44 protein-coding genes (1 of these 44 running past the window's edge) are annotated in these 57,671 nt (G+C 75.9%); 16 read left to right on the forward strand and 28 right to left on the reverse strand.

The window, feature by feature from the left end; translation table 11 throughout:
* Nucleotides 1–338 precede the first annotated feature (338 nt).
* From ACYQBY_RS07625 to ACYQBY_RS07635, 3 genes are read right to left on the reverse strand one after another with little or no spacing between them, the layout of a single operon-like run.
* A complete protein-coding gene (locus ACYQBY_RS07625; RefSeq protein WP_459643254.1) occupies nucleotides 339–1,370 on the reverse strand; it encodes an RNase A-like domain-containing protein in 1,032 nt (343 codons plus the stop codon).
* A 1-nt stretch (nucleotide 1,371) separates the two neighbouring features.
* Nucleotides 1,372–2,607, reverse strand: a complete 1,236-nt coding sequence (locus tag ACYQBY_RS07630; RefSeq protein WP_459643255.1) for an RNase A-like domain-containing protein — start codon at nucleotides 2,605–2,607, stop codon at nucleotides 1,372–1,374.
* Nucleotides 2,604–2,924, reverse strand: coding sequence for a hypothetical protein (locus ACYQBY_RS07635; protein WP_459643256.1), 321 nt, complete (start codon nucleotides 2,922–2,924; stop codon nucleotides 2,604–2,606). Before ACYQBY_RS07635 ends, ACYQBY_RS07630 begins: the two co-directional genes overlap by 4 nt.
* Before the next feature lie 132 nt (nucleotides 2,925–3,056).
* On the opposite strand from ACYQBY_RS07635, the gene ACYQBY_RS07640 reads away from it, so the two are divergent.
* Together ACYQBY_RS07640 and ACYQBY_RS07645 are read left to right on the forward strand one after the other, a co-directional pair.
* Nucleotides 3,057–3,443 (forward strand): CidA/LrgA family protein, encoded by a 387-nt coding sequence (locus tag ACYQBY_RS07640; protein ID WP_459643257.1) that lies wholly within the window; start codon nucleotides 3,057–3,059, stop codon nucleotides 3,441–3,443.
* Nucleotides 3,440–4,138, forward strand: coding sequence for an LrgB family protein (locus ACYQBY_RS07645; protein ID WP_459643258.1), 699 nt, complete (start codon nucleotides 3,440–3,442; stop codon nucleotides 4,136–4,138). The genes ACYQBY_RS07640 and ACYQBY_RS07645 overlap by 4 nt, the downstream gene beginning before the upstream one ends.
* Before the next feature lie 6 nt (nucleotides 4,139–4,144).
* On the opposite strand, the gene ACYQBY_RS07650 is transcribed toward ACYQBY_RS07645, so the two are convergent.
* The 3 genes from ACYQBY_RS07650 to ACYQBY_RS07660 all read right to left on the reverse strand — a co-directional run bounded on the left by ACYQBY_RS07650 (nucleotide 4,145) and on the right by ACYQBY_RS07660 (nucleotide 6,887).
* Entirely contained in the window at nucleotides 4,145–4,855 is a 711-nt protein-coding gene (locus ACYQBY_RS07650) for a PKD domain-containing protein (RefSeq protein ID WP_459643259.1), read from the reverse strand.
* 173 nt (nucleotides 4,856–5,028) lie between these two features.
* Complete coding sequence (locus ACYQBY_RS07655) at nucleotides 5,029–5,730, reverse strand: DUF6318 family protein (protein ID WP_459643260.1); 702 nt, start codon at nucleotides 5,728–5,730, stop codon at nucleotides 5,029–5,031.
* Between the two features lie 62 nt (nucleotides 5,731–5,792).
* The gene (locus tag ACYQBY_RS07660; protein WP_459643261.1) at nucleotides 5,793–6,887 is read right to left on the reverse strand and encodes a hypothetical protein; all 1,095 of its coding nucleotides are present in this window, start codon (nucleotides 6,885–6,887) and stop codon (nucleotides 5,793–5,795) included.
* Between the two features lie 107 nt (nucleotides 6,888–6,994).
* On the opposite strand from ACYQBY_RS07660, the gene ACYQBY_RS07665 reads away from it, so the two are divergent.
* Nucleotides 6,995–10,123, forward strand: coding sequence for a DEAD/DEAH box helicase (locus tag ACYQBY_RS07665; protein ID WP_459643262.1), 3,129 nt, complete (start codon nucleotides 6,995–6,997; stop codon nucleotides 10,121–10,123).
* A complete protein-coding gene (locus ACYQBY_RS07670; protein WP_459643263.1) occupies nucleotides 10,116–10,886 on the forward strand; it encodes an SWIM zinc finger family protein in 771 nt (256 codons plus the stop codon). Before ACYQBY_RS07665 ends, ACYQBY_RS07670 begins: the two co-directional genes overlap by 8 nt.
* A gap of 12 nt (nucleotides 10,887–10,898) precedes the next feature.
* Here ACYQBY_RS07670 and ACYQBY_RS07675 read toward each other — a convergent pair whose 3' ends face one another.
* From ACYQBY_RS07675 to ACYQBY_RS07685, 3 genes are all read right to left on the reverse strand, one after another.
* Nucleotides 10,899–11,663 (reverse strand): class I SAM-dependent methyltransferase, encoded by a 765-nt coding sequence (locus ACYQBY_RS07675; protein WP_459643264.1) that lies wholly within the window; start codon nucleotides 11,661–11,663, stop codon nucleotides 10,899–10,901.
* A gap of 82 nt (nucleotides 11,664–11,745) precedes the next feature.
* A complete protein-coding gene (locus ACYQBY_RS07680) occupies nucleotides 11,746–13,326 on the reverse strand; it encodes an alkaline phosphatase D family protein (protein WP_459643265.1) in 1,581 nt (526 codons plus the stop codon).
* Between the two features lie 105 nt (nucleotides 13,327–13,431).
* A complete protein-coding gene (locus ACYQBY_RS07685; RefSeq protein WP_459643266.1) occupies nucleotides 13,432–14,187 on the reverse strand; it encodes an HpcH/HpaI aldolase family protein in 756 nt (251 codons plus the stop codon).
* A 97-nt stretch (nucleotides 14,188–14,284) separates the two neighbouring features.
* Here ACYQBY_RS07685 and ACYQBY_RS07690 point away from each other — a divergent pair, with 97 nt between their 5' ends.
* Nucleotides 14,285–16,354: an ATP-binding SpoIIE family protein phosphatase gene (locus ACYQBY_RS07690; protein ID WP_459643267.1), complete on the forward strand. Its 2,070-nt coding sequence runs from the start codon at nucleotides 14,285–14,287 to the stop codon at nucleotides 16,352–16,354.
* Nucleotides 16,351–17,118 carry a class I SAM-dependent methyltransferase gene (locus ACYQBY_RS07695; RefSeq protein WP_459643268.1) on the forward strand — a complete coding sequence of 256 codons (768 nt, stop codon included), beginning with the start codon at nucleotides 16,351–16,353 and terminating at the stop codon, nucleotides 17,116–17,118. Before ACYQBY_RS07690 ends, ACYQBY_RS07695 begins: the two co-directional genes overlap by 4 nt.
* 40 nt (nucleotides 17,119–17,158) lie before the next feature.
* Here the strand turns inward: ACYQBY_RS07695 and ACYQBY_RS07700 are convergent, their stop codons facing one another.
* On the reverse strand, nucleotides 17,159–18,574 hold the full coding sequence (locus tag ACYQBY_RS07700) for an ATP-binding protein (RefSeq protein ID WP_459643269.1): 1,416 nt from the start codon (nucleotides 18,572–18,574) through the stop codon (nucleotides 17,159–17,161).
* Nucleotides 18,575–18,671: 97 nt separating this feature from the next.
* Here ACYQBY_RS07700 and ACYQBY_RS07705 point away from each other — a divergent pair, with 97 nt between their 5' ends.
* The 4 genes from ACYQBY_RS07705 to ACYQBY_RS07720 all read left to right on the forward strand — a co-directional run bounded on the left by ACYQBY_RS07705 (nucleotide 18,672) and on the right by ACYQBY_RS07720 (nucleotide 25,151).
* Nucleotides 18,672–20,621, forward strand: a complete 1,950-nt coding sequence (locus ACYQBY_RS07705; protein WP_459643270.1) for an ABC transporter ATP-binding protein — start codon at nucleotides 18,672–18,674, stop codon at nucleotides 20,619–20,621.
* Nucleotides 20,618–22,396 (forward strand): ABC transporter ATP-binding protein, encoded by a 1,779-nt coding sequence (locus ACYQBY_RS07710; protein WP_459643271.1) that lies wholly within the window; start codon nucleotides 20,618–20,620, stop codon nucleotides 22,394–22,396. The genes ACYQBY_RS07705 and ACYQBY_RS07710 overlap by 4 nt, the downstream gene beginning before the upstream one ends.
* A gap of 122 nt (nucleotides 22,397–22,518) precedes the next feature.
* Entirely contained in the window at nucleotides 22,519–23,349 is an 831-nt protein-coding gene (locus tag ACYQBY_RS07715; RefSeq protein WP_459643272.1) for an alpha/beta fold hydrolase, read from the forward strand.
* Nucleotides 23,346–25,151 carry a putative bifunctional diguanylate cyclase/phosphodiesterase gene (locus ACYQBY_RS07720; protein ID WP_459643273.1) on the forward strand — a complete coding sequence of 602 codons (1,806 nt, stop codon included), beginning with the start codon at nucleotides 23,346–23,348 and terminating at the stop codon, nucleotides 25,149–25,151. Before ACYQBY_RS07715 ends, ACYQBY_RS07720 begins: the two co-directional genes overlap by 4 nt.
* A gap of 25 nt (nucleotides 25,152–25,176) precedes the next feature.
* On the opposite strand, the gene ACYQBY_RS07725 is transcribed toward ACYQBY_RS07720, so the two are convergent.
* From ACYQBY_RS07725 to ACYQBY_RS07740, 4 genes are all read right to left on the reverse strand, one after another.
* A complete protein-coding gene (locus ACYQBY_RS07725; RefSeq protein ID WP_459643274.1) occupies nucleotides 25,177–25,524 on the reverse strand; it encodes a hypothetical protein in 348 nt (115 codons plus the stop codon).
* Nucleotides 25,525–25,548: 24 nt separating this feature from the next.
* On the reverse strand, nucleotides 25,549–25,860 hold the full coding sequence (locus ACYQBY_RS07730; protein ID WP_459643275.1) for a nucleotidyl transferase AbiEii/AbiGii toxin family protein: 312 nt from the start codon (nucleotides 25,858–25,860) through the stop codon (nucleotides 25,549–25,551).
* A gap of 4 nt (nucleotides 25,861–25,864) precedes the next feature.
* Nucleotides 25,865–26,278, reverse strand: coding sequence for a hypothetical protein (locus tag ACYQBY_RS07735; RefSeq protein ID WP_459643276.1), 414 nt, complete (start codon nucleotides 26,276–26,278; stop codon nucleotides 25,865–25,867).
* A 105-nt stretch (nucleotides 26,279–26,383) separates the two neighbouring features.
* Nucleotides 26,384–27,697: a Fic family protein gene (locus ACYQBY_RS07740; RefSeq protein ID WP_459643277.1), complete on the reverse strand. Its 1,314-nt coding sequence runs from the start codon at nucleotides 27,695–27,697 to the stop codon at nucleotides 26,384–26,386.
* A gap of 108 nt (nucleotides 27,698–27,805) precedes the next feature.
* On the opposite strand from ACYQBY_RS07740, the gene ACYQBY_RS07745 reads away from it, so the two are divergent.
* The gene (locus tag ACYQBY_RS07745) at nucleotides 27,806–28,267 is read left to right on the forward strand and encodes a very short patch repair endonuclease (protein ID WP_459643278.1); all 462 of its coding nucleotides are present in this window, start codon (nucleotides 27,806–27,808) and stop codon (nucleotides 28,265–28,267) included.
* A gap of 209 nt (nucleotides 28,268–28,476) precedes the next feature.
* On the opposite strand, the gene ACYQBY_RS07750 is transcribed toward ACYQBY_RS07745, so the two are convergent.
* Complete coding sequence (locus tag ACYQBY_RS07750) at nucleotides 28,477–32,751, reverse strand: AAA domain-containing protein (RefSeq protein WP_459643279.1); 4,275 nt, start codon at nucleotides 32,749–32,751, stop codon at nucleotides 28,477–28,479.
* A 59-nt stretch (nucleotides 32,752–32,810) separates the two neighbouring features.
* Entirely contained in the window at nucleotides 32,811–37,406 is a 4,596-nt protein-coding gene (locus tag ACYQBY_RS07755; protein WP_459643280.1) for an AAA domain-containing protein, read from the reverse strand.
* A gap of 247 nt (nucleotides 37,407–37,653) precedes the next feature.
* Here ACYQBY_RS07755 and ACYQBY_RS07760 point away from each other — a divergent pair, with 247 nt between their 5' ends.
* On the forward strand, nucleotides 37,654–38,877 hold the full coding sequence (locus ACYQBY_RS07760; RefSeq protein ID WP_459643281.1) for an ATP-binding protein: 1,224 nt from the start codon (nucleotides 37,654–37,656) through the stop codon (nucleotides 38,875–38,877).
* A gap of 18 nt (nucleotides 38,878–38,895) precedes the next feature.
* On the opposite strand, the gene ACYQBY_RS07765 is transcribed toward ACYQBY_RS07760, so the two are convergent.
* From ACYQBY_RS07765 to ACYQBY_RS07775, 3 genes are all read right to left on the reverse strand, one after another.
* Nucleotides 38,896–39,786, reverse strand: a complete 891-nt coding sequence (locus ACYQBY_RS07765) for an HNH endonuclease (RefSeq protein WP_459643282.1) — start codon at nucleotides 39,784–39,786, stop codon at nucleotides 38,896–38,898.
* Nucleotides 39,787–39,827: 41 nt separating this feature from the next.
* Nucleotides 39,828–41,285 carry a TerD family protein gene (locus tag ACYQBY_RS07770; RefSeq protein WP_459643283.1) on the reverse strand — a complete coding sequence of 486 codons (1,458 nt, stop codon included), beginning with the start codon at nucleotides 41,283–41,285 and terminating at the stop codon, nucleotides 39,828–39,830.
* Nucleotides 41,286–41,512: 227 nt separating this feature from the next.
* On the reverse strand, nucleotides 41,513–42,541 hold the full coding sequence (locus tag ACYQBY_RS07775; protein WP_459643284.1) for a LacI family DNA-binding transcriptional regulator: 1,029 nt from the start codon (nucleotides 42,539–42,541) through the stop codon (nucleotides 41,513–41,515).
* A gap of 211 nt (nucleotides 42,542–42,752) precedes the next feature.
* On the opposite strand from ACYQBY_RS07775, the gene ACYQBY_RS07780 reads away from it, so the two are divergent.
* Complete coding sequence (locus ACYQBY_RS07780) at nucleotides 42,753–43,544, forward strand: phytanoyl-CoA dioxygenase family protein (protein WP_459643350.1); 792 nt, start codon at nucleotides 42,753–42,755, stop codon at nucleotides 43,542–43,544.
* A 115-nt stretch (nucleotides 43,545–43,659) separates the two neighbouring features.
* Here the strand turns inward: ACYQBY_RS07780 and ACYQBY_RS07785 are convergent, their stop codons facing one another.
* The 8 genes from ACYQBY_RS07785 to ACYQBY_RS07820 all read right to left on the reverse strand — a co-directional run bounded on the left by ACYQBY_RS07785 (nucleotide 43,660) and on the right by ACYQBY_RS07820 (nucleotide 53,502).
* Nucleotides 43,660–44,475: an alpha/beta fold hydrolase gene (locus ACYQBY_RS07785; protein WP_459643285.1), complete on the reverse strand. Its 816-nt coding sequence runs from the start codon at nucleotides 44,473–44,475 to the stop codon at nucleotides 43,660–43,662.
* Between the two features lie 9 nt (nucleotides 44,476–44,484).
* Nucleotides 44,485–45,318, reverse strand: coding sequence for an alpha/beta fold hydrolase (locus ACYQBY_RS07790; protein ID WP_459643286.1), 834 nt, complete (start codon nucleotides 45,316–45,318; stop codon nucleotides 44,485–44,487).
* A gap of 82 nt (nucleotides 45,319–45,400) precedes the next feature.
* A complete protein-coding gene (locus ACYQBY_RS07795) occupies nucleotides 45,401–48,148 on the reverse strand; it encodes a helix-turn-helix transcriptional regulator (RefSeq protein WP_459643287.1) in 2,748 nt (915 codons plus the stop codon).
* A gap of 190 nt (nucleotides 48,149–48,338) precedes the next feature.
* Nucleotides 48,339–49,016, reverse strand: a complete 678-nt coding sequence (locus ACYQBY_RS07800; protein WP_459643288.1) for a response regulator — start codon at nucleotides 49,014–49,016, stop codon at nucleotides 48,339–48,341.
* Entirely contained in the window at nucleotides 49,013–50,485 is a 1,473-nt protein-coding gene (locus ACYQBY_RS07805) for a sensor histidine kinase (RefSeq protein WP_459643289.1), read from the reverse strand. Before ACYQBY_RS07805 ends, ACYQBY_RS07800 begins: the two co-directional genes overlap by 4 nt.
* Before the next feature lie 74 nt (nucleotides 50,486–50,559).
* On the reverse strand, nucleotides 50,560–51,399 hold the full coding sequence (locus tag ACYQBY_RS07810) for an ABC transporter permease subunit (RefSeq protein WP_459643290.1): 840 nt from the start codon (nucleotides 51,397–51,399) through the stop codon (nucleotides 50,560–50,562).
* The gene (locus tag ACYQBY_RS07815; RefSeq protein ID WP_459643291.1) at nucleotides 51,396–52,349 is read right to left on the reverse strand and encodes an ABC transporter ATP-binding protein; all 954 of its coding nucleotides are present in this window, start codon (nucleotides 52,347–52,349) and stop codon (nucleotides 51,396–51,398) included. The genes ACYQBY_RS07810 and ACYQBY_RS07815 overlap by 4 nt, the downstream gene beginning before the upstream one ends.
* A 169-nt stretch (nucleotides 52,350–52,518) precedes the next feature.
* Nucleotides 52,519–53,502: an NAD(P)-dependent alcohol dehydrogenase gene (locus ACYQBY_RS07820; RefSeq protein WP_459643351.1), complete on the reverse strand. Its 984-nt coding sequence runs from the start codon at nucleotides 53,500–53,502 to the stop codon at nucleotides 52,519–52,521.
* Between the two features lie 131 nt (nucleotides 53,503–53,633).
* Here ACYQBY_RS07820 and ACYQBY_RS07825 point away from each other — a divergent pair, with 131 nt between their 5' ends.
* Nucleotides 53,634–54,302: a TetR/AcrR family transcriptional regulator gene (locus tag ACYQBY_RS07825; protein ID WP_459643292.1), complete on the forward strand. Its 669-nt coding sequence runs from the start codon at nucleotides 53,634–53,636 to the stop codon at nucleotides 54,300–54,302.
* 25 nt (nucleotides 54,303–54,327) lie between these two features.
* On the opposite strand, the gene ACYQBY_RS07830 is transcribed toward ACYQBY_RS07825, so the two are convergent.
* Complete coding sequence (locus ACYQBY_RS07830; protein WP_459643293.1) at nucleotides 54,328–55,071, reverse strand: NUDIX hydrolase; 744 nt, start codon at nucleotides 55,069–55,071, stop codon at nucleotides 54,328–54,330.
* A gap of 142 nt (nucleotides 55,072–55,213) precedes the next feature.
* Here ACYQBY_RS07830 and ACYQBY_RS07835 point away from each other — a divergent pair, with 142 nt between their 5' ends.
* Nucleotides 55,214–56,602: an ADP-ribosylglycohydrolase family protein gene (locus ACYQBY_RS07835; RefSeq protein ID WP_459643294.1), complete on the forward strand. Its 1,389-nt coding sequence runs from the start codon at nucleotides 55,214–55,216 to the stop codon at nucleotides 56,600–56,602.
* A gap of 127 nt (nucleotides 56,603–56,729) precedes the next feature.
* Nucleotides 56,730–57,671 carry the 5' portion of an acetamidase/formamidase family protein gene (locus ACYQBY_RS07840; RefSeq protein ID WP_459643295.1) on the forward strand. Its footprint extends 354 nt past the window's final position, so 942 of the gene's 1,296 nt are visible here — the first part of the coding sequence; the start codon lies at nucleotides 56,730–56,732; its stop codon lies beyond the right edge, outside the window.

Genomic DNA, 57,671 nt, shown 5'->3' on the forward strand with positions numbered 1-57,671 from the left:
CAGCCAAGGAGGCAACCTTCACATCATAACCAGCCCAACCAGCAGACCACAACCAGCAAACCCGGCCCCGATCCGCCCGCCGCACCGGCTGACGAAGAGAACACTACCAGGCATCTGGAGTGCTTCCGACCGTCCTCGCCCTGCCGAGACGCCTGCCGCCGTCGGCGGTGGACGTCGTAGCACCCACCTGTCGGGGGTGGCCTTGCACTGTCCGCAACACGTCGACGGGGGCGTGTGTTCCCGCCTCCGCGCCGCGTTCGGACCGGCACGTACTCCATCGGCCGCCGGGCCGCCGGCTTGAGCGGATGCGCACACGGATCGTGGTGGCTCCGTCGTCGTCACCAGTCGAAGGCGTCCATGCGCCAGAGGAGCCACCCCAGCCAGGTGTGGGCGTGGTTCGCGTCGACGTAGCAGCCGAGCAGGCGCAGCGCGTTCCTCAGGCCGGTCTCGTCGAGGCTGAGCAGCTCGGGGAGACAGCAGCGCACCGCGTCGTGCAGCGTGGCGGGCTGGTCCCACAGGAAGGCGGCCTGACCGAAGAACGGCGGTCCCGCCATGACGTGCTGACCGAAGAAGGCGCCGAAGAGCTGCTCGAGGACCGGCCACCTCTCCCGCAGGGCGTGCGCCGCAGCCTTCTCCGCCTCGGACGTCTCCGGCTCGACCGGGTAGGAGGCCAGCACGGTGAAGGGCTCGCCCCGCTCTCGGGACCTCTCCAGGACGACGGCGAACCGGCTCGTCGCCCGGTGGTGGAACTCCGCACCGGGCGCCTCGCCGCGGTCGAAGGCGACGCCGATGCGGCGCCCGAGGTCTGCGGTCAGGTACAAGCGTGTGCCGGCGTCCGGGGCGGCCAGCCAGCGGGTGACGTCGGCCTCCCGCCGGCCGATCAGCTCCGCGACCAGCGCGTCCTCGTCGACGGTGTCGTCGCACCTGCTGCTGCGGGCCAGGTGCGGGTGGCAGGGGAACTCGTGGGGCGGCAGGAGGGTCTCGGGCCTGGCGATGGCCTCGACCAGCCGCTCCTCCGCCCACTCGGCCCACCGGACGTGGGAGCGCCCCTCCGGCGGACCGACCCACAGGAGGTCCAGGCGACGCCCGAAGCGCTCGAAGTCCTCCTCCGTGACGGCGCCGTCCTTCAGCGCGCGCCACTGCGCCAGGGCCACCACGAGGTCCCCGAGACAGTTCGCCATCCCCGCCTCGAACCCCTCCCGCGGGTCGAGCCACCGTTCCTCGGTGTACTCGCCGCGCAGGAACATCAGCATCGACCAGAGGTCCGGGTGCGTGCGCCTGTCGCCGTGGGGGGCCCACGGGACCGCACCCACCCGGCGCACGGCGTCCTCGACCTCGGCCCGCATCTCGTCGGTGACGGTGGGGTTCATGTCACTTCTCCTTCAGGTAGGCGGTGTGGACGGTGACCTTCCCGTCCCTGACGTTCAGCTGGACGACGGTCTGCACCGGGTCGGGGGTCGCGAACCGGCCGTCGTGGAGCGTGATGACCCGTCCCGACGAGGCGCGGGCGGGCTCGGTGACCTCGATGGCCGTGATCCCGCCGGCGATGAGCGAGCGGATGGCCGCCTCGTTGTCGCGCAGGGCCTGGGTGATCTCGCGCTCCGCGGTCTCCTGGTCGGCCCACCGGGACGCGGCGGTCATGCGGTACGCCCGCGGATCCCTGTCGGCGGCCTCGGCACTGCGGAGGAGGCGGTCGCGGAGGTACCCGTCGTCCACGTCGACGTGGCGGGACAGCGTGTGCGCGTCGCCGACGCCCTCCATCGCGGTGAGGTCGACGCCGGCGAGCATCTCGTCGAAGCTGACGGGGACGGGCACGGGTCTGCGCGGCCGGGGGACCACCTTGCCGAGCCGGCGGGAGGCCATCGCCGCGGCCAGGCTGCCCACGGCTTCGCCGGTGCGACCCGACCGGAACTCCTCCACCTTCAGCGACTCGGAGGTGGTGCGCACGGGATGCCTGGCGGACTCCACTTGGGCTCCCGGCAGCGAGCGCACCGCACGCCACCAGCCGGCGCGGTCCGACGCCCACCCCACGGTGAGGAAGGCCAGGGCCGCCGCGGGCTCGGCGATCCCCTCCCGCACGAAGGCACCCACACCGTCCGAGACGTGCTCGCCCCACGAGCGCGGCCGCCCGTCGACGTCGTCGATCAGGGCGTCCAGCCGCCGGGCCACGTCCACGACCGCCCGGTCCTGCTCCGCGACGACCGACTGCCGCTCGCCCAGCAGGCGATCGGCCTCGGCGGTGTCCGCGGCGAGGGTCCCCAGCGCGTCCACCCGCTGCATGCGCAGCTCCACGTCCGCCGCGGCGTGCGCGATGCGGCGCAGGCGCGCCTGGCGCTGCGCGAGACCGCGGGAGTACTCCGCCAGGACCGTGGCGCCCGCGCGGGCCGCGTAGGTCAGCAGGTCGAGGCGGCGTTCCACCTCACCGCACGCCTGGGCGTAGCCGGCCAGGGCGTCACCCCGCCACTGCGGGGTCGACGCTCGTGCGGCGGCGTACGTGCCCGACACCAGGTCACCCGTGATGGCCGTTCCCGTGAGCACACCGGCTGCCGCCTCCGCCGCCGCGACGTCGAGCCGCGACAGCTCGTCGGGCACCGCGGACCGGCTCACCGGTCCGCCCCGGGATCGAGCTCGGCCGGCCGGAGCCCGTAGGAGCTCAGCAGCAGCAGTTCCGTGACGTCGTAGTCGTCCCCCGACCGGCGCACCCGCTCCGCCAGCTCGGCGAGCTCGGTCGCGCCGGTCGTCGCGGCCCACGCGAGCGTCCGGAAGAAGCGCTCGGCGGCACCGCCGAGCGCCCCGTAGGACCACGCACCGGCCGCGCCCGCCTCACCGCTCAGCGCCGAGGCCAGCCCTGCCGCCCGTGCGGCGGCGTCGTCGTGGAGACGGGACGCCGCCTGCAACTCCGGGGTCGAGACGCCGATCTGCATGGTCTGGAGCCAACCGGCGCGGCGGTCGTCCCGGAGCGATGTCCACAGGCGCCGGCCGGTCCGGGAGGCTGTCCACAGGGCCGTGACACATCGACGGGTGGGGCCGCGTCCGCGCGTGGGCAGGATGGCGGCATGCCACGACCGACGGCGCTGCCTCCTGTCCTGTTCGGCCTCTCGCTCCTGCTCCTGCTGCAGCTCGCAGGAACTGCGCTGGTCGCCGTGCTGCACCTGCCCGTACCCGGCGCCGTGGTGGGGCTGGTGCTGCTGGTGGCCCTCGGGGTGTGGCGGCCCACCCGCCTCCTCGGGCGCCTCACCGCTCCTGCGGGACACCCCCTGCTGGCGCACCTCCAGCTGCTCTTCGTGCCGCCCGGCGTCGGGGCCCTGCTGGAGCTGTCCCGCCTGGCCGACAACGCCCTGCCCCTCGCCCTCGCGGTCGGCGGCTCGTTCGTCGCGGCGCTGCTGGTCACCGGGTGGCTGCTGGAGGCGCTGCTGCGGCACGCCGACCGCGGGCCGGCATGAGCGGCGTCGTCCACTCCCCCGCCTTCGGCCTCACCCTGACGCTCGTGGCGTACCTGGGCGCCGGAGCCCTGCACCGCCGGATGGGACGCCCCGCACTGCTGACACCCGTGCTGGTCGCCGTGGTCGTCGTCGCGAGCGTCCTGCAGCTCGTGGGTGTCCCCTACGACGAGTACCTGCGCTCGGTGTCGGTGCTCACCCTGCTGCTCGGCCCCGCGACGGTCGCGCTGGCCCTGCCGCTGCTGGACGCCGGACGGGCCCTGCTGCACTCCTCGGCGGTGGTGCTGGCGACGCTGCTGGTGGCCGGGCTGGTCAGCGTGGGGGTCACCGTCCTCGTCCTGGAGACCGCCGGGACCGCCGACGACGTGGTGCGCGCCGCCCTGCCGCGCTCGGTGACGACGCCCGTCGCGCTGACCGTCGCCGAGACGATCAGCGCCTCGGCGCCGCTGGTCGTCGTGATGACCCTCGTCTCGGGCATCACCGGCGCGGTCGCCGGGCCGGCGCTGCTCACGCTCGCCCGCGTGCGGGACGAGCGGGCCAGGGGTTTCGCCGTGGGCGTCACCAGCCACGGCATCGGCACCGCGCGGGCGCTCACCGAGAGCCCGGCGACGGGGGCGTGGTCCAGCGCGGGCATGGTGCTCAACGCGCTGGCCATGACCCTCGCCCTGCCGTTCGTGGCGCGCGCGTTCGGTTCCTGAGCCGGGTCAGGGCACCAGCACGTTCGTGCCCGCCAGCGCCGTGACCGGGACGGGCGCGCTCGTCACGTCGGCCGTCCCGCTGATGGGCAGCCACTCACCGCCCGCGACGGAGTACTCGCCGGTGTACGTGGTGGTCAGCGCGATGGCGTACCGGCCGGGGCGCGTGTACGTGTGCGTCGTGCGCAGGTCCGGGTACGGCGCACCGGGGTCACGGGTCGGGCCCAGCGTGCCGCCGTCGCCGAACTCCCAGCGGAACAGGGCGGGTGTCGCGCGCACCCGCACCGGGAAGCCGAGCACCGTCGTGTTCACGGTGACGGGCGCGGCCGGGACGTACACGTTCACCGGCAGGTTGACGACGACCCGGCCCGTGCCCGGCTGCACCGCCGGGTTCCCCGCGGGCAGCGGCAGCCTGCGCAGGTCGTGTGCGGTGAGCACCGGCAGCTGCACCGGCTGGGCACCCGGTGCGGGCGGTGGCGCCCCGATGCAGCGGGAGGCGCCGGAGTCCCACTGCCGGTCCGGCGCGGGGACGGCGTCCGCGGTGAACGTGGTGCCCCGCCACTGCCCCGGCGGGCAGCCCGTGAACATCCGGCCGCAGTTCAGGCCCTCGACCTGGCCCGCGGCGTCCGGGCGGTTGGCGGCGCAGGAGGACACCGTGACCCGCACCTGGCGCGGCGGCTCGGGGGCGGCGCGGCCGGCGCCCCGGGGGGAGGCGGACATGGGTGGGGTGGCGCGGGCGCGGGGCGGAGTGCAGCGCTTGGTTCCACGCACATCGACGGAATTGTCGACGGCTCGCCCGCTGGACGATGTCACGCACCGGGGTACCGCAGCAGCAGGGGGAAGCGGAAGCGCGCTGACCACCACCACCGCTACGAGGATGACGGCGAAAGTTCTCACTCGAACCAGCTCACGCGCCACGCACCATCGTTCCAGCTGAGTTCCAGAGTTTCTGACAACTCCTTGTGTGCCACATCCCTCACGACATGACCGTCGCGGTCCAGCAGGCGCCCCGCCGTAATGGTCGACTCGAGAGTTAGCCGAGCAGTTCGGGCAGCCTCGTCGAACTCGTCCACGTTGGCCGCTTTGAACCACACCCGAGAACCGTCAAGTTGGTACCCCTTCCTGGCGCCTTCGAGATCTGCCTCCACCAAGATTTGGCAATACTCACAGGAGTCCAGCGAGGCCTCTCGAAGCAGCTCGACGTCCTGCGTATTCCCCATGTAGTCCAGCACCTGCACGAAGTACACCGCGAACTCCAGCGCGCCCTCGGGGTTGAGGGTGGTGGGCAGGCCGAGGACCTCGGCGGTGGGGTACTCCGGCTTCGGGAACTCCGGGTTCGCCGGTGCGGGCGGTGTCGGCGCCCCCCCGGCGGGCGGCGGCGCCGTCCCGGCCGGACCGGAGGAGGTGGCGGCCGGGAGGCCTGCCGGCGGGACGGGGGCGGCGGGCGGGACCGGCTGCGGTGTGGGTGCCGGGACGGCGGCCGGGGCGCTCGGCGTCACCCGGACCGCAGCCGGTGCCCCCGCGTCGGAGCACGCCGCGACCGACGCGACGACGAGGGCGGCCGCGGCGGCTCGGGTCAGGGCGAGGGGGCGCACCCCACGACGCTAGGGGCGCGCCCCCCGCTCACCGGGACGCCTGTGGACAACCGCGCCGCGGGTCAAGCCCCGTGGCCGTGCCCGTGCCCGTGGCCCTCGGGACCGTGGTCGTGCCCCTCGTGGTCGTCGTGGTCGTGGTCCTCGTCCTCGGTGAGCGTGACGACCACGTTGGCCAGCGCGGGCCACAGCCCCCGGGGCGGGACCAGCTCGCTGCGGCCGGCGAAGACACCGGCGTCGGCGAGCCGGTCGAGCAGGGCGGAGGCCTCGGGCACCACGACGGACGGGTCGAAACCCTCCTCGGCGTCCTCGGGGAGCATCTCGGCGAGCGTCTCCCGGGTGACGGGGTCGGACACCATGCCGCGGGTGAGGACGGCGACGAGGAGCGCGGCGACCGCCTCGGAGGAGTCGACGAGCTGCTCCAGCACCCACACCGTGAGCGCGTCGCGCCGCAGCTCGCGGGCCTGCTCGGTGGCGTCCGCGCGCCAGGCGTCCGCGGCGGGACCGGGTCGCACCTCGTCGCCGTCGTGCTCGACGAGGGACAGCTCGGACAGCACCTCCAGCAGGTCCCGCGGGGCGGCCGAGGGGTCCTCCAGGTGCTCGGTGATCCGGCCGGTGAGGGGCAGCGCGGTGAGCGCGGCGTCCTCCTCCTCGTCGCTGACGTCGTCGGCGGCGCTGAGCGCGAGCTCGGCGGCGGTGACCTCGTCGAGGGCGGCCAGGCACTCCTCGAGGTCCTCCGCGGGGCCGGTCCAGCGGCGGGTGTCCTCCAGGAAGAGGAGGAACAGCTCCCACGCCTCCGCGGCGGCGTCGAGGACGTCGACCTCGTCCCAGCCGCGCTGACGGCCGAAGGCCGCGAGCACCGGGGAGTCCAGCTCGGCGAGCAGCAGGTCGACGTCCTCCGCGGTCCAGGCCGTCGCGGTCTGCGGGCCGACGGCCGTGACGCGCTTGCGCTTGAGCAGCCAGTCCATCGACTCGGCCAGGACGGTGAGGACGTCGGTGGGCTCGGGGCCGGGCTCGCCCTCGGCGGACTGCGTGGGCAGCCACGCGGTGAAGGGAGCGCTGAGGGCGAGGAGCGCACGGTTGCCGAGGTGGGCGGTGGCCGCGGGGTGCCGGCGGGGGGAGCCGGGTCTGCGGTTCGCGGGTCGGGTGTTCTTGGGCACGGGGAGCTCCGGACTCGCGGCGGCGGGGGTGGCACGACGGTAGTGGGTGGGGCGGTCGCCGGGGGCGGGTGGGCGGCGGCGTCGGGGCCGTGGCCCAGCATGGGGGCATGCTGCGCGGGGAGCTGACACCGGTCCCGGCGGCGGGCGCGCCCGGTGCCGCCGCCGCGGGGGTGCTGCACGCGTCGTGGGCGGGCCCGGCGGGCGTGGTGTGGTGGGCGGAGGGGACGGGGCGCGCAGGTGACGGGCGCCTGCACCCGGGGGCGCTGACGCTGCGGGAGCTGCGGGGCCTGACCGGCGGCTGCGACGCGGCGGTGGGGCGGGCGCTGCTGGGGGCACCGGGCACCGTGGAGCTGCTGCTGCCGTGCGTGGACGGGACGCCGCTGCCCTCGCCGGACCTGCCCCGGCGGCCGGGCGGACCGGAGCGGGGCGGGAACGGGGCACGTCTGGCGGCGGTGACGGTGCCGGTGGCGCGACCGGAGCCGGCCGCGAGCGTGGACGCCCTCGTGGCGCTCGCCGGGGACGCCGCCACGGGGGACCTGCTGCCGGGTGCGGCGACGGGGTTCCTGGCGCGCTTCGTGCGCGACGTGGTGCGCCTCGTGGACGCGGGCCGGATCGCTCCACGGCTGGCGGGGGAGTGGCCGCAGGTGCAGCCGGTGTGGTTCCCGGTGCCGGACGCGGACGTGGAGGAGTGGTTCGACGCGCACGTGGCGTGCCTGCCGCCGGTGCTGCGCGCGGCCTCCCCCGCACCCGGGGCGGCCGCGGAGGTGCTGCGGGCAGTGGTGGTCGAGGTGCTCGCCGCGGTGGTGTCCTCGCGTCTGGCGACCGAGCGGTCCGGGTGGCGGGAGGCGGTGCGGCGGGCGGGTCACCCGCTGGTCTCGTCGCTGGCGCACGGCACCCCGCTGGCGGTGCCGGAGCGGCGGGTCGAGCCGCTGCGCGCGCAGCTCGCCGAGTGGGCCTCCTCCACGCGGCGCCGGCGCCTGGACGTGGTGCTGTGGCTGACCGAACCCGTCGGCCCGGAGCCCGGGGACGAGCAGGAACCCGGACAGGCGCAGGAGCCCGGGGAGGTGCGGGAACCCGGGGGGGTGCGGGAACCCGGGGGGGCCCGGCGGGCGGGGGCGTGGTTCCTCGACGTGGGGGTGCGCATCGACGGCGCCGCGCCCGCCGAGCGCGACGAGCTCGGCGGTGACGCCGAGGCCCTGGCCGCCCTCGCCGACGGGCTCGCCCGCGCGCTGCGCGCCCACCCGCCGCTGCGCCGCGCCGCGCAGGTCCCCGGGAACACGGTGCGGCTCGTCCTGGACACCGCCGGGGTGCTGGACCTCGTCGACCGGGGCGCGGGGAGGCTGGCGCGCGCCGGGCTGGTGCTGCTGCTGCCGCGGAGCTGGACGCGGGTGGCGCCGGCGCTGCGGATGGCCGCGGACGCCTCCACCCGCGTCGACACCCTGGACCGGCGCTTCGGCGTGGACCGGGTGGTGGAGTGGAACTGGAAGGTGGCCCTCGGCGGGGCGGAGCTCACCGAGGCGGAGCTGGACGCGCTCGCCGGGTCGGCCTCGGAGCTGGTGCGGCTGCGCGGGGAGTGGGTGCGCCTGGACCCGCGCACCCTCGCCGCGGTGCACCGGTTCGTGCGGGGCGCGCAGGGCGAGCCCACCCTCGCGGGGATGCTCACGGCGCTCACCGCCGCCGAGCCGCCCGCGCCGGTGGAGGAGGTGCGGGCGACGGGCTGGCTGGGCCGGCTGATGGACCCGGAGGCGGACCGGCGCGTCGAGGAGGTGGAGCCGCCGTCGGACCTGCGGGCGACGCTGCGCCCGTACCAGCGGCGCGGGCTGTCGTGGCTGGCGCACCTGGACCGCCTCGGCCTCGGCGCGGTGCTCGCCGACGACATGGGCCTGGGCAAGACGGTGCAGGTCCTGGCGCTGCTGCTGCACGAGCGGCAGGCCGGGGAGGCGGACGGCCCGACGCTGCTGGTGTGCCCGATGTCCCTGGTGGGGAACTGGGCGCGGGAGGCGGCGAGGTTCGCGCCGTCCCTGCGGGTGGTGGTGCACCACGGGCCGGGCCGGGCGCGAGGCTCCGGGATCGCGCAGCTCGCCGCGGGAGCGGACCTGGTGCTGACGACGTACGGGCTGCTGGACCGGGACCTGGCCGCGCTGCGGGAGGTGGCGTGGGGCCGGCTCGTGCTCGACGAGGCCCAGCACGTGAAGAACTCCTCGACCCGGCAGGCGCGGGCGGTGCGCCAGGTGCCCGCGGCGCGGCGGGTGGCGCTGACCGGGACGCCGGTGGAGAACCGGCTGGAGGAGCTGCGCAGCATCCTCGACGCGGTGAACCCGGGCGTGCTGGGTTCGGCGGCGGCGTTCCGGCAGCGGTTCGCGCGCCCGGTCGAGCGGGACCGCGACGAGGGGGTCGCCGCGCGGCTGCGCGCGGTGACGCGGCCGTTCGTGCTGCGCCGGGTGAAGACGGACCCCGCCGTCATCGCGGACCTGCCGGAGAAGGTGGAGATGGTGGTGCCGGTGAACCTGACCCGGGAGCAGGCCGCGCTGTACCGGGCCGCGGTGGCGGAGCTGCTGGCGAAGCTGGACGACCTGACGCCCGTGCAGCGGCGGGGCCGGGTGCTGCGCACGCTGACGCGGCTGAAGCAGATCTGCAACCACCCGGCGCACTTCCTCGGGGACGGCTCACCGCTGCTGACCCGGGGGCGGCACCGCTCCGGCAAGCTCGCCGTGGTGGAGGACGTCGTGGACTCCCTCCTCGCCGAGGGCGACCGGGCGCTGCTGTTCACGCAGTTCACGGAGTTCGGGCACCTGCTCGTGCCGTACCTGGCGGAGCGGTTCGGGGTGGAGGTGCCGTTCCTGCACGGCGGGGTGCCGCGGGCCCGGCGCGACGCGATGGTGGCGAGGTTCCAGGAGGAGACCGACGTGCCGCTGCTGCTGCTGTCCCTCAAGGCGGGCGGGTCCGGGCTGAACCTCACCGCCGCGAACCACGTCGTGCACCTGGACCGCTGGTGGAACCCGGCGGTGGAGGACCAGGCGACGGACCGGGCCTTCCGCATCGGGCAGCAGCGCCGGGTGCAGGTGCGCAAGCTCGTCAGCATCGGCACCGTGGAGGAGCGCATCGACGCCGCCCTGGCGGAGAAGTCGGAGCTGGCGGACCTCGTCGTGGGCCCGGGCGAGGGGTGGGTCACGGAGCTGGACAGCGCCGCGCTGCGGGACCTGCTGACGCTGTCCGCGGAGTCCGTCGGTGAGTGAGGTGCCCACCTCGTGGGGGGACGGGATCGCCGGGCTGGTCGTGGAGGCCACCGACCCCGCCCGGTTCGACCGGGGCGAGCGGCTGCTGCGGGAGGGCGCCGTGCGGGACGTGCGCACCGCGCGCGGCTCCCTGGTGGCGACGGTGCGCGGCTCGGGCCGCAACGTCTACCAGGTGGCGATGGCGGTGCGGCCCCTGGGCGCCGCGGAGGCCGCGCGGCTGGTGCGGGCGGTGACAGCGGAACCGGCGCTGCTGCTGCGGCTGCTGGCCGGGCAGGACCCCGCCGCCGCGCGCGCCCTGGGCCGCTCGGCGGCGGTGGAGCTCGTGCCGCCGAGCTCGCGCCTGCTGCACTTCGCGTGCAGCTGCCCCGACCCGGTGGAGCCCTGCAAGCACGCGGTGGCGCTCGCGCTGGCCGGCGCGGAGCTCGTGGACGCCACCCCGGCGCTGTGGCTGCTGCTGCGGGACGTGCCGCTGGACGACCTCGCCGCGGACCTGCTGCCGGAGGACGCCGACCCGCTGGAGGAGCGGCTGGAGGACTTCTGGGAGCCGCGGGGCACCCCGCAGCCGCTGCCGGCGCCCCGCAGGTCGCGCGCCGCGGTGGACGAGCGGGACGAGGACCTGCTGCGCGCGCTGCTGCGCCCGGACCTGCCGCGGGTGCGGCGCGGGGCGGGGCCGACGGTGGAGGAACGCCTCGACGGGGCGGAGGAGGCGCTGCGCGCGCTGTACCGCGGCATCGTGCGGGTGGACGAGCGGGACGGCGGCTGAGCGCGGGGGTCCTCAGCGCACCGCGACGAGGACGCGGCTGGTGCCGACCTGCCAGAGGACACCGGTGTCGCGGAACCCCGCCTCGCGCAGCAGGCCCTCGTGGTCGGCGAGGGTGAGGCCGTTCTCCCCGCCGGCCGCCGGGGCGCCGTCGCGCGCGGCGAGGGCCGGCGCGAGGTCCGGGTCGGCCCGCGCGGCCTGCCACCAGGCGGACCAGTCCTCCCCGTCGCGCCGCGCCCTGGAGGCGGCGCCCTCCTCCACGGCCGCGGCGAGGTCCGCGAGCGCGCCCGGGGCGTCGGGCAGGTGGTCGGCGTTGACGAGGAGGCCGCCGGGACGCAGCGCGGCGGCCACGTCCCGGTAGATGCGCGCCAGCTCCCCGCGCGGCGGGTAGTGCAGGCAGGTGGCGGTGACGGCCGCGTCCCAGGGCCGCTCCCCCGCGACGGCGCGCACCCAGCCGGGGGCGCCGAGGAACGCCTCGACGTAGCGGATGCGCCAGCCGTCGTGCGCGGTGCCCAGCGCGAGGAGGAAGGGGTCGCGGTCGACGGCCACGACGGAGGCGGCGGGCACCCGCGCCGCCACGGTCCGGGCGAGGGAGCCGGGGCCGGCGCCGAGGTCGACCACGAGGGCGTCGGAGGAGCCGCCGACGGCGTGCGCGACGACGTCGGCGACGGCCCGGGCGCGGGCGCCCCGGTCGAGCGCGTAGCGCTCCTGCTGGCGGTCCCACCGGTCGATCCACCGGGCCGCCACGGACGGCGGCACGACCGGCGGTGGTGCCTGCATGCTCGCCGCTCCTCCTCCGCCCGACCTGTCGTTGAGAAGATTTATCAGCAGACGGGCCGGGCGGGGAAGCCTCGGGGCGACCTCAGAGCGGCTTCAGGCCCGGGTCGCCGGCCTGCACCGCGAACGCCGCGCGGGTGTGCACCGCCGCGCCCGGCTCCGACACCCGGTCCAGGACGCGGAAGTCGGCGCGCAGCTGCCCGCGGTCCAGCCGGGCCACGACGTAGCCGCGCTGGTCGTTGGCGAGCTTCAGGTCCGGGTTGTCGGCCAGCTCGCTGTCCCGCGTGGAGTACGCGTCCCCGCCGTCACCGCCCGAGGTGATCGACGTGCAGACCAGCTCCACGCCGATCGGGTCGGCCTTCGCGTCCGACGGGTCGCGCGTCAGGTCCGCCGCGTAGTGCTTGTGCACGTCGCCGGTCAGCACCACCGGGTTCTGCACGCCGCGCTGGGCGAACCCGTCGAGCAGGCGCTGCCGGCTCGCGGTGTAGCCGTCCCAGGAGTCGGGGTTGAACCCGCGCTTGGTACCGGGCACATAGTCGTGCTCGTGCACCATCACCTGCTGGGCGATCACGTCCCACGTGGCGGGGGAGTTCTGCAGCCCGTCCAGCAGCCACGCCTCCTGCCGGTCGCCCAGGAGGGTGCGGTTCGGGTCGTGGCGCTCCGGGCCCTCGGCGGGGAAGGTGTCCCCGTTGGGCTGGTCGCTGCGGTACTGGCGGGTGTCGAGGACGTGGAACGAGGCCAGCCGCCCCCAGGAGAGCCGGCGGAACAGCTGCAGCTGCGTGCCCTTCGGGCGGGACGCGGCCCGCAGCGGCATGTTCTCGTAGTACGCCTGGTAGGCGGCGGTGCGGCGGGCGGCGAACTGCTCCCGCGTCGGGTACGGCTCCTGCGCCTCGGGGACGAGGTCCGCGTAGTTGTTCTCGAACTCGTGGTCGTCCCACGTGACGATCCACGGCGCCGCGGCGTGCGCGGCCTGCAGGTCCGGGTCCGCCTTGTACTGCGCGTGCCGCTGCCGGTAGCCCGCGAGCGTCGTCGTCTCCGGGCCCATGTGGTCGCGCACGTTGCCGGACTTCGCGACGTAGTCGTCCGCCTCGTACTCGTAGATGTAGTCCCCGAGGAACAGCACCACGTCCGGCTGCTCCTCCGCGAGGCGCCGGTAGGCGGTGAACCAGCCGTGCTCGTACTGCGCGCACGAGGCGAACGCCATCGTCAGCGGCGTGCCCCAGGTGTTCGGCGCGGGCGCCGTGCGGGTCAGGCCGGCCGGGGAGACGTGCGCCGGGGAACCCGGCACGCGGAAGCGGTACCAGTACTCCCGGCCCGCCTGCAGCCCCGCGAGCTCCACGTGGACGCTGTGGCCCAGCCTCGCCGTGGCCTTCTGGCGGCCGCGGCGCACGACCCGCCGGAAACCCGGGTCCACCGCCAGCTCCCACTCCACGTCCACGTCGCGCTCCGGCATCCCGCCGCGCCCGTCCGGCGCGTACGGCTCCGGCGCCAGCCGCGTCCACAGGACCACGCCGTCCGGCGTCGGCTCACCGGAGGCGACGCCCAGGGTGAACGGGTCCCCCAGGCGGCGGGCCGGCGGGCGGGCACCCGCGGTGAGCAGGCCCGAGCCGAGGACGGCACCGGCCCCCAGGACGGTGCGGCGGGCGAGGGTGGTGTCGAGGGGCACGGCGGTTCCTCCAGGGTGCGTTGACCGGCACCCCCGAGCGTGGCCGCCCCGGGCGACCGTGGAGGTGCTGCTCCCCCGTACCGCGGTGAACAGGCGGTGACGGGTTCAGCAGCCGCCGAGGGCCGCGAGGCGCTCCCGCGACCCGGACTGCACGAGGCCGCCGTCCGTGGCCGCCGCGACGAACCGGAAACCCAGCTCCCGCAGACGTGCCGCCCGCTCCTCCGTCGCCGCGAACGCGCCGGGCACCACCGAGCTCTCCGCGCAGGCCCGCACGATCGTGGGCAGCGGGTCGTCCGCGCCGTCCGCGGCCAGCAGCTCCTCCACCGTCGTGCCCAGCTCCAGGGACAGGTCGAACGGGCCCACGAACACCACGTCCACCCCGTCGGTGGCCGCGATCGCCCCCACGTTCTCCAGCGCCTGCCGGGTCTCCACCATCACCGCGCACAGCACCGCGGCGTCCGCCTCCTGCGGCGTGGGGACGGGTGCGCCGGTGTCCAGGGCGAGCGGGCCCCAGCTCCGGTTGCCCGCCGGGGCGTAGCGGCAGGCCCGCGCCGCCAGCCGTGCCTGCTCCGGGGTGCTCACCATCGGCACCACCACCCCCGCGGCGCCCGCGTCCAGCACCCGGCCGATCTCGTGGGTCCCGCACACCGGCGGGCGCACCAGCACCGGGGCGTCCTGCGGGCCGACCCCCCGCAGGCAGTCCCGCACGGAGCGGTCGTCGTGCTCGCCGTGCTGCATGTCCAGCAGGACCCAGCTGAAACCCGCGCGCGCCAGGGACGCCACCGAGGCGGGGCTCGCCAGGCTCGACCAGCCGCCCCACAGCGGGGCGTCCGGCGCGGCGGTCAGGAGCGGGTGCGGCATGTCGGTCCCCCGGGCAGGTCTGCGGTTCGCGCGACGTCCAGGTCAACGATCGGTGAACGTGCCACCGCCGCCGCGCTCGGTGGGTACCGTGCCAGGGATGGAGCGACGGGTCGAGCAGCACACGCTCCACGCGCTGTGCGAGCTGACCGCGCGGCACGGCGTGGACCTGTGCGGCGTCCTGGACTCCGTCGTCGCAGCGGTCACCGCCCTCACCGGCGCCGCGCACGGCGCGCTGTCCGCCCCCGGCCCCACCGGGCACGAGGAGGTCCTCGTGCAGGCCGGGGACCTGCCGGGGGCGCCCGGGGACCTGCCGCAGGCGCCCGGGGCCCGCCTGGGCGTGCCCGTGCACGCCGACTCCCGGCAGGTCGCGACCCTGTGGCTCACCGCCTCCCCCGGCGCGGCGCTGCCGCCCGGCGCGGAGCGGGCCGCCGGGGCCGCCGCCACCACCGCGGGCATCGCCGTCACCCACGCCCTGCTCTCCACCGCCGAGCGCACCGCCCGCGAGCGGGCCGAGGACCGCGAGGCCGCCGCCAGCGGCACCGCCGGCCGCATCGCGCTGCTCCAGCGGATCACCGCCCTGCTCTCCACCAGCGCCACCACCGCCGACATCACCGCCCGCGTCCCCGCCGCCATCGTGGAGGCCTTGGGCTGCGACTCCGCCGCCCTGTACCTGCACGACCCCGCGCACGGCGTCCTCGTCGGGACCGGCCACCCGCCCCTGCCGCCGGCCGTGCAGGCGCGCCTCGGGGTGGTGCCCGTCGACGCCGCCACGCCCGTCGGGGAGGCCGCGCACACCCGCCGCGCCGTGACGTTCAGCCGGCAGGACGCCGGCCGCTACGCCGGGCTGGGCGGCCTCGAGCCGGGTTCCGTCTCCTCCGGCCTCGCCGTGCCCATGCTGACCCCCGACCGGCGCCTGCTCGGTGTCCTCAACGTGAACTGGACCGAGGCCAGGCCCCGCACCAACGACGACATCGCCCTCTTCGGCGGGGTCGTCGCCCAGGTCACCCTGGCCGTGGAGCGCGCCAAGCTCCTCGACGCCGAGCGCGCCGCCCGCGTCGACCTGGCCTCCTCCGTCAACGCCCTCACCGAGCTCGCCCGCACCCTCCAGCGCGGCCTGCTGCCCCGCTCGCTGCCCAGCCTGGAGCGGGTCGACGTGGCGGTGCGGTACCAGCCGGCGGTCGTCGGCGCGGAGGTCGGCGGCGACTGGTACGACGCCATCGAGACCGACGGCGCCGTCGTGTTCGTCATCGGCGACGTGCAGGGCCACTCCACCACCGCCGCCGGCCTCATGGGGCAGCTGCGCACCGCCGTGCGCGCCTACGTCACCGAGGGGCACGGGCCCGCCGCCGTCCTGGAGCGCACCAACCGGCTCCTCGTCGCCCTCGGGGACGAGCTGTTCGCCACCTGCTGCCTCGTGCAGCTCGACCAGGACACCGGCGACGTCACCGTCGCCACCGCCGGGCACCCCCTGCCCCTGGCCCGGGACGAGCGGGGCCTGCGCGAGCTGCACGCCGAGCCCGGCCCGCCGCTGGGGGTCGTCGAGGGCGTCGTCTTCGAGCAGTCCGCCGGGCGGCTGCACGGCCGCGGCCGCGTCGTCCTCTACACCGACGGTGTCGTGGAGTCCGTGGCCGACCAGCTCGACTCCGGCACCGAGGCGTTGCGGCGCAGCCTGTCCGACGGTGCGGACCTCACCTGCGAGGACCTGGCCACCGCCATCATGGCGAGCATCCCCCACCGCCTCGACGACGACGCCGCGATGCTCGTGCTGGAGTACGCCGGCCCCGTCGCCGAGCGCGACGAGGCCACCCTCCCCCTGCCCGCCGACCTGCGCTCCGTCGCCGACGCGCGCGCCTTCCTGCGCACCGCCCTGCGCGCCTGGGGCGGGGACCCGCTGTCCGACACCGCGGAGCTGGTCCTCACCGAGCTCGTCACCAACGCCCTGGTCCACACCGACGGCGACGCGAGCGTCGGGCTGCGCTACGACCGCGACGGCAAACGGCTGCTGATCTCCGTGCAGGACACCTCCACCCGGCGGCCCACGGCGCGCGAGGCCGCACCCGGTGCCACCGGCGGGCGGGGGCTGGCGATCGTGGGCGCGCTCGCGCAGGAGTGGGGCGTGGCGATGGAGGGGGACGGGAAGTCGGTGTGGGCGGAGGTCGTGTGGTGAGCGCGCGGCGGCTGCTCTGGCGGACGGCGTACGAACTGCTGACCAGGCGGGTGCGGCGGCCCGAGTGGGCGTTCATGAACTACGGCTACGCCCCGGCCGGCGGCGGGGACCTGGCGCTGGAGGCGGCGGACGAGGTGGACCGCCTCTGCATCCAGCTCTACGAGCACACCGTCGCCGGGGACGTGGCGGGCCGCGACGTCCTGGAGGTCGGCTCCGGCCGCGGCGGCGGTTCCTCCTACCTCAGCCGCTACCGGGGCACGCGGACGATGACCGGTGTCGACTTCTCCGCCGGCGCCGTCGCCCTCTGCACCCGGCACCGCCGCGGGCCCGGCCTGAGGTTCGTGCAGGGCGACGCGCAGGCCCTGCCGTTCCCCGACGCGACCTTCGACGCCGTCGTGAACGTCGAGTCCTCCCACTGCTACGGCTCCGTGCCCGCCTTCCTCACCGAGGTGCGGCGGGTGCTGCGCCCCGGTGGCGACCTCTACTGGGCAGACCTGCGCCCCACCCGCGACCTGGACGCCCTGCGCGCGCAGTTCCGCGACTCCGGGCTGGTGCTGCGCGAGGAGCGCGACATCACCGCCGAGGTGCTGCGGGCGATGCGCACGGACAGCGACCGCAAGCTGGGCCTGATCCGCGCCTGGTTCCCGCGCTCCCTGCACCCCGCGCTGCGGCCGTTCGCGGGGATCGAGGGGACGCAGAACTACACGGGCCTGGAGCAGGGCAGGCAGCGGTACCTCAGCGCGTGGCTGGTGAAGGAGGGCTGAGGGGGCGGGCCCGCACGGTGGCGTCCCGCCCCGGTCGCCGCTACCCCGGGAGGTCCCAGTAGGCCTGCGGGTCGCGCGGGGACTGACCGTTCCACCGGACGACCCCCTGCTCGCGCATCCGTGCGAGCTTCCTGATCGCGGTCGGTCTCGTGCGTCCCATCACCTCGGCCAGGTCGCGGGTCCCGAGGCGCCCGGCCTCCCGGAGCGCGGCGACGACCACACGGGTCTCCTCCGGCAGCCGTTCGTCGGCGGGACGCCCGCCGGCGTCGGTGCTCAGCGTCAGCCGGACACTGCCCTCGGTCTGCTGGTACAGGGGTGGTTGCAGGCCGGCGAGCCGCATCTCGTCGAACATCCGGCGGATCCCCTCACCGAACTCCTGGCCGAAGTCCAGGTCCGCGCAGACACGTGCGATGCGGGGGTTGCGCGCGAAGCGGTGGACGGACAGCGGGTCCCGCACGTCGGACAACCCGGGGAAGCGCCCGGGGCTGTCGATCTCGATGCGGTTGTCGAAGACGTCGACGTGGACGTGGTCGCTCTGCAGGCTGTAGGAGCGGTGGACGACGGCGTTCACGATCCCCTCCAGCCAGGCGCCCTCCGGCACCGCGGGGACGTCCTCGAAGCGCCCGCCCCTGCCGAGGGCCCGCCGGCGCGGCTGCACCTGCCGGACGTGCTCGGGGACCCCGGCCAGGATTCGCGGCAGGGCTCCTTCGAACCGCCGGTCCGAGAGCACCTGCTGACGCGTCCCGGTCCCGCGCTCGCGCCCGGCGAAGCGCGTGACCCGGACGTGGGCGTTCGGGAGCTCGCTCTCGGGGTGCCGCCCGAAGAGCAGGAGCCCGGCGATCGTGAGGCGTCTGTCCCGCGCCAGTCCGCGCGCCGCGAGCAGACCGGGCCACTGCGGGTGCCCGATGTGGGCGGCGTAGTCCGTCGCGGCCTCGTGGTCGACCGCGTCCGCGTCGTCGAGGGCGGCGGGGGTGAGCCCGGACTCGAAACCCGCCTGCCGCCGGTCGAAGAACAGCTCCCGCCGCTGCACGTAGGTGAGGCGCCGGGTCTCGTCCCCGAGCCGGAGGTAGACGTCGTCCCGCGTGGTGGCGTGCACGTCGTCGCCGGGGCTGACGTCCAGGACGAGGAGGTGGTCGCCTCGTCCGCTGTCGGTGCGGCACGGCACCAGGCGCGCGTGGACGCGCGCGGGGGGCTGGACGTGCTGCACGTGGACCTGCTGCAGCTCGTTGCGGTGGCGTGGATCGGCGTCCGTGCCCTCGACCCGGCCGTCGTGGATGCCGACGACGATCGTGCCGCCCTCGGCGTTCGCGAAGGCGACGATCGCCTGGCCCAGCTTCGCCGGGCTGACGCGGGCGCTCTTGCGCTCGAACCACTGGTCCTCCGGCAGCACGCCCAGTGCGCGCCCCACCTCGTCCTCCGGTGCCGCCAGAGCACGGTCCAGGTCGAGTCGCTCCACGTAATCACTCTAACATTTTAAGAGTGTGTGCATCGTGGCGGGAGGTGTGCCACACACCGTCCGGCGGTGCGGGCGGAGCCGTGCGAGGCTTCGTCCAGTGAGCGGCACCTTCGTCAGCGGCATGCGCACCCTCGCCCGCGGCGCCCTGGAGGAGCGGCGGCTGTTCGCCCTCGCGATCGTCGGGTCGGTGGTCTACGGCGCGGGCACCGCCGCCGGCGGCTGGCTCGTGGGGCGGGTGACCGACCGGGTCGTCGTCCCGGCCGTCACCGGCTCGGCCCCCGTCGGCACGGGCGACGTCTGGCTGGCCGGGGCCGCGCTGATGGCCGTCACCGTCGTCACCGTCGCCGGGATCCTCGTGCGGCGCATCTGGGCCGGGGCCGTCACCTTCGCCCTGCAGGCCCGCTACCGCCGCCTCCTGGCGCGCCGCTACCTGGAGCTGCCGCTGGCCTGGCACCACGCCCACCCCGCCGGGCGCCTGCTGGCGACGGCCGGCTCCGACGTGGAGGCCACCTGGCAGGCGATGTTCGTCCTGCCGTTCGCCCTCGGCGTCGTCGTCCTCATCGCCGTCGCCGGGGTGGCGATGGCCGCGGCCGACCCGGTGCTGGCCGCCGTCGGCCTGCTCGTCATCCCGGCGCTGCTCGCCGCGAACGTCGTCTACCAGCGGCGCATGTCCCCGCGGGTGACGCGCGTGCAGCAGCTGCGCGGGGAGGTCTCCGCCACCGCGCACGAGAGCTTCGAGGGCGCCCTCGTGGTGAAGACCCTGGGCCTGGCCGACGAGGAGGTCGAGCGCTTCGCCCGCGACGCCGACCGGCTGCGGGCGGCGAACGTCGCGGCCGGGCGCACCCGCGGCGCGTTCGAGCCGGTCATCGAGGCGCTGCCCGCCCTCGGCACCCTCGCCGTGCTCGCCGTCGGCACCGCCCGCGCGGCCGGCGGGGCGGTCGGCGTCGGCGACCTCGTGCAGATCGCGTACCTGCTGGGCCTGCTCGCCTTCCCGGTGCGCTCCTTCGGGTGGCTGCTGTCGGAACTGCCGCGCACCGTCGCCGGGGACGCGCGGGTGCAGGCGGTGCTGCACGAGAGCGCGGCGATCCCGTGGGGGGAGCACCTGCTGCGCGGGGGCCCGGACGCGGGACCGGTGCCCGTCGCGGCGAGCGGACTCGGCTACCGCCACCCCGCCCCCGCCACCGACCCCCTCGCCGGGCGGCCCGACCTGCCCCGCCTCCCCGGGCAGCCCGCGCACCGCGACACCCCGCCCGCGCCGCGCCGCCGATCGACACCGGTGCCCGCGCTGGCGGACGTCACCCTCGACGTCGCGGCCGGCTCCACCGTCGCCGTCGTGGGCGGCACCGGCTCCGGCAAGTCCACCCTGGCCGGCCTGCTGGTGCGCCTGGTCGACCCCACGTCCGGCGCGGTGCTGCTCGACGGGGTGGACGTGCGCGAGCTCGCCGAGGGCCAGGTCGCCGGCGCGGCGGCCCTGGTGCCGCAGTCGACGTTCGTCTTCGACGACACCGTGCGCGGCAACATCGCCCTCGGCCTCGACGCCGACGACGTCCCCCCGGAGCGCCGCGTGTCCGACGCCGACATCTGGGAGGCGCTGCGGCTGGCGCGCGCCGAGGAGTTCGTCCGGGCCCTGCCGGACGGCCTGGACGAGCTGGTCGGCGAGCGCGGCTCCACCCTCTCCGGCGGCCAGCGCCAGCGCCTGGCCCTGGCCCGCGCCCTCGTGCGGCGCCCGCGGCTGCTGGTGCTCGACGACGCCACGAGCGCCCTGGACCCGGCCGTGGAGCGGGCCGTGCTCGACGGCCTCGCCGCCTCCGGCGCCGGCACCACCGTCGTGGTCGTCGCGTACCGGCCGGCGACGATCGCGCTGGCCGACGAGGTGGTGCACCTGGAGCGGGGGCGGGTCGTGGACTCCGGGCCCGCCGAGGAGGTCGCCGCGCGCGACGCCGGCTACCGGGACCTGGTCACCGCCTACGCGCGGGCGGCGCGGGACCGGGCCGACGAGGCGACGGCCCGCGCCGACGGGGCCGCGGACAGGACGGGGATGGCGTGAGCGCGACCACCGCGGAGGAGCCCGGCCGCGAGGGCGTGCTGCGCCGCGCCCGCGAGCTGGCCCCCGAGTTCGCCGTCGGCCTCGGCACCACCCTGGCCATCGCGGCGGCCACGACCGTCGGCAAGCTCGTCGTGCCGGTCGCCGTGCAGCAGACCGTCGACACCGGTGTCCTCGCCCCCGGCGGCCCCGACCTCGGGCGGGTCGTGCTGCTCTGCGCCCTCGCCGCGGCCGTGGTGCTGCTCACCACCGTCACCGCGTGGGTGGTGAACGTGCGGCTGTTCCGCGCCACCGAGGCGGGGCTGTCGAGCCTGCGCGTGCGCGCGTTCCGCCACGTCCACGACCTCGCCGTGCTGACCCAGAGCGGGGAGCGGCGCGGCGCCCTGGTCAGCCGCGTCACCAGCGACGTCGACACCATCTCCACGTTCCTGCAGACCGGGATGCTCGTGCTGGTCCTGTCCCTCGGGCAGGTGGTGCTGGCGACGGGGCTGATGTTCTTCTACTCCTGGCAGCTGGCGCTGGTGGTGATCGGCTGCTTCGTGCCGCTGGTCCTGGTCCGCAACCGCCTGCAGCGGCCCGTGGCCCGCGCCTACGCCGCGGTGCGGGTGCGGATGGGCGAGATGCTCTCGGCGGTCTCCGAGACCGTGGTGGGCGCCGACGTCATCCGCGCGCACGCCGCCTCGGCACGCTCCTGGCGGGCCGTGGACGCCGCCGTCGAGGGTCACCGCAAGCAGGCCGTGAAGGCGCAGGTCGCGACCGCGGCGACGTTCTCCACCGGGGTGTTCGTCTCCGGTCTCGTCATCGCCCTCGTGCTGGTGGTCGGCACGCTCCTCGGGGTCGACGGGGACATCACCCTCGGGCGGCTGCTGGCGTTCCTGTTCCTCGCGCAGCTGTGGGTCGGGCCCGTGCAGGCGACCGCCGAGGTCCTCAACGAGCTGCAGAACGCCCTCGCCGGCTGGCGGCGCGTCGTCGAGCTCATCGACACCCCCGTCGTCGTGCCCGAACCGGCCGCGGGCAAGGTGCGGGAGCTGCCGCCGGGGCCGGTGGACGTGCGGGTCGAGGACGTCGCCTACACCTACCCCGGCACCGAGCGGGCCGTGCTGACCGGCGTGAGCCTGCACCTGCCCGCGGGGTCGCGCACCGCCGTCGTCGGGGAGACCGGCTCCGGCAAGACCACCCTCGCCCGGCTGGTGACCCGGCTCGTCGACCCCGTGCAGGGGCGGGTGCTGCTGTCCGGGGTCGACGCCCGCGACCTGCCCGGCCGCGAGCTGCACCGGCGCGTCGTCGCCGTCCCGCAGGAGGGTTTCCTCTTCGACGCCACCGTCGGGGAGAACGTCCGCCGCGGCCGGCCCGGTTCCACCGAGGACGACGTGCGGGCGGCGTTCCGGGAGCTCGGTCTGGGCGACTGGCTGGACGGGCTGCCCGACGGGCTCGACACCCCCGTCGGGCAGCGCGGGGAGCGGCTCTCCGCCGGGGAGCGCCAGCTCGTCGCCCTCGCGCGGGCGCACCTCGCCGACCCCGACCTGCTGGTGCTGGACGAGGCCACCTCCTCCGTCGACCCCGCCACCGAGGTCCGGCTCCAGCGGGCCCTGGAGGGGGTGCTCAGCGGGCGCACGTCCGTGGCCATCGCGCACCGGCTGTCCACCGCGGAGGCCGCGGACACCGTGGTGGTCGTCGACGGCGGGCGCGTCGTGGAGGTCGGGCCGGCGGCGGAGCTGGCGCGGGCCGGTGGGGCGTACGCGCGGCTGCACGCGGCGTGGACGGCGCAGCACGCCTGAGGGCCGGCTCCCGCTCGCGGCCCACCGGGAAGCACGCTCAAGGTCGGGCGCCGCTGCGCCGACACCACGAGGGCTGACCGGACCACGGCCGGCTCCCGTCACGTCTCCGGAGGATCCGCACCGTGTCCAGCACCGTGACCACCGGGCCCGCCGCCGCGCGCCACAACGTGCACGAGGCCGGCCGCCCCGACGGACCCGTCGTCCTGCTCGTGCACGGTTTCGGCTCCGACCAGCACGCGTGGCGGCGGATGCTGCCCGCCCTCACCGCCGGGCACCGCGTCGTCCTGTTCGACCAGGCCGGTGCCGGGGGCTTCGACGCCGGCACGTACGACCGGGAGCGGTACTCCACCCTCGACGGCTACGCGGCCGACCTCGTGGCGCTCTGCGAGGAGTTCGACCTGCGCGACGTGGTCGTCGTCGGGCACAGCGTCAGCTCCATGATCGCCGCGCGGGCGGCCCTGCGCGCCCCGGAGCGCTTCCGGCAGCTCGTCATGCTCGCCCCCTCCGCGTGCTACACCGACGACCCCGCGGACGGCTACGACGGCGGGTTCTCCGCGGAGGACGTCGCGGAGGTGCTGGCGTCGCTGGACCACAACTACCTGGCCTGGACCGCCAGCACCGCGCCGATGATCATGGGGAACGCCGACCGCCCCGAGCTCGGCGCCGAGTTCACCGAGTCCATGCGGCAGCTGCACCCCGGCACCGCCCGCGACTTCGCGCGCGCCACCTTCCTGTCCGACTCCCGCGACCTGCTCCCCCGCGTCACCAACCCCACCGTCGTGCTGCAGTGCCGCGACGACGCCCTCGCCCCCGACACCGCCGTCCGCGAGGTCGTCGCCCGGCTCCCGCACGCCACGCTCGTGCCCCTGCAGGCCGTCGGGCACTGCCCCCACGTCAGCGCGCCCGACGAGACCGCGGCCGCGATCCTCGCGAACCTGCCCGTGCGCCCGTGACGGCGCTCTCCCCCAGCGCTCCCCCGGCCCCCGCGGACGCCCCCGGCGGTTTCGAGGAGCTGTTCCAGCACGCCCCCTGCGGGTACCTCACCGCCACCGACGACGGGCGCATCACCCGCGTCAACGACACCTTCCTCACCTGGACCGGGCACCGCCGCGGGAACCTGCTGGGGACCGCGTTCACCCGGCTCCTGCCCGTCGGTGACCGCATCCTGTGGTCCACCCACAGCGCCCCCCGGCTCGCCGGCGCCGGCAGCGTCAGCGAGGTGGTCGTCGAGATCGTCGCCGCCGACCGCACCCGGCGCCCGGCGCTCGTCAGCGCCACCCGCGTCCCGGGCCGCGACGGGGCGGACGCCGAACTGCGGCTCGTCGTGTTCAGCGCACCCGAGCGCCGCGCCCACGAGCAGGAGCTCATCGAGGCCCTGCACCGCCTGGAGGAGTCCGAGGACCGCCGCGCCGCCGCCGCGGTGCAGGACCCCCTCACCGGGCTGCCCAACCGGGCCGGTGCCGTCGCCCGGCTCACCGACGCCCTGGGTTCCGCCACCGGGCCCGTCGCCGTCCTCGTGGTGGACCTCGACCACTTCCACGCCGTCAACGAGAGCCTCGGCCGGGACGCCGGCGACGAACTGCTCCTCACCGTCGCCCGGCGGATCCGTGACACCACCCGCGACGGCGCCACCGTCGCCCGGCTGTCCGCCGACGAGTTCGCCGTCGTCGACCGCTGCGCCGACGCCGACGCCGCGCGCTCCCTCGCCGACCGCCTCCTGGAGGTGCTCAGCGCCCCCGTCGTCGTCGCCGGGCTGGAGCTCGTCACCTCCGCCAGCATCGGCGTCGCCGTGGCGGCACCCGGGCCGGTGCCCGCGTCGGGGTCGGTGCCCGCGCCCGGGCCGGTGCCCACGTCGGGGTCCGCACCGGGGCCCGCGGAACGCGTCCTGCGCGACGCCGACGCGGCCGTGCAGCGCGCCAAGGCCCGCGGCCGCAACCGCGTCGAGGTCCACGACCCCGCCCGCAGCGACGCCGGCGTCGACCGCCTCCGCCTCCTCGGCGAACTGCGCCGCGGCATCGCCGCCGGGGAACTGCGCCTCCACCACCAGCCCCTCGTGCGCCTCGCCGACGACTCCCTCTGCGGCGTCGAGGCCCTCGTGCGCTGGCAGCACCCCACCCGCGGCCTGCTCCCCCCGGGCGCGTTCATCGACCTCGCCGAGCAGTCCGGCCTCGTGCGCGAGCTCGGCACCTGGGTGCTCGACGCCGCCGTCGAGCAGGCCGCCCGGTGGGCGCGCGACCCCGGCATGCCCGTCGTGGAGATGTCCGTCAACCTCTCCGCCCGCCAGCTCACCGACCCCGGACTGCTCGACACCGTCACCGCGACCCTCGCCCGGCACGGCCTCGACCCGCACCTGCTCGTCCTCGAGGTCACCGAGACCGCTCTCGTCAACGACCCCGACGCGGCCGCCGACGCGCTCGCCGCACTGAAGGAACTAGGTATCGGCATCGCCGTCGACGACTTCGGCACCGGCTGGGCCAGCCTCACCTACCTCCAGCGGTTCCCCGTCGACGAGCTGAAGATCGACCGCTCCTTCGTCAACGACCTCGGGCCCGGCGAGGGCGACGGCGCGATCGTCGCGACCTGCGTGCAGCTCGCCCGCGCCAAGGGGATCCGGTCCGTCGCGGAGGGCGTGGAGACCGCCGAGCAGCGGGACGCGCTGCGGGAGCTGGGGTGCGACGTGGCGCAGGGGTATCTGTACTCGCGGCCGCTGGACGCGGAGGCGCTGCGGGCGTGGGTGGTGGGGCGGGAGGTGTGACGCGTCTACCGCTGCCCTGACCAGGTCAGAGCTGCCGGCCCTCCCGGCCGCCGGGCCGTCGCCCCAGGCGCCGCCGGGCCTGGAAGTCCCGGTCGGGTGCGGGTGGCGCGCCTGCCGGCCCCACCGGTTCCGCCTGCTCCTGCCTCGGCGGGCCACCCGCCTCCTCCTGCGAGAGGGACTCCACCACCGCCGCGAAGACGTACTGGGTCTTCACCGCGATCGGGCGGGACGGGTAGGCGTCCTGGACGATCTGCAGGCCCTCCTCGACCGTGGTGAGGCCGAAGTGCTGGTAGAGCAGGGCGATGTCCGCCGTGTCCGCGTCGATGCGCGAGGCGAAGAGTTTCATCGCGAGCAGGTACCGCGGGCTGCCCACGTCGACGCTGAGCGCGGCATCCGCTTAGTACGTCGTGGCATCCGGGTCGTCACCGGGCAGGAAACCCTTGACCCCGTCGTTGAGCCAGTTCTCCGTGATCCCCTCGGCCTCCGCGACGGCCCGGGCCGCGTCACGGACGACGGCGGTGGGGACGAACGCCGCGTCGAGGTCGCGCGTGGCCCGGCGCGTGTCGTAGGCGAGCGCGATGGCGGCCCCGCCGACGAGGAAGAGCTCCGCCCGGTGGCCACGGCGCACCAGTTCCGCATCGAGGGCGCTCAGAAGGTACCGGATGTCGTCGTGGGTGAAGGGCTCGTCGGCGCTGAAGTTCCCGGTCATGCGATCACACCCTCGTCAGGCTGTCGGGGTCGATGAAGACACCGCGCTTGCGGAAGGACAGCGGGGACGACACCAGGACGTACGGGTGCAGGGCGGTGAGCGGGGTGACGAACCACCAGGGCACCGCGTACCGGTTCTCGTCCGCGGCCCACGCCGGGACGACCCAGCCGTCCTGCCTCGCGAGGTGCTCGGCCAGCGCGGCGAGCGCCGCGTCGACCCGGCGGTCCGCCGAGTGCGGCGGCTCGTCGCGGAAGACCCCGGCCGCCGCAGCGGTACCGCGTGTTCCGCGAACGGTCGTGTAGTCGTCCAGCAGTTGGAGGACGACGTGGCGGAAGACCTCGGGCATCTCCGTGCCCTGCGCGAGGAGGCGGTCGGCGGTGGCCGCCGCGCGGACGGCCGACGGGGCGAAGCCGGTCACCGGTGTTCGGGGGCCTGCTGGGCGCGGAGCCGCCCCAGGTGGTGTGCGGCTCGCGGCACCGTCATGGCGGTTCCCCCGTGCGTGGCTGACGTCCTGGTCCCCAGCCTAGGAGCTGCGGCCGGGGGGCGGCGAGGTCAGCGGCCGCGGCGGGGCACGGGGCGCGCGGGTGGCTCGACCGCCGTGTCCGCCGCAGGCGATGCCAGGGATCCCTCGAACCCGGCGATCAGGTCGAGGAGCCCGTCGACCTCGAAGGCGCGGTTGCGCCGGCCCGCGGTGGTCTGCCGCAGGACACCGGCGGCTCCCAGGCGGTCGACGGCCTCGTTGACCGCCTGGGTGGAGCGGCCGGTCAGCCGCACGAGGTGGGCGACGGTCAGCACCGGCGTCTGCGGCAGCACCTCGTCGAGCAGGTGCGCCACGGTCGATCCGGCGCGCACGGGTCCGACCGCGTCCCCGCCACCGCTGCGCCAGCTCGACCAGGCCGGTGGTCAGCCCGGCGACGCGTGCGCAGGCCTCGGTGGTGGCGGTGGCGAACGTCGCGACCCATTCCGCGAGACCCGTGTCGTCGCGGCGGTAGGCGGTGAGCCCGGCGACGTAGTCCCGGCTGCGGGTGGCGAGCACCAGGCTGACCGGGGGGACGTGCCGCGGACTCAGGCCGCGGCGGGTGAGCACCACGTGGATCAGCGCCCGGCCGGTGCGGCCGTTGCCGTCGGCGAAGGGGTGGATGGTCTCGAACTGCGCGTGGGCGAGGGCCGCCTGGACGAGCGGGGGGTGCCAGTCCTGCTCGAGGTACGCGGCGAAATCCTCCAGCAGCGCAGCGACCTCGCCGGGGGGTGGGGGCACGAAGTCGGCGCGGCACGGGTTGTAGGTGGGGGTACCGCCCGCTTGCGGGGGAGAGCCGCCGATCCAGTTCTGCCGGTCGCACACCTCACCGGCCCAGGAGGCGTCGCGGGTCCCGACCAGCAGGGCGCGGTGGATGTCGCGGATGCCGTCGACGCCCACCCGTGGCCGGCGGGCCACGTCATCGACGGCCGCCCGCATGGCGTCGATGGTGCCGAGCACCTCGGCGGCGCCCTCGTCGGGTGAGGAACCGTCCGCGACGCGCGCGGCGTCGGCGCGCGCCAGCCGGCGGCCACCGATCTCCATGCCCTCGATGCGGGAGGACACCACCGCCTCGGCGCTCAGCAGCAGCCGGGCGATCGCCTCGTGGCCGCGGTGGGGCAGATCTGAAGTGTTGAGGCGCTGCACCGCGCGCTCGGCGTCGGAGACGTCCGCCACGACGTCGGCGGGCAGGAGCACCTCCCGGCCGACGAGGAGGTCCGGGACGAAGGCGTCGTAGCGGCATGGCTGGCGGTGGCGCCGTGGAAGACCCGCGACGTCGGCCGGGTCGGGGGACCAGACGGCGCTCACGAGACGGGGCACAAGACGATCATGATCAAGGTTGCGCTGCAAGGCTGATTATGGACGCGGGTCGGCAGCGCTCTGTGGAGGACGATGCCCTAGGGCTCCACCGGTGTGCGACGGTGCCGCGTGACCACTGGCGGCGACCCGGGCCCGCACCCGGGCGCGTCCACGGCCGCCGTCTCGCAGCGCATGAGCCGACTCCGCAAGCGCGACAACGCACCCGAGATGGCGATCCGCCGGCGGCTGCACGCCCGCGGCCTGCGCTACCGCGTCGCCTGGCCGGTGCCCGGGCAGCGGCGGCGCACCATCGACATCGCCTTCACCCGCGCACGCCTCGCCGTCTACGTCGACGGGTGCTTCTGGCACGGGTGCCCGGAGCACATGCACCTGCCGAAGGCGAACCGGGAGTGGTGGACGAGGAAGATCGCGTGGAACCAGGCGCGGGACGCGGACGTGACGCGGCAGCTCGAGGTGCTGGGGTGGACGGTGCTACGGGTGTGGGAGCACGAAGACCCGGAGGAGGTGGTGGAGCGGGTGGTGAGGTGGCTGACGGGGTTGCGCAGGGATGCCCTCGTTCCCCGGAGGTGAAGCTCGCCCGGTCGGACGTGACCTGGTTCCCATCGGGACGGACCTCGCGCTGACCGCAGGCCGTCGCGGTGGTCGGGAGCACCGCACGACGGGGAACGAGCCGCGGTAGCACGGCCCGCTCCACAGCGGCAGCACGCGGGGACCGGGTGTTCCCTACGCTCCCTTCCGGCAGCCTCCCGCGCTACCTTCCGGCAGCCACCGGCCTCCCCTCACCCCTCCCCCTCCTCCTCGTGCGACAGGGCCACGGGCACCCACTCCCCGTCCTCCCCCGCCTCCACGCCCTCGTGCGGGCGGATCCCGCGCCGCTCCAGCACCTCCCACAACCCCGACAGCGCCTGCTCGGGGTCGTAGGCGAACTCGCTCTCCCGCACCCGCCAGAACTGCCACCCGGCGCGCCGGAGTTCCTGTTCGCGCCGGAGGTCCTCGAGGCGGTCCTCGCGGGAGGCCTGCCAGCGCTCGCCGTCGCACTGGACGGCGAGGCGGCCCCTGGCACCGGTGACGACGAGGTCGATGCGCCGGCCGCCGGCCTCCCAGCGGGGGGTGACCTGGTAGCCGCGCTCGCGGAGGCGCAGGTAGACGCGCTGCTCGAAGAGGGAGTCGAACGCGTCGTGCCGGGCGTCGGGGAGGACATCGGTCAGTTCCGGTGCGGTGCGCACGGCCGGGGGGTGGGCGAGGTAGCCGAGGAGGGAGCTGCGCAGGTCCTGGGGGGAGAGGAGGTCGGGTGCGACGGAGTGGAACAGCCACATCTGGTCCTGGGCGCGGGAGGCGGCGACGTTGAAGCGGCGCTGGTCCTCCTCGCGGGAGAGGGCGTAGCGCTTCTCGGCGGCGACCATGGACAGCATCACGACGTGCCGCTCGTCGCCCTGGAAGTCCGGCGGGGTGCCGACGCGCAGCTTGCGCTGCTCGAACACGTCGGGGGGGATGCGGCGGCGCAGCTCGTCCTCGATGAGCTCGACCTGGGCGTCGCCCTGGAGGACGACGACGCCGAAGGTGCGGCCCGTGTAGGCGGGGTCGGCGAGGCAGGCGGCGACCTGCCCGGCGATGGCGGCGGCCTCGGCGGGGTTGCGCAGACGGCTGCCGGTGCCCTCGGTGGTGGCGCCCTCGACGTGGGTGAGGCGCAGCGGGGGGAGGCGGTCGCTGCCGTACTGCCGCAGCGGGATGAGCGGGGAGTCGGCGTAGAACTGCCGGGAGGACCACTCGATGATCTCGGGCATGCAGCGGAAGTGCTCCCGGAGTTTCACGACGGAGCCGAACCTCGTGGCGAGGAGGCTGAAGAGGCTGTCGCGGGGGGTGAGGGAGTTCCGCAGGTGCCGGGGGACGTCGGGCAGGTAGGTGTCGAGCTTGTCGAAGATGGGCTGGAGCTGGCCGTAGCTGACGCCGGAGGGGGCGCACTGCCGCTCGTCGCCGACGACGACGAGGCGGGGCGCGAGCCACAGCAGGAACAGGGACTCGATGCTGGCGAGGCTGGCCTCGTCGATGATGACGACGTCGAAAGAGTTCCGGTCGGGGGGCACGATCTCCAGGACGTCGGCGAGCGGCATGATCCAGGCGGGGACGGCGCCGCGGGCCTCGCTCATGGCCTCGCGGGCGCCGCGGGCGTAGTAGTGGCTGTACCTGCTGGCGCCGGTCTCCAGGGAGCGGATGTTCTGCTGGTAGGAGCGCAGCGCCTGCGCCTGCGCGGCGGTCATCCGGGTCAGGCAGGCGTACCAGGCCCTGGCGGCGGCGAGCTTGGCGGTGAGGGCGCGGACGTCGCGGGCGGCCTCCCCGAGGCGCGCGTCGAGGCGCACCTCCAGGCCGGGGGCGCGCTGGGCGTCGAAGAAGGTGCGCGCGGCGGCCCACGCCCAGGCGTCCTGCAGGTCCCCGAGGCGCTGCTGCCACACGGGGTCGGCGGCGGTGGCCTGCACGAGCTGCGCGAGGCCGGGGTGGGCCTCGTTGAGCTCCTGCCACAGCTCCTCGGTGCGGGTCTGCTGCTCGGCGTCGACGCGGGCGGTGGAGAGCGCACCGACGGCGGCGGCGTACCCGGCGGGGTCGCGGGAGACGACGGCGGTGAGCAGATCGCGGCACTCGGGGGCGGCGCGGTCGACGTTGGCGACGATCCGCAGCCCCAGCACGGCGTTCTCCAGGGCCGTGGTGGCGGCCCGGGCCTCGCGCTGGGCGGTGAGCCCGTCGAGCGCGCGGACGAGGGCGGTCCACTCCTCCTCGGTGGTGAGGGGGACCGCGGCGCCGGCGGTGGTCAGCTCCCGGCGGACGGCCTCCACCGCCCCGGTCACCTCGTCCAGGGCGGTGAGGTCGCGGTGGGCGCCGACGAGCAGGGACACCTTGCGGGTCAGCGGCGCGTCGGCGGGCACGTCGAGCCCGGCCTGCGCCCAGCGCCGGACCAGGGCCGCGACCGTCACCTCCACCTCCAGGCGGGCCACGACCTGGGCGAGGAGCTCGGCGGTGGTGGGCGGCAGGCCGTCGACGGTGGCGCGCTCCAGGAGGGGTTCGGCCTGGCGCTGCACGGCGGGCTTCAGCATCCCCTTGAGCCTGCCGCCGGCCCGGAAGTGCTCCAGCAGGGCGCGGGCGGCCTCGAGCTGGCCCTTGGCGCTGCCCGGGCCGGCCGCCTCGAACGGCGGCAGCTCCACCTCGTGCAGGCCCAGGGAGCGCAGCGTCGTCTCGGCGTGCTCGGCGCGGGCGGCGACGTCGGCGACCTGCCGCCACTGCAGCGCGTCGTGCTCCGCGAGGGCGTCGGCGAGGAACCGGCGGCGCCAGTCCGCCGCGTCGCCGCGCGCGGTGGCCAGCCCGGCGCGGATGCGGTCCACCGGGGCCCGCAGCCGGCCGAGGGCCTCCTCGCCGAGCCCTTCGAGGGTGACGACGAGGTCGGTGCGGGCGGCGCGGGCGGCGGCGACCGCGGCCTCCTCCGCGGCCACGAGCTCCGCGAACGTCTCCGGCGGCAGGAAGGCGTCCCCGCGCGGGATGAACTGCCCGCCGCGGGCGCGGCGTTCCGGGGTGGCGGTGGCGAGCAGCCCGACGAGCTCCCCGATCCGGGCGGGCGGCACGGGCAGGGCGGGGGGTGCGTCCTGGGGCAGGGGGGTGGGCATCCAGCCGAGGCGGTCACGGCGCTCCCGCAGCAGCGTCGCGATCGCGGAGAGGGTTCCGGAGTAGCCGGGGGCGACCTCGGGGTGCTCGTGGGTCTCCGCCTCCCGCAGGGCGCGGACGATGTCGGTGAGGTTGTCGGCCTTGACCTTCGCGGCGTCGCGCTCCTCGGTGAGGGAGGCGATCTGCCGCTCGTAGCGCTCCCGGTCGAAGGCGGCGTGCCGCTCCACGAGGGCGTTGACGCTGCGGGACAGCTCCGCAGAGCCGCCCCGGCCCTGGTCGGCGGTGGACACGCAGAGCTGCCGCACCCCCACGGGCACCTTGTCCCGCAGCACCGCCAGGGCCTGCGCCTTCTGGCTGGTGACCAGCACCCGCTGGCCCTCCGCGACGAGCGCGGAGATCAGGTTGGCGATGGTGTGGGTCTTGCCCGTCCCGGGCGGGCCCTGCACCACGACCCCGGAGTCGCGGCGCAGGCGGGTCATGACGGTCGACTGCTCGGGGTTGGCGGGCAGCGGGAACAACGGGTCCTCCGCGAGGGTGGTGCCGGTGCCCTCGGCCCGCAGCCAGTCCAGGCGCTGCTCCGGCTCCAGCGGCCGCAGCAGCTGCGCCAGGCCCAGCGGCGCGACGGCGTCGGGGCCGGACAGCTCCGCCAGCATCCGCTCGTAGTAGCCGATGAGGCTCGCCCGGCCGCGGGGGCGCAGCACGAGGGCCGGGGCGAAGCGCAACGCGGGGGTGCCCTCCACCTCCTGCGGCTGCCAGTCCTTGTCGTAGGGGCGGCACTGCGGCAGCGCCAGGGCGCGCCACTGCTCCAGCAGGGCGTGGTTCTCGTCGGACAGCGGGCCGCCCTCCACGGCGCGCGCGGCCTCCAGGGCCGGCTCGGCGCGGGCGGCGTCGAACCCGGGCAGGCCGGTGAGCAGGTCGCGGTCGTGCACCCGCAGGCCCGTGTCGCCGGCGACGGAGAGGCGCAGCACACCCGTGCGCTCGTCCACGTCGAGGGCGAGGCGGGTGGACAGGACGTGGTTGCGGACGGCCGGGGCGTCCGGCGGCTGCCACGTCAGCAGGCCCGTGGCGAGGACCAGCTCGAACCGGTCGTCCTGCTGGGACAGGTGCCGGTGGACGGTGCTGAGGTCGTCGTACCAGCGGCGGGCGGGCGCGGTGCGCGGGTCCGCCGCCTCCTCCCCCGCGGCGGGGGCGGGCACGGGGGCGAAGGTGGCCACGACCTCCCGCGCCTCCGCGGCGGTGTCCACGACCGCGTTCTCCGGCAGGTCGGACAGCCACAGCACGAGGCGGTGGGCGTTCACGTCCGGCACCGGCTCGCGGCCCGCGCGCGCCAGGTCCCGCAGGAACTCCACCAGGCGTGTCGTCTGCTCCACCATGTCGCGGCTCAGCGCCGAGCCCGCTTCCGTCATGGCACCTCCTTGCTCACGTCGAGTGTGCCTGATGTGACACAGCGCGGTGAGTGTGGCGGTCAGCCGTCGTCCTCGCCCTCCTCGTCGTCCCCGAGCACCACGGGCGCCCACTCCCCCTCCGAGGCCGTCCCCGGGCCGGCCTGGGAGCCGGCCTGGGGGCCCACCGTGACCAGGCCCTCGTGCGGCCCGATGCCGCGCCGCTCCAGCACCTCCCACAATCCCGCCAGCGCCTGCTCGGGGTCGTAGGCGAACTCGCTGCCCCGCACCCGCCAGAACCGCCACCCGGCGCGCTTGAGCTCCTGCTCGCGCTGCAGGTCCGCCAGGCGCTGCTCCGGGGAGGAGTGCTGGTGGTCCCCGTCGCACTCCACCGCGAGGCGGCCCTTCGCGCCGGTGACGACGAGGTCGATGCGGCGGCCGTTCACCTCCACCTGCGGGGTGACCTGGTAGCCGCGCTCCCGCAGGCGCAGGTAGACGCGCTGCTCGAAGAGGGAGTCGAACGCGTCGTGGCGCTGGTCGGGCCCGACGTCCACCAGGTCCGCGGCGGCCCGGGGCGCGGGCGGGCTGCTGACGTACGCCAGCAGCGAGCGGCGCAGGTCCTTGGGGGAGAGCAGGTCCGCGGTCACCGAGGAGAACAGCCACATCTGGTCCTGGGCGCGGGAGGCGGCGACGTTGAACCGGCGCTGGTCCTCCTCCCGGGACAGCGCCTGGCGCTTCTCCGCGGCCACCATCGACAGGAACACCACGTGCCGCTCGTCGCCCTGGAAGTCCGGCGGGGTGCCGACCCGCAGCCTGCGCTGCTCGAACACGTCGGCGGCGATCCGCGCGCGCAGCTCGTCCTCCACCACCTCCACCTGCGCCTGGCCCTGCAGGACGACGACCCCGAAGGTGCGCCCGGAGTAGGCGGGGTCGGCGAGGCACGCGGCGACCTGCCCGGCGAGCGCGGCGGCCTCGGCGCGGTTGTGCAGGCGCGCGCCCGCGCCCTCGGTGACGGCGCCCGGCACGTGCGTCAGGCGCAGCGGCGGCAGCCGGTCGCTGCCGAACTGCCGCAGCGGCACCAGCGGGGAGTCCGCGTAGAACTGCCGGGAGGACCAGTCGATGATCTCCGGCATGCAGCGGAAGTGCTCCCGCAGCTTCACCACCGACCCGAACCTCGTGGCCAGCAGGCTGAACAGGCTGTCGCGGGGGGTCAGGGAGTTGCGCAGGTGCCGCGGCAGGTCCGGCAGGTAGCTGTCCAGCTTGTCGAAGATGGGCTGCAGCTGCCCGTGGCTGACCGCGGAGGGCGCGCACTGGCGGTCGTCGCCGACGACGATGACGCGCGGCGCCAGCCACAGCAGGAACAGCGACTCGATGCTCGCCTGGCTGGCCTCGTCGATGATGACGACGTCGAAGGAGTTCCGGTCCGGCGGGACGGTCTCCAGCACCTCCCCCAGCGGCATGATCCACGCGGGCACCGCACCGCGCGCCTCGCCCATCGCCTCCCGCGCACCGCGCGCGTAGTAGTGCACGTACCGGCCGGTGCCCTTGCCCATCGAGCGGGTGTTCTGCTGGTACGAGCGCAGCGCCTGCGACTGCTTCGCCGTCATCCGCGACAGGCACGCCTCCCACGCCTTCGCCGCGGCCAGGCGCGCCGTGAGGCCGCGCACGCTGCGCGTGGCCTCGTCGAGCTCGGAGTCCAGCTGCGCCTCCAGCCCCGGGGTGCGCTGCAGGTCGAAGAACGTGCGCGCCGCGGCCCACGCCCACGCCTCCTGCAGGTCCCCCAGCCGCTGCTGCCACACCGGGTCGGCGGCGGTGGCCTGCACGAGCTGCGCCAGGCCCGGGTGGGCGGCGTTCAGCTCCTGCCACAGCTCCTCGCTGCGGGCCTGCTGCTCCACGTCGACGCGGGCGGCGGCCAGCGCGGCGAACGCGGCGGCGTACGCGCCGGTGTCGCGGGCGCGGGCGGCGGCCAGCAGGTCGGCGCACTCGGGGGCGGCGCGGTCCACCCCGACGGTGCGCTTGAGCGCGGCGGCGGCGCGGTCCACGGCGCTGCGCGCGACCTGCGCCGCCCGCTGCGCGGCGAGGCCGTCGAGGCCGTCGAGGAGCGCGGCCCACTGCTCCCACGTCGTGAGGGACACCGCCGCCCCCGCACCGGACAGCTCCCGGCGGATGGCGCCCATCGCCTGCAGCAGCTCGTTCACGGACAGCAGGTCGCGGTAGGCGCCGACGAGCTGGGACACCCTGCGGGCCAGCGGGGCGTCGGCGGGCACGGCCAGGCCCACCTCCGCCCAGCGCCGGGCCAGTGCCGCGGCGGTCACCTCCACCTCCAGGCGGGCCAGCACCAGCGCCAGGAGTTCCTCGGTGCCCGGGGCCAGGCCGTCCACCGTCGCCCCGCTCAGCAGGGGCTCCGCCTGCCGCTGCACCGCGGGCTTCAGGACACCCTTGAGCCTGCCGCCCGCCCGCAGGTGCTCCAGCAGGGCGCGGCCGGCGTCGAGCTGGCCCTTCGGGCTGCCCGGGCCGGTCGCCTCGAACGCCGGCAGCTGCACCTCGCGCAGCCCCAGGGAGCGCAGGGTCCGCTCCGCGTCCTCCGCCTGCCCGCCGACGTCGGCGACCTGCCGCCACAGCAGCGCGTCCCGCCCCGCGAGGGCGTCGTCCAGGCACTGCTGGCGCCAGTCCGCCGGGCCCTCCCGCAGCGTGGACAACCCCGTCCGCACCCGCTCACCGTGCTCCCGGGCCCTCGCCAGGGACGCGTCGTCCAGGGGTTCGAGCCGCTCCACGAGGTCGGTGTGCACCGCCCGGGCCGCCTCCAGCGCCGCCCGCTCGGTCTCCACGAGGTCCGCGAACGCCTCCGGCGCCGGCAGCGCCTCCCCGGGCGGGATGAGCTGCGCGGTGCGGGCCCGCCGCTGCGGGGTCGAGGCCGCCAGCAGGCCCAGCAGCTCCCCCACCCGGGCGGGCGGCACCGGCAGCACCACCGGCGCGCCCGCCGGCAGCGGCGCGGGCATCCAGCCGAGCCGGTCCCGCCGCTCCCGCAGCCGCGCCGCGATCGCCCCCAGCGTGCCGGAGTACCCCGGCGCCACCTCCGGGTGCTCGTACGTCTCCGCCTCCCGCAGCGCCCGCACCCGCTCCGTCAGGGACGCCACCGCGGAGCGGGCCGCGGCGCGCTCCTGCGCCAGGGAGGTGATCTCCCGCTCGTAGCGCTCGGGGTCGAACGCCGAGTGCCGCTCCACCAGGGCGTTGATGCTGCGGGACAGCTCCGCCGACCCACCCCGGCCCTGGTCCGTCATCGACACGCACAGCTGCCGCACCTCCTCCGGCAGCTTGTCCCGCAGCACCGCCAGAGCCTGCGCCTTCTGGCTGGTCACCAGCACCCGCTGCCCCTCCGCCACCAGCGCCGAGACGAGGTTGGCGATGGTGTGGGTCTTGCCGGTGCCCGGCGGGCCCTGCACCACCACCCCCGTGTCCCGGCGCAGGCGCGTCATGATCCGCGCCTGCTCCGGGTTCGCCGGCAGCGGGAACAGCGGGTCCACCGCCAGGGTGGTGGTGCTGCCCTCCGCCCAGAGCCACTTCATCCGCTCCTCCGGCTCCAGCGCCCGCAGCAGCTGCGCCAGGCCCAGCGGGGCGGCCGCGTCGGTCCCCGACAGCGTCTCCAGCATCCGCTCGTAGTAGCCGATCAGGCTCGCCCGGCCCCGCGGGCGCAGCACCAGCGCGGGCGCGAACCGCAGCGACGGCGCGGCCCCGGCCTCCGCCTGCGGCTGCCAGTCCTTCTCGTAGCGCAGGCAGCTCGTCAGGGCCAGGGCGCGCCACTGCTCCAGCAGCTCGTGGTTCTCGTCCGCCAGCGGGCCCGCCTCCATCGCGCGCGCCGACACCCGCGCCGGCTCCGCGCGGGAGGCGTCGAAACCCTCCACGCCCGTCAGCAGGTCCCGGTCGTGCACCCGCAGGGCCGCGTTGTCCGCCACCGACAGCCGCAGCACACCCGTGCGCTCGTCCACCTCCACCGCGACGCGGGTGGACAGGACGTGGCTGCGGACGCGCGGGCCGTCCTGCGGCTGCCACGTGAGGAAACCCGTCGCCAGCACCAGCTCGAACTGGTCGTCCTGCTGGGACAGGTGCCGGTAGGCGGTGCTCAGGTCGTCGTACCAGCGCCGCGCCGGGGCCGTGCGCCGGTCCCGCTGCGCCCACGCCTCCCACTGCGCGCGCCAGAGCCCGTACGCCTCGCGCACCGCGGCCTCGCGGGGGTCGGCCTCGCGGGGGTCGGGCCCGGCGGGGCCGGCCGGGTGTGCGGGCCCGGCGGGGGTGGCGGCGGCCTGCCCGAGGACCGGCGGGGTCAGCAGGGCCGCGGGTGCCTCCGCGGGCGCGGGCGGCGCCACGGGCGGGGGCGTCAGCGCGGGCGGCGGGGTCCGGGAGTCGTCCAGCGGGCCGCCGACGCGCCCGAGCAGCACCTCCGGCAGCGCGGGCGGCGGCTCCGCGGGCACCGGGGCGAAAGAGGCCAGCAGCTCCCCCGCCTCCGCGGCGGTGTCCAGCGCGGCGCCCTCCGGCAGCCCCGCCAGCCACAGCACGTGCCGGTGCGAGCCCACGTCCAGCACCGGCTCGCGGCCCGCGCGCGCCAGGTCCCGCAGGAACTCCACCAGCCGCGCCGTCTGCCCCACCATCTCGCGGCTCAGCGCCGGCCCCGTCACCGTCATGGCACCTCCTTGCTCACGTCGAGTGTGCACGAAGTGACGCAGGGGAGTGGGGGTGTGGGGGCTGTGATCCCTTGGGACGGCGCCGGGCCAGGTGCCGACACGGCCCGGCCTGGTCGAAACCGCAGCTCGGGGCCGGTCGGAACCGCAGGATGGAAGCGGCTGGAACCGCAGCTCACAGGCGGTCGAAACCGCAGGACAGTAGGCTGCCGACGTGCTCCCACCCCACGTCCCCCGGCATGCGCTCACCGTGGCCCAGGCACGCGTCCGCGAGGAACCGGTCATCCTGCTGGAGGGGCCCCGCTCGGTCGGCAAGTCCACGATGCTGCGGGAACTCGCCTCGACGCTCGGCGCGGACGTGCTCGACCTCGACGACCTCGCAACCCGTGACGCCGTCGCGCGTGACCCGGCGCTGTTCATGGCCGGGCCCGCGCCCGTCTGCGTGGACGAGTACCAACGGGCACCACTCCTGCTGGACGCCATCAAGGCCGAACTGAACCGCGACGGTCGCCCGGGACGCTTCATCCTCGCCGGATCCACCCGCTTCGAGGCTCTACCCGAAGCAGCGCAGTCCCTCACCGGACGGCTGCACCGCCTGACCGTCAGACCCCTGACCCAGTGCGAACTGACGGAGAACCGCGTCCCCTTCCTGACACGTCTGTTCGCCACCCCGGACGAGGTGGTGGACAACGCACCCTCCACGACCACCCGCGAGGAGTACATCGAACGCGTCACCAGCGGCGGCTTCCCCCTCGCCCTGGCCCGGGACGCCACCGCCGCACGCAACCGCTGGTTCGACGACTACGTCCGCCTCACCCTCGAACGTGACGTCCGCGAGCTCAGCAAGGTGCGGCAGGCCGCGGCTCTCCCCCGCCTCCTGGAGCGCCTCGCGAGCCAGACCGCCCAGGTGCTCAACACGACGGCAGCCGCCACCGACGCCGGTCTCGACGACCGCACCGCGGACGGCTACCTCCGGTTGCTCGAAGCAGTGTTCCTCGTGCAGCGACTGCCGGCGTGGGGCCGCACCGTCTCGTCCCGCACCCGGCAGCGCCCGAAGCTCCACGTCATCGACCCTGGGGTGGCGGCCCGGCTCCTGCGTCTCGCACCGGAGAAGCTCGCCCACCGCAGCCCCGCGGCCCTGGCACAGTTCGGGCACCTGCTGGAGACGTTCGTCGTGCAGGAACTCCTGAGCCAGGCGTCGTGGACGGACGACCTCACCGACGCAGGGCACTGGCGCACGCGCGACGGGACCGAGGTCGACCTGGTCGTCGAGCGGGACGACGGCGCCGTCGTGGCGATCGAGGTCAAGGCCGGCACCCGTGTCCCTGGCCCAGACCTCGGCGGCTTGCGCAAGCTGCGCGACGCCCTGGGCGAGCAGTTCCTCGCCGGGGTCGCGCTGTACCTCGGCGAGCGGGCCTACACCTACGAGGACCGCCTGCACGTGATGCCCGTGGACCGCCTCTGGCGGGGGTGACGCGCGCGCGGGTTCTCGTCAGGACACCGCCCCGAATCGCTCGAAGCGCCAGGCCAGCCGCTCACGATCCGGACGGTCGGCCTTGCGGACCGGAACGTCCAGGCGCCGCCCGTGCATCTCCTGCAGACCGTGCCGCAGCATCGGCCCGTCGACCTCCTCCAGGAGGTCGCTGTCGATGCGCACCTCGTAGTCCGGGGAGATGCCCAGGAAGCCGCGGTCGAAGGCACGGTGGTGCAAGGAGCAGAGGCTCAGGCCGTTGCTCACGACGGGCTGCCCCAGGGCGGCGTCCTTGTCGTCGACGATGTGGGCGGCGTCGACCAGCTCCCCGTGGGCGAGCCGGCAGATGGCGCAACGGGTGGAGTAGGCCCGGATCACCCGGCCGCGGAACTCCGGCTGGTGCAGACGCTGCTTGGTGATGCGCTCGGCGTACCGCCGCTCATCCGGTGTCGGGTGCAGCGGGTCACGCAGGAAGCGCAACGACTCGTCGAGGGCGATGACGAACTGCCGGGCGGCGGTGTCGTCCTCGATGACGTAGACGGGGAAGACGGGGACGAACACGCCGGCGGCGATCTTGCGGAGGAGGATGAGCGGGAGCTCCAGCTCCATGGCCCGGCGCAGCTTGAGGTTCTGCCCGTCGGTCGACCCGGCACGGTAGTCGTACCGGAACAGTCCGCCGTCGATGTCCTCGTCCTCGTAGGGACCGTCGGGCGACGAGACGATGCTCAGCGTTCCGGCGAGGTCACGCGGGTTCCAGATGCCGGCTGACTGGTCGACCAGGCGACGGCGTTCTCCGTTGCCCAGGTCGAAGTCGGAGAGCTCTGCCCGGCTGACCACACCTCCGTTGGTGGAGGTGGTGCGCGCCAGACGCGTCATGACGTGCTGGCGCAGCGCGAGCTCGTCGGGAACCACCTGCGATGTCTACCACCCCGCACCGTCCGTGGGCGGCGTGTTCACCCCACCCCGAACCCCCGCGCCAGCTCCGCCAGCCCCGCCGCGTCCCCCCGCCCCACCACGCGGAACCGCCACCGCGCGCCGTGGCGGTGCAGGGACGCGAGCACGAGGCTGCGGTCGGCGGGACCGGCGTCGAGGACGGCGACGGCCACGGCGGTGCCGGCCGGGGTGCGCAGGACCACCTCGACGGGACCGACGTCGCCGAAGGTGCGGGTGGGCAGGGCCGCGGCGACGAGCAGTTTGTCGGTGCCGGGTGGCAGGGCGTCCAGCTCGACGTCGGCGACGGCCTCACCGGGGGTGGTGAGCTGCAGGGAGACGCTGCCGTCAGCCGTGGCGGGGGCGCCGTGGAAGGCGAGGTCGTCGGTGGCGTGGGTGCGCTCGGCGGCGTCCGTGCGGAACACCACGACGTCCACCGCGTCCGCGCCGTGCGCCCAGGTCACGTCGAGGGACCAGCGGCGCACCCCGGGTGGCAGGTCGAGAACACCACCGCGGGGCAGGCAGAGGGGCAGCGGCGGGAGCTCACCGCCTCCCGGCTCCGGCGCGCCCGGGCGACGCCAGGTCCTGGGGTCGAGCAGGGGCAGGGCGCGGGCCCGCACGCGCGGCCAGCGGCGGTCCAGCTCGGCGCCGTCGAGGGCGACGACGTCGGTGACGCCCAGCGTGAGGCGGACCGCGGCGGCCCCGCCGCGGGCGACGACGTCCTCGCGGACGTCCGCGGCGCGCTCGTGGGGCCCGCCGAGGACGAGGACGCGGCGGCCGGTGAGGGGCTGCGCCGCGCGGGCGGCGGGGAGCCCGGCGGTGAGCGGGCCGGGGGGCGCGGCCGGCGGGGTTGGGCGCCACGGGTTCCCGCGCGGTGCGGCGGGCTCGGAGCAGGGCGTCAGGGGCAGTTCCACGCCGAGGGAGTCCGCGGCGCGCAGGGAGTGCCGCAGCAGCTCCACGAGGACGCGGGTGTCGTCGGCGGCGTCGTGGGGCCTGCGCTGCTCGACCCCCCAGTGCGCGGCCAGGGTGGCGAGCTTCAGGTCCGGCACCGGCAGGCCGAGGCGCTTGGCGAGCGCACGCGTGCACAGGCGGTGCTCCACGTCCGGGACGTGCGGGGTGCGGCGGAACTCCGCGGCGAGGAACGACCAGTCGAACCGGGCGTTGTGGGCGACGAAGACCCTGCCGGCGAGGAGTTCCGCGAGGCGGGGCGCGACGTCCGCGAACACCGGCGCGCCGCGCAGCCGCTCGGCGGTGATGCCGTGGATGTCGACGGGCCCGGGGTCGCAGCGCGGGTCGACGAGGGTGGACCACTCGTGCTCGACGGTGCCGTCCGCGGCGAGGAGCGTCACGGCGACCTGCAGGACGCGGCTCACCTCCGGCTCCAGGCCGGTGGTCTCCACGTCCACCACGGCGTACGCGTGGGGGTAGCGCTCCGCGGCCGTCGCCGGGAGGACCGCGCCGGGGACGACGTCGGTGCTCACGCCTCCCCCTCGGGCACCTGCCCGGTGGGGTCCTGGGCCTGGTCCTCGGGGTGCGTCTCGTGCGCGGTCGTCATGGGGGCTCCTTCGGCGGTCCGGGCGCGCGTGCCCGGTGGAGGGGAAGACCGCCCGGGGGTCGCCGGGGCCCCGAGCGGTCCGACCACTGTGGACGCCGGGTACGACACGACTCCCCCGACCGGCTCCCCCGCACCGCGCGACACCGCGCCGCCTCAGCCCTCCCGCCCGCGCCCCGCGGTGCTCTCCCGCACCACCAGCCGGTGCCCGACGACGACGGTGCGCGGTGGCGTGGTGTCGCCGGGACCGGCATCGATGCGCTCGGCGAGGCAGCGGGCGGACTCGCGGGCGACGGCCTGCTTGTCCGGGGAGATCGTCGTCAGCGACGGGGTCGCGTAGCGGCCGTCCTCGATGTCGTCGAACCCGGCGACGGCGAGGTCCCCGGGAACGCGGAGGCCGTGGTCGAGGGCGGCGCGCAGCGCCCCGAGGGCGAGCTGGTCGGTGGCGCAGAACAGGGCGTCGACGCGGGTGCCGCGGGCGAGGAGCCGGCGCACGGCCGCGGCGCCGTCGGCGCGGTGCAGGGCGTCGACGGGGAGTTCGAGGTCGGGGTCGGGTTCCACACCGGCAGCGGCGAGGGCGCGGCGGTAGCCGGTCAGGCGGAGCTGCGCGGTGTCGTCCCCGACGCGGGAGCGCGCCCCGACGGCGGCGATGCGGCGCCGACCGAGGGCGAGCAGGTGGGCGGTGGCCTCGGTGGCGGCGGCGACGTTGTCGACGACGACGTGGTCGGCGACGCCCTCGCCGCCGCGCTCGCCGAGGAGGACGAGGGGGGCGGTGTCGTCGCGACGGGACAGCTCGTCGCGGCCGAGCGCCCAGGGGCTGAAGACCACACCGTCGACGAGCTGGGCCCGCATGCCGTCCAGGAGGCGCCGCTCGCGGTCGGGGTCGCCGCCGGTCTGCTCGATGAGCAGGGTCCAGCCCCGCTCCTCGGCGGCGGAGGCGAGCAGGGCGGCGAGCTCGGCGAAGTACGGGGAGTCGACCTCGGGGACGACGAGGGCGACCAGGCCGGAGCGGCTGCGGCGCAGGCTGCGGGCGGCGGCGTTGGGGCGGTAGCGCAGCTCGCGCAGCGCGGCCTCGACCCTGGCGCGGGTGCCGGGGGCGACGGGGACGGAGCCGTTGACGACGTTGGACACCGTCCGCGGGGAGACGCCCGCCCGTGCGGCGACGTCCCGCATGCTCGGTCCCACGTGGCTCCCCTCCCCGGTGTCCGGCCCATCGTGCCAGGGCCGGGAACGAACCGGGGCGGGCCGTTGCCACGTGGCATTGCCACGTGGCAACGTGGTCTGGGACAGGTTCCGCGACCGGCCCGACGCCGAGGAGATCCCCGTGACGCTGACCGTGACCCGCACCCCCGGCGCACCGCCCGTCCCGCCGGGCGCGGACGAGGAGACCCGGCAGATCGTCGAGGGCCTCTACGGCGACGGCGTCATCGCGCGAAAGGGCGCCTTCTCCCGGGAGTGGGCCGCGCTGATGGGCGAGGACATCGAGACCGCCTTCGCCGAGGCCCGTGGCCGCGAGGGCGGCGCGGTCGGCCGCGGCCCGAACCGCTGGTACGTCGAGATCCACCCCGAGCAGCTGCGCGGGTTCGTCGAGCTCGTCGACCACCCGTGGGTCCGCACGGTGAGCGAGGCGGTCCTCGGCCCCGACTACCAGATCGTCGAGGTCGGTTTCGACATCCCCTTCGCCGGCGCGGTGAACCAGCCCTGGCACCGCGACTTCCCCATGCCGGAGGAGACCCGCACGCAGGGCCGCCTGACGTCCCTCGCGTTCAACCTCACCGCGGTCGACACCGAGGAGGACATGGGCCCCTTCGAGATCGCCCCCGGAACCCAGTGGGACTTCTCCGAGGAGTTCGACCACGGCATGTTCCCGCCGAAGTCGATGTACGGCCGCTATGAGGAGCGCGCGGTGCGGAAGTACCCGAAGATGGGGGACATCTCCGCGCGCTCCGCGCTGACCATCCACCGGGGCACGCAGAACCGCTCGCAGATGGCGCGGCCCGTGCTCGTCCTCGGCGTGGACGCCCCCGGCGCCGGCAACGCCGAGCACCACGACCTGGCCGTCACCCACGGGTACTTCGAGAAGCTCCCGCAGCGGGTGCGCGACCACCTCGCCTGCCCGGTCGTGGACGAGCTCACCCCCATCACGCAGAAGCACACCATCGAGGGTCTGGTGATGGGCGAGGCGTGACGGGGCCGCCCACCGGTCGTGCACGCGGCGCGTGGTGGAGGCCGTGCCCCGCCCCGCTGACGACCGGTGCAGGTCGCCGCAGCGGGCGGCCTGCACCGGTCGTCGGGGCCGGGGGTCAGCGCGCGGCGCGCACGACCAGGTCGACGACCGCGTCGGGACGCGAGACCGCCACGGCGTGGGAGGCGCCCCGGACGGTCACGGTGGCGCGTGGGCCGGCGCGGTCGGCCATGAACTGCTGCGACCGCAGGGGGATGTTCTTGTCGGCGCCGGCCAGCAGGAACCAGGACGGGACGTCCGCCCAGGCGGGCTCGCCGGACGCCTCGCCCAGCGCGGCGTCCCGGACGGGTCGCTGGGTGCTGGCCATGAGGGCGGCCTGGTGTGCCGGGACGTCGGCCGCGAACTGCTGCCGGAAGAGCGAGGGCTCGATGTACAGGTCGCTCGAGCCGTCGGGCAGCGGGACCGGTGCCAGCGTCGCGCCCAGCGTGCTGCCGGGGTGCTTCGCGGCGAGCTGTGCCGCGGCCTCGCCCTGGTCGGGGGCGAAGGCGGCGACGTAGACCAGCGCCTTCACCTTCGGGGAGCGTGCCTCCACGTTGGTGATGACGGCACCGCCGTAGGAGTGGCCGACGAGCACCACGGGCCCGTCGATGGTGGCGAGACGCGCGTCGAGGGCGTCGGCGTCGGCGCGGACCCCGCGCAGGGGGTTGGCGACCGCGACGGTCGTGAAACCGCGCCGCTGCAGCCGCTCGAGAACGGGGTTCCAGCTGGAGCCGTCCGCGAACGCGCCGTGGACGAGGACGACGGTGGGTTTCCGCCCGGCCGGATGGGCCGTCGCCGGGTCCGGCGCGGCGAGCAGGGTGAGCCCGGCGGCGGCGACGAGAGCGAGCAGCAGGGCGGTCGCGCGTGCGGGGACGCGGTGCGTGAGGGTGTGCACGTGCGGCGCTCAGTCCTGGAGGAAGGCGATCAGGGCGGCGTTGACCTCGTCCGCGTGGGTGAGCAGCAGGCCGTGCGGGGCACCGTCGATCTCGACGTAGCGCGCGGCGGGCAGGCGGCGGCGGAACTCCCGCGCGGTGGCGTCGATCGGCAGGATGCGGTCGGCGGTGCCGTGCAGGATCAGCGAGGGGACGTCGATGCGCTCCACGTCGGCCCGGAAGTCCGTCAGCCACGCCGGGACGCACGCGTACGCCGCGACGGGCGCGGAGCCGATGGCGGTGACCCAGTTCGCCCGCAGCGCGGCCTCGCTGAGCCGGGACCCGAGCGTCTCGTCGGTGTTGAAGAAGTCGACGAAGAAGTTCTCGAACCAGGCGTGGCGGTCCGCCTCCGCCGCCTTCGCGATGCCGTCGAAGACGCTCTGCGGCACACCGGTCGGGTTGTCCTCGGTCTGCAGGAGGAACGGCTGCAGCGCACCGAGGAACGCCGCCTTCGCCACCCGCCCGGAACCGTAGGTCCCGAGGTAGCGGGCGACCTCGCCGGAGCCCATCGAGAAACCGACGAGGACGACGTCGCGCAGGTCGAGCTGCGTCAGGACGGTGTCGAGGTCCGCGGCGAAGGTGTCGTAGTCGTAGCCCGTCACGGTCTTGCTGGAGCGGCCGAAACCCCGGCGGTCGTAGGTGATGACCCGGTAGCCGGCCCCGACCAGCGCGGCGGTCTGCTTCTCCCACGACTGCCCGTCCAGCGGGTAGCCGTGGATGAGCACGACCGGCTGGCCGGAGCCGTGGTCCTCGTAGTAGAGCTCGATGCCGGTCGAGTTCTCGGTGCCGACGGTGATGGTCCCCATGGTGTGTGCCTCTCCGCCCGTCCGCCGTGTGCGGACCGGGCACGGCACGAACGTAGGGAGCCGGGAGATCCGGCCGCGTCCGTCAGGTGACGTACCCGGCGTACGTCGGCGTGCCGCCCAGCACCTGCGCGAGCTCGCCGCGGGAGGTCACCCCCAGCTTGGGGAACATGCGCTGCAGGTGGGTGCTCACGGTACGTGGCGAGACGTACAGCCGCTCGCCGATCTCCCGGTTGCTCAGCCCCTGCGCCGCGAGCCGGGCGACGTGCAGCTCGGTCGAGGTCAGCCGGTCGGCGGCGGCCGGGTCCCGGCGGGGGGAGGACGCGCCCGCGGCACGCAGCTCCTGCCGTGCCCGCTCCGCCCACGCCTGTGCACCGAGGGCGTCGAACACCTCGCGCGCCGCCTGCAGCACGACGCGGGACTCCGCGGGCCGCCTGGTGCGCCGCAGCCACTCCCCCAGCGCGAGCTGCACCCGGGCCCGCTCGAACGGCCCGTCCGCGGGGGCGGCGTCGAGGGCCGCCCGGTAGAGCGGCTCGGCGGCGTCCTGGGGGCTGAGCAGGGCGCGGGCCAGGCGCAGCCCGCGGAGCAGGGCGGGGGAGGGGGTGAGCTCCTCGAACCCGCTCAGCTCCGCCACGATTCGGCGTGCCGCCTCCGCGGCCCCGCTGCGCACGGCGGCCTCGGCGAGTTCGGAGATCGCGTAGAAGCGGAGCCAGGGGTGGAAGGCGGGGTCGGCCGGGTCGAAGACGCGGTGCAGGTGCCCGAAGGCGTCGCCGTAGCGCCCCTGGCAGAGGGCGTCCTGCCCGCGGGCCAGCTGCACGACGGTCAGCACGGGGCGCACGCCGCCGGGGAGGGCCACGCGTTCGGCCTCCGCCGCCCACACCTCCACCTCCGGGTCGCCGCGCAGGGCGGCCAGCTGCGCACGGGCGGCGTGCACCGTCGCGTGCACGAGGGGGAGGCCGACCTCGCGGTTCAGGTCGGCGGCCTCCTCGGCGGCCAGCTGACCCGCGCGCACGTTCCCCAGCAGTGCTGCGCCCACGGCCTGGACGCAGAGGGCGCCGGCCAGCATCGCGAGCCGGCCCTGGGCCCGCACGGGTGCCAGCGACCTGGCCGTGATCCGCAACGCCAGGGCGGGGGCGCCCATCGTCAGCGCGGCGTGACCCAGGTAGTTGTCCCACTCGGCGTCCTCCGACGGGCGCTCCAGCTGCCGCTCGAGGGACTCCAGCGCGGCCCGGCCGTTCTCGACCGTCGCGCAGTACGCGCGCAGGGCGACGCTGAGGGGGAGGTCGGCGTCCGCGGGCACGCGGTCGACGGCGGCGGCGACGTGCTGCTGCGTGGCCTGCCCCGGGTCCCCGAAGTAGCAGTGCAGGACCGCGCCCCACAGGATGCGCAGCCCCAGGAGGGGTTCGGTGGTGGCGATCTCGACGGCCAGCTCGGCCAGCTCCTCGGTCGCGCTCCTCTCGCCCCGCGTCCACTCGCCTGCCGAGACGATGCCCATCCAGGTCGCCCGGCCCCGGTCCCGGACGGAGAGCTCCAGCGTGCCGGCCCGGGCCAGCAGCTCCGCGACGACGTCCAGCCGGCCCGCCTCCAGCGCGAGCTCCGCCGCGCGGAGCAGCCGGTCCGCGCGCGCGGCCGGGTCCTCCGTCAGTTCCGCCGAGCGCCGCAGGGCGGCCATGGCCGCGGCGACACCGCCGCGCCGCAGGGCCCGGCCGGCGGTGGATTCCAGGTCCCCGGCCGCCTGCTCGTCGGGGCCGGAGGTCGCGGCGGCGCGGTGCCAGGCCTGCCGGTCGGGCTGGCCCTGCAGCACGGCGGCGAGGGCGGCGTGGGCGGCCTGCCGCTCGGCGGCGGTCGCGGCGTGGTGCACCGCCGAGCGCACGAGGGGGTGCCGGAAGGCGGTCCCCCCGGCCTCCACCAGGCCGGCGCCGACCGCGGGCCCGAGGGACCCGACGTCGACCGCCGTCCCGAGGAGGCCGGAGGCCGCGGCCAGGCACTCGTGCACCGTCCCGTCACCGTTGAGGGCCGCGAGCAGCAGGACCGTCCGGGTCTCGACCGGGAGGCGCGAGACCCGTGCCGAGAAGGTGCGCTCCAGGCGCTCGGTCAGCGGCAGCGGACCCGGGCTGAGGGCGTACGCCCCACCGACCGAGCGCAGCGCGACGGGCAGCTCGGTCAGCGCCAGCGGGTTCCCGGCCGCCTCCTCCAGCAGCCGCCGCCTGACCTGCTGCCCCAGGCCGGGGGCCACCGCGTCCAGCAGCTCACCGGACACCTCCTCCGTCAGCGGCTCCACGTCCAGCACGGGCAGCCCGGCGCCCCCGAGCCGGTCGTCCGTGCCCCGGGTGACGGCGACGAGGACGAGGGGGTCGGACTCGATCCGCCGCGCGACGAAACCGAGCACGTCGAGGCTGGTGCGGTCCATCCAGTGGGCGTCCTCGACGACCACCAGCAGCGGGGCCTGCGCCGCCGCGTCGGACAGCAGGGTCAGCGCGGCCAGCCCGACGAGGTGGACGTCGGGGACGGCCTCGTCGCTGAGCCCGACGGCTGCGCGCAGCGCGGCACGCTGCGGCCCCGGCAGGTCCTCGATCCCGCGCCGCAGCTGGTGGACGAGCTGGTGCAGCCCGGCGCAGGGGACGTCCTCCTCCGACTCCACCCCCACGGCCGTGACCACCCGGACCCCGCTGGACGCGGCCGCCGCCGCCGCCTCGGCCACCAGCGACGACTTGCCGATGCCGGGCGCGCCCCGGACGACCAGCGCACCACCCGAACCCGCGGCTGCCTGCTCGACCAGGGCGGCCAGCGCCCGGCGCTCCGTCTCACGCCCCAGCAGCGGCCGTCGTCGCATGCCTCGCTCCGTCTCTCCGTGCGGCTCCCGCTGCCCGCGGGACGCCGCGTCCTCGCGTCACCGGGCGACCCCGCCCACGGCTCCCGTCAGCCGGCCGGCAGGCCGGGCCCGGGACGCCACCCGCACGATGGCACGCCCACCGCCCCGCGGGGGGCGGTCGCCCGGATCGTGGGAGGTGGATCCGCGGTGCTCAGCCGCGCGTGGGGCGCACGAGGCCCGTCTCGTACGCGAGGATGACGGCCTGTACGCGGTCGCGTACGCCGAGTTTGGCCAGCACGCGCGCGACGTGAGTCTTCACGGTGGCCCCGGACAGGAAGAGGTGTGCGGCGATCTCCGTGTTGGAGCGGCCGTCGGCCATGCAGCGCAGCACCTCGACCTCGCGCGGTGTCAGCTCCGCCAGCCGGGGGTGCACGGCGTCCGGCTCGGGCGCCTGACCGGTCTCGGGGAAACGGTCGGCGAACAGCTGCAGCATGCGCCGGGTGATGCGCGGGGAGACGACGGCCTCGCCCGAGGCCACCGTGCGCACCGCGGCGACGAGGTCGGCCGGTGCGGCGTCCTTGAGCAGGAAACCGCTGGCGCCGGCGCGCAGCGCGGCGAAGGCGTACTCGTCCAGGTCGAACGTGGTCAGGATGAGCACCCGTGTCGCGGCGTGGGTCTCGACGAGGCGACGGGTGGCGTCGATGCCGTTCACGCCCGGCATGCGCACGTCCATCAGGACCACGTCCGGGTGCAGCGCGCCGGCCTGCTCCAGCGCGGCGCGCCCGTCGCCGGCCTCCCCCACCACCTCGATGTCGCCGGCGCTCTCGAGCACCAGCCGGAAACCCACGCGGATCAGCGCGTGGTCGTCGACCAGCAGGACCCTGATCACGCCGTCGCCCCGTCCCGGGGCAGCAGGGCGCGCACCCGCCAGCCCGGTCCGTGGCGACCGGCCTCGAGGGTGCCGCCGAAGACCGCGGCGCGCTCGCGCATGCCCACCAGCCCCCGGCCGGAGCCCGCGCCCGCGCCCGTACCCGCGTCGGCGCCGGCGTCGGTGACGACGACCTCCACGTGCCCGGGCTCCTGGTGCACGGACACCTCCACCGACTCGGTCCCCGGCGCGTGGCGCAACGTGTTCGTGAGCGATTCCTGCACGATGCGGTACACGGCCAGCCCCAGGTTCGCGTCCAGGCCCTGCAGTTCCTGCGGGTGCAGCCCGCGGGATCGCACCGGCAACCCGGCGCGGCAGAACCGCTCGACCAGCGCGACGAGGTCCGTGCTGCCCGGTTGGGGTTGCATCGGCACCCCGGGCGGATCGCCGGGAACCCCGGGCGCGCCGTCACCGGCGGGGAGCGGTCCACCTCCGGGAGGGACCGGTGCGCCGACGGGCGCCGGAGCCCCGTCGTCCTCGTGCAGCACACCCAGGACGCGGCGCATGTCGCCCAGCGCCGAGCGCCCGGTCGCCACGAGGTCCTCCAGCGCGGCGCGGGAGCGCTCGGGCGAGCGGTCGAGCGCGGCCGATGCGCCGTGACCGAGCGCGACCATGACCGAGAGGCTGTGCGCGACGACGTCGTGCATCTCGCGGGCGATGCGCGCCCGCTCGCCCGCCTGCGCCAGGAGCATCCGCTGCTCCTGCTCCTGAGCGAGGGCGTTGGCGACGTCCAGCAGGACCGCGACGTGCAGTCGCCGGTTGCGCACGCTCGTGCCGATCGCGACCGCGAGCAGGGCGAGCACGAGGACGGGCACGGCGGTCTGCGCCCACACGACGCTCTGGAAGAAGAACCCGTCGCGCGCCCGCTGCGCGACGGCGTCGAGCCCGCCGGCCTGCGCCGGGTCGGCGCCGAGCACGAGCGCGCTCACCGTCGCCGGCAGCGGCAGGAGCCGCGCCGCCACCAGGAGCGCCGAGACCGCCGCGGCGCCCGTCGCCCACGTCACGGCCGGTCGCCGCGAGGCGGCGACGGCGTACAGCGCGAACGCGAGCCCGACCTCGAAACCCGACGGCGCCCCCGTGGTGGCCAGCGCCAGGACGCCGAGCCCGCCCACGAGCGCCGCCACGGGCACGGGGTGCCGGCGCCGGCGGGTCAGCGCCAGCGCACCGACCGCGGTGAGCGCCAGCGAGGCCCACTGCATCCGCAGGACCTGCTCGGCGCCCAGGTGGGTGCTGAGCCCGTACATCGAGTCCGCGCCGACCCCGGTGAGCAGCGCCCACCCGGTGAACGCCAGCACCACGAGGACGTCGGAGGCGACGGGGAACCGTTCGAAGAACCGCCGCAGGGGACCCAGCTGCCGGGTGGAGGACTCGGTGAACCTCGGACCGGGGGCCAGTGCCGGAGGGGTGGCCGGGACCGGTGTCCCGCTCACGGCACGTCCTCCGGCACCGGTCCATCGTCCCACCTCCACCGCGCCCGCCGTCGTCGCGGTCCGCGGCACCGCGCTCAGGCGTCCCGCCGGCGCACGAGCACGCCGGCCACGAGGAGCACCGCCACGACCCACGCGAGCATGACGGCGAACCCTCCCCACGGGGACAGGGCGCCGCTGCTGGAGGTGGTCAGCACCGAGCCGACGGCCTCGGAGTGCAGCAACCTGCTGCCGGCGGTGACGGGCAGGTGCGCGGCGAACGTCTGGAGCGGGGTCCACGGGATGAGGGAGAGCAGGTTCTCCACCACCAGCAGCAGCCCGAGCACGAGCGCCACCCCGGCGGCGGAGTTGCGCACGATGGTGCCGATGCCGAACGCCAGGGCGCTGGCGGCGGCGAGGTAGAGCGGCGCACCGAGGACGATCCGCGCGTCCTCGGCCCGCAGCAGGTCGATCGACATGCCGGTCTCGTCGAACCAGGGCGCGCTGGCGGCCCAGGCCAGCGCGACGGCGACGGCCGAGGCGGCGAACACGACGAGGACGGTGACCAGCAGTTTGGCGGCCAGTGCGGGCAGCCGGGTGGGGGCGGCCGCGAAGGTCGAGCGGATCTGGCCCGTCCCGTACTCCCCCGTGATGCCCAGGACGGCGAGCGTGCAGAACGCGAGCTGGGTGAGCGCCACGCCGGAGGTGACGTACACCGCGCCGACCAGTCCCGCGGTGCCCACCGCCTCGGGCACCTGCGCGATGCTGAACACCCGCGAGACCGCGAACAGCGGGATGAAGAGGACGCCGAGGGCGAGCACCCACCAGCTCGAGCGCAACGAGCGGAGTTTGATCCACTCCGCGGTCACGAGCCGCCTGGTGGTGCTGGGGTGCACGGCCACGCGCTGGGCCGGGTGTGCGGTGGCGGTGGTGGTCATCGGGGGGCTCCCTCGGTGGTCCGGGCAGGTGCGGCGCTCTGGTGGGCGGGCGAGCGGTACTCGACCTCGGTGGCGGTCAGCTGCAGGTAGGCGTCCTCCAGCGAGCTGTGCACGGGGGCGAGCTCGTGCAGCGCCAGGCCGGCCGCCGCGGCGGTGGCGGCGATCCGCGGCGCGTCGCTGCCGGTGACCTCGAGCACGTCGTGACCGACCTGCACGACCCCGGTGCCCGCCCGGCGGTGCAGGAGCGCGCTCAGGCGCGCGGGCTCGGGTGTCCGCACCCGCACGGTCGTCGACTGCGCCCGCGCGACGATCTCGCCGACGGACGCGTCGGCGATCACCCGGCCGCGCCCCACGACGACGAGGTGGTCCGCCGTGAGGGCCATCTCGCTCATCAGGTGCGAGGAGAGGAAGACCGTGCGGCCCTGCGCGGCGAGAGCGCGCAGCAGGGTGCGCACCCACAGCACGCCCTCGGGGTCCAGGCCGTTGACCGGCTCGTCGAGGATCAGGGTGTGCGGGTCCCCCAGCAGCGCCGCGGCGATGCCGAGGCGCTGGCCCATGCCCAGGGAGAACGTGCCCACCCGCTTGTGCGCCACGGATGCCAGACCCGCCAACTCGACCACCTCCAGCACGCGGCGCCTGCCGATGCCGTGCGTGGCGGCCTGGGCGAGCAGGTGCTCGCGGGCGGAGCGCCCGGGGTGCACGGCCTTCGCCTCCAGCAGCGCGCCGACCTCCCCCAGCGGGGCGCGGTGCTGCGCGTACGGTTTGCCGTTGACGGTCACGGTGCCGGCGCTCGGCCGGTCCAGACCCATGATCATCCGCATCGTCGTGGACTTCCCGGCGCCGTTGGGCCCGAGGAACCCGGTCACCCTGCCGGGGCGGACGGTGAACGAGACGTCGTCGACGGCTGTCCTGTCGCCGTACCGCTTGGTCAGGCCGGTGGCCTGGATCATCGCTTCCTCCTGCGTTCGGTGCGTGCCTCGAACGTAGGAGCCGGTGCGGTGCACCGGGACGCCCGCGAGGACCACGTCCGTCCCGGCCCGGGTCGCCCACGAGGACGACCGGCGTCATCCCCGCGTGGTCCCGGGCAGGACCGCGGAGCACCGCCCAGCCGGACACCGCCTAGCCGGACACCGGCCGGACGGAGAGGACGAGCTTGCCGCGCACGGAACCCGCGACCAGCAGCCCGAGGGCCTCGCGTGCCGACTCCAGCGGCAGGACCCGGTCCACCGCCGGGACCACCTCCCCGGAGTCGAGCATCCCGGTGAGCACGGCGAGGTCGGCGGAGTTCTCCGTGCTCACGAACGTGCCGAGCCTGTGCCGCACGAACGGCGAGAGCAGCGTCGCGCCGAGCTGGCGCTGGATGCCGCCGAGCACCCGGCCGCCGTTCTCGCCGCCGACGATCACGAGGGTCCCGCTGCGGGTGAGCGCCCTGCGCAGGCGGGGGACGGGGGTGTTGCCGCCGATGTCGAGGACGACGTCGTAGCGGCCGCGCGGCAGTTCGTCCCTGGTGTGGTCGAGGACGGTGCGGGCGCCGAGCGAGCGGACGAGGTCGAGCTTCGCCGTGCTCGCGACGCCGGTGACGACGGCGCCGTACGCCCGGGCGATCTGCACGGCGAACGTGCCGACCCCGCCGGAGGCGCCGATCACCAGGACCTGCTGCCCCGGCCGCACGCGGCCGTGGTCGCGCACCGCCTGCAGCGCCGTCTGCGCCGACACGGGCACGGCGGCGGCCTGCTCGAAACCCAGCGTCGCGGGCTTGGGCGAGAGCCTGCCCTCGGCGGCCCGGGCGTACTCGGCGAAGGTGCCGTGGCCGGTGCCGTACACCTCGTCGCCGACGCCGAAGCGCGTGACGCCCTCGCCGACGGCCTCGACGACACCGGCGAGGTCGAGGCCGACGACGGGGTTCCTCGGCGCCCGCACGCCGAAACCGGCCAGCCGCAGCGGGTACGGCAGTCCGGTCACGAGGTGCCACACGCCCCGGTCGACACCGGCGGCACGCACCTGCACGAGCACCTCGCCGGGGCCGGCCCGGGGTCGCTCGACCTGCCGGACGTGCAGGACGTCGGCTGCCGCGCCGTAGCGCTCCCGCACCGCCGCGCGCATCACCCCCGCCGCGGCCCGCGGTGTTCCGGTGTGCTGCTGGGTCGTCACGAGGTACCTCCCGAGAACAGGCTTACGGTGTAACCCTGTTGTACGCTTACGCCGTAAGCCCGTCAAGCGCCGGGAGGACGAGGGTGGCGACGCGAGACGAGAAGGGCGCCCGCCCGCGGCTGAACCGCGAGCGGGTGCTGCAGGCGGGCCTCGCCCTGGCGGACGAGTCCGGCCTGGAGGCGCTGTCCATGCGCAGGCTCGGCGAGCGGCTCGGCGTGGAGGCGATGTCGCTCTACAAGCACGTCGCCAACAAGGACGACCTGCTCGACGGGATGGTCGACGCCGTGTTCGCCGAGATCGGCCTCCCCGCCGGCGGGCACGACTGGCGGGCCGTGCTGCGCCGCCGGGCCGTCTCCGCGCGCACGGTCCTGCGGCGCCACCCGTGGGCCGTCCCGCTGATGGACTCACGGGCGAACCCGGGGCCGAGCACGCTCCGGCACCTCGACGCGCTGATCGGGCTCCTGCGCGCAGCGGGTTTCCCGGTCGCGCTCACGGCGCACGCGCTGTCGGTCGTCGACGCCTACGTCTACGGCTTCGCGATGCAGGAGAAGGCGCTGCCCTTCGACGCCGGGGAGCACGGCGCCGGGGTGGCGCAGGAGATCCTCGCGGCGGTGCCCGCCGACGAGTTCCCGCACCTGGTGGAGTTCGCCCGCGAGCACGTGCTCGCACCCGGCTACGACTACGGCCGGGAGTTCGAGTGGGGGCTCGACCTGGTGCTCGACGGGCTGGACCGCGCGCGCCGCGGGCGCTGACGCCCCCGGCGGGAGGCGCCGGGGGCTACCGCCCGGCGCCGCGACGGAACAGCCGCGCGGGTTTCCCGACGGTCCCGCTGGTCAGCTCCCCCGTCGCCCGCAGCAGGGGTTCGACGCGCCTGCGGAAGGTGTCCCGCGGCAGCCCTCCACCGGCCACGGCCTCGTGGAGGAGCTGGAGGTCCCGCAGGGTGAACGGCTCGGACAGCAGGTGGCCGGGGTCCGGCCGCTCGGCGTAGCGCCGCCTGGCCCGCCCGACGCCGAGCTCGACGATCTGCGCGTGGTCGAACGGCAGCGGCCCGACCTCGCCGAGCGGCGCGAGCCGCACGTCGTCGTGACCGTCGAGGTGGGCGACGCGCTCCCACGGCACGAGGTCGAGGTGGGCGACGGACAGCACCCAGCCGCGGTCGTCCCGGCCGGGGTCGTCGAACACGTGGAGCTGGCGCGGTCGCAGCCCCTCGACGTGCGCCTTGTCGCGCAGGGAGCGCAGCACCGCGGCGGCGAGCGTCTCGCCCTCGTGCAGGAACGTGCCGGGCAGGGACCACTCGCCGAAGCGGGGGTCGCGGGGCCGCACGAGCAGGACGTGCAGGCCGGCGCCCTGGACGCCCCCGCCACCCCTCGCGCCGGGGGGCGGGACGGCCAGGACGACGGTGTCCACCGCGACGGAGGGCCGCACGTACGCCTGGAGGTCCTGCCCGCGCGCGGGCAGGACCTCCCCGCTCGCGGGGGAGAGGTCCTCGGAGGCGGGCCGCTTGCGCCGGACGGGGGGCATCCGCCCATGTTGTCGCATCCTTGCGCTAACTTCTACCTGGCGCACCCACGCGCGAACGACGGGGGGAACCACGACCGCCACCACCACCGTCCCGCGGGTGGGGGCACTCCCCCGCGCCAACCCGACGACGGAGGAGAAGAGCATGGACAGGCAGCACAGGGTCTCCGGCGCGCTCATCGGCGCCGCGGTCGGCGACGCGCTCGGCGCACCGTTCGAGTTCGGCCCGCCCCACTGGTTCAGCGACAGGTTCCCCGCCCCCGCCCGCGGGGTGTCCACGGAGATGTGCGGCGGCGGGCAGCTCGGCTGGGAACCCGGGGAGTTCACCGACGACACCCAGATGGCGCTGCTGCTCGCGCAGTCGCTGGTGGAACACGACGGCCTCGACGAGGCGGACGTGTTCGCCCGCTTCCACCGCTGGGCCGAGGCGAACCCCCCGGACATCGGCGTGCAGACCCGGGCCGTCCTGGGTTCCGGGCTGCCCTGGGACCGCGCCGCGGCCGAGCACTTCCGCACCGGCGGGCGCGCCGCCGGCAACGGCTCCCTCATGCGGACCACCCCCGCCGCGATCCGGTTCGCCCGCGCGGGACGGGAGGCCACGATGGACGCGGCCCGGCGGATCTCCGCGCTCACCCACGGCGACCCCGCCGCCGGCGAGGGCTGCGCGATCTTCCACGAGGTGCTGCGCGCCCTCCTCGACGGCGACGACGTCGACGCGGCGCTGGCCGGCGCGCTGCTGGAGGTTCCCGGGGAGTTCCGGCCGAAGTGGGCGGCGGTCTGCTCCGCCGCCTGGCACCCGGAGGACGCCACCGAACCCAACGGGGCCGTGTGGCCCACCCTCGGCTCCGCGCTGTGGGCGCTGCGGAACTCCACCACCTACGAGGAGGCGCTGCGCCTCGCCGTCGACCTCGGCGGGGACACCGACACCGTCGCCTGTGTCACCGGCGCCCTCGCCGGGGCCCGCGCCGGCATCACCGGCATCCCCGCCCGCTGGACCTCCGTCCTGCACGGCACCGTGCCCGGCACCGACGGGCGGGTGTGGGAACTACCCGACCTGCACGTCCTCGCCCGCCGGCTCGACGGGGACCGGCGCGCCCGCCCGTACGAGCCGGTGCCCTCCGCCGACCTCGACGCGGCCGAGATCTCCCCCGGCGTCTGGGCCGCCGACCTCGACGGCGCGCGCCGCAGCGACCGCGACTTCGCGGTGGTGTCGCTGTGCCGCACCGGAGGCCGGTTCGGCCACGACGTCCAGCGGCTCGCGTACCTGACGGACGACGACACGAACACCGAGCTGGAGACCGTCCTGGACGACGTCCTCGACGACATGGCCGCGCTGCGCGCCGACGGCCGGCGGGTCCTCGTGCACTGCTGGGGCGGGGCGTCCCGCACCGGCCTGGTGCTGCGGGCCTGGCTCATGCGGACGGAGGGCCTGAGCGCGCAGGAGGCGACGGAGCGGGTGGGGCAGGCCTGGCCGCACCTGGGGTTGTGGAACGCCAGCTTCACGGCGGCGCTGGAGGCGCGGGACGGGTGGTGACGTCCAGCCGGCGGGCTGAGCGGCAACGTTCCCGAAACCCGTCGCAACGCCCGCGTCACGCGGCTCTGGTCAGCTCCTCCCCCGGCCACCGCACCAGCGGCCGGTCCCGTGGACCGAGGAGCGCGCCATGCACCAGCACGACCACCCCGCACCCCGCCCGTCCGCCGCGGTGGACGGTGGGTCCGCCGCCGGCGTCCTGGCGCAGGGCATCGGCCGGCGCCGCCTGCTCGCCGCGGCCGCGGGTCTGAGCGCCGCCGGTGCCGCGGTGGCCGGTGCGCAACCGGCGGCGGCCGGGTCCGGGCCGCGGGTCCTGCAGTGCCACCAGGGCGCCAGGCGCGGTACCTACGTGCCGGTGGACGCCGGGCGGGTGCTGTGGGGCCGGCTGCCCAACCGCGACACCGAACCGGTCGCCGTCGTCGGCTCCGGCGCCACCGTCACGGTCGACACCCTCTCCCACGAGGGGATCCTGGAGGACCAGGGCAAGGACCCGGTGGAGTACTTCACCGGGCACGGCGTCGCACGGGGTGACGTGCTCGACGACGCCGTGCAGGTCGCGGCGCGCACCCCGCACGACGGCCCGGGCCCGCACGTCGTCACCGGGCCGATCGCCGTGCGCGGCGCGCAGCCGGGGGACGTGCTGAAGGTGGAGGTGCTGGGCCTGGACCTGCGGGTCCCCTACGGCGTCATCTCCAACCGGCACGGCAAGGGCGCGCTGCCCGCGGAGTACCCGGGCGCGTGGAAGGGCGTCCCCGGGCTGGAGGAGTACTTCAACGAGGGCGGCAACGTGAGCGTCTTCACCCCGGTGCAGAAGCGGGGCGGAGGGCTGGTCGGTGCGCTGCCCGGGCCGGTGCGGGCGGCGTTCCCGCTGGCACCGTTCCTGGGGATGATGGGCGTGGCCCGCGACACCAGCGCGCTGGTGGACTCGGTCCCACCCACGGACGCGGGCGGGAACATCGACATCAACGACCTCGGGGTCGGTTCCACCCTGTACCTGCCGGTGCGGGTCCCCGGGGCGAAGTTCTTCGCCGGCGACCCGCACATGGCGCAGGGCGACGGCGAGGTCGCGCTG

It is taken from the genome of Kineococcus anabasis (assembly GCF_054590795.1).

Coding starts and splice junctions, on each gene's coding strand:
- ACYQBY_RS07645 (WP_459643258.1), top strand. CDS start 3,440: ATGAGCGGCGTCGTCCACTCCCCCGCCTTCGGCCTCACCCTGACGCTC.
- ACYQBY_RS07665 (WP_459643262.1), top strand. CDS start 6,995: ATGCTGCGCGGGGAGCTGACACCGGTCCCGGCGGCGGGCGCGCCCGGT.
- ACYQBY_RS07635 (WP_459643256.1), bottom strand. CDS start 2,924: ATGCAGATCGGCGTCTCGACCCCGGAGTTGCAGGCGGCGTCCCGTCTC.
- ACYQBY_RS07625 (WP_459643254.1), bottom strand. CDS start 1,370: ATGAACCCCACCGTCACCGACGAGATGCGGGCCGAGGTCGAGGACGCC.
- ACYQBY_RS07675 (WP_459643264.1), bottom strand. CDS start 11,663: ATGCAGGCACCACCGCCGGTCGTGCCGCCGTCCGTGGCGGCCCGGTGG.
- ACYQBY_RS07815 (WP_459643291.1), bottom strand. CDS start 52,349: ATGATCCAGGCCACCGGCCTGACCAAGCGGTACGGCGACAGGACAGCC.
- ACYQBY_RS07690 (WP_459643267.1), top strand. CDS start 14,285: ATGGAGCGACGGGTCGAGCAGCACACGCTCCACGCGCTGTGCGAGCTG.
- ACYQBY_RS07640 (WP_459643257.1), top strand. CDS start 3,057: ATGCCACGACCGACGGCGCTGCCTCCTGTCCTGTTCGGCCTCTCGCTC.
- ACYQBY_RS07830 (WP_459643293.1), bottom strand. CDS start 55,071: ATGCCCCCCGTCCGGCGCAAGCGGCCCGCCTCCGAGGACCTCTCCCCC.
- ACYQBY_RS07750 (WP_459643279.1), bottom strand. CDS start 32,751: ATGACGGAAGCGGGCTCGGCGCTGAGCCGCGACATGGTGGAGCAGACG.
- ACYQBY_RS07835 (WP_459643294.1), top strand. CDS start 55,214: ATGGACAGGCAGCACAGGGTCTCCGGCGCGCTCATCGGCGCCGCGGTC.
- ACYQBY_RS07755 (WP_459643280.1), bottom strand. CDS start 37,406: ATGACGGTGACGGGGCCGGCGCTGAGCCGCGAGATGGTGGGGCAGACG.
- ACYQBY_RS07685 (WP_459643266.1), bottom strand. CDS start 14,187: ATGCCGCACCCGCTCCTGACCGCCGCGCCGGACGCCCCGCTGTGGGGC.
- ACYQBY_RS07650 (WP_459643259.1), bottom strand. CDS start 4,855: ATGTCCGCCTCCCCCCGGGGCGCCGGCCGCGCCGCCCCCGAGCCGCCG.
- ACYQBY_RS07820 (WP_459643351.1), bottom strand. CDS start 53,502: ATGCGCGCGGCGGTGCGGGAGCGCTACGGCGCGGCAGCCGACGTCCTG.
- ACYQBY_RS07730 (WP_459643275.1), bottom strand. CDS start 25,860: ATGACCGGGAACTTCAGCGCCGACGAGCCCTTCACCCACGACGACATC.
- ACYQBY_RS07795 (WP_459643287.1), bottom strand. CDS start 48,148: ATGCGACGACGGCCGCTGCTGGGGCGTGAGACGGAGCGCCGGGCGCTG.
- ACYQBY_RS07790 (WP_459643286.1), bottom strand. CDS start 45,318: ATGGGGACCATCACCGTCGGCACCGAGAACTCGACCGGCATCGAGCTC.
- ACYQBY_RS07810 (WP_459643290.1), bottom strand. CDS start 51,399: ATGACCACCACCGCCACCGCACACCCGGCCCAGCGCGTGGCCGTGCAC.